Source organism: Ciceribacter sp. L1K23 (genome assembly GCF_018122705.1).
Classification (GTDB): Bacteria; Pseudomonadota; Alphaproteobacteria; order Rhizobiales; family Rhizobiaceae; genus Allorhizobium.
In genome coordinates this window covers 1218589-1274084 of record NZ_JAGRRC010000001.1, presented here as the reverse complement: position 1 = coordinate 1274084, position 55496 = coordinate 1218589, and the positions used below count along the sequence as shown (strand labels likewise).

58 protein-coding genes and 1 other RNA gene (2 of these 59 only partly in view) are annotated in these 55496 nt (G+C 62.9%); 27 read left to right on the top strand and 32 right to left on the bottom strand.

The window, feature by feature from the left end; translation table 11 throughout:
* Both J5J10_RS05850 and J5J10_RS05845 read right to left on the bottom strand, forming a co-directional pair.
* A protein-coding gene (locus J5J10_RS05850; protein ID WP_211929191.1) for an iron ABC transporter permease crosses the window boundary here: on the bottom strand, nt 1-534 show its 5' portion. The gene continues 1161 nt to the left of window position 1, outside the view; the window shows 534 of its 1695 coding nt (coding positions 1-534); the start codon lies at nt 532-534; its stop codon lies off the left edge, out of view.
* Between the two features lie 7 nt (nt 535-541).
* Nucleotides 542-1522, bottom strand: coding sequence for an ABC transporter substrate-binding protein (locus tag J5J10_RS05845; protein ID WP_211929190.1), 981 nt, complete (start codon nt 1520-1522; stop codon nt 542-544).
* 220 nt (nt 1523-1742) lie between these two features.
* Here J5J10_RS05845 and J5J10_RS05840 point away from each other — a divergent pair, with 220 nt between their 5' ends.
* Nucleotides 1743-3644 (top strand): hypothetical protein, encoded by a 1902-nt coding sequence (locus J5J10_RS05840; protein ID WP_211929189.1) that lies wholly within the window; start codon nt 1743-1745, stop codon nt 3642-3644.
* Between the two features lie 76 nt (nt 3645-3720).
* Here J5J10_RS05840 and J5J10_RS05835 read toward each other — a convergent pair whose 3' ends face one another.
* The gene (locus tag J5J10_RS05835) at nt 3721-4947 is read right to left on the bottom strand and encodes a PLP-dependent aminotransferase family protein (protein WP_211929188.1); all 1227 of its coding nucleotides are present in this window, start codon (nt 4945-4947) and stop codon (nt 3721-3723) included.
* A 269-nt stretch (nt 4948-5216) separates the two neighbouring features.
* Between J5J10_RS05835 and J5J10_RS05830 the strand changes: the two genes are divergently transcribed.
* The gene (locus tag J5J10_RS05830; RefSeq protein WP_211929187.1) at nt 5217-6434 is read left to right on the top strand and encodes a GGDEF domain-containing protein; all 1218 of its coding nucleotides are present in this window, start codon (nt 5217-5219) and stop codon (nt 6432-6434) included.
* 7 nt (nt 6435-6441) lie between these two features.
* Here the strand turns inward: J5J10_RS05830 and J5J10_RS05825 are convergent, their stop codons facing one another.
* Nucleotides 6442-7050, bottom strand: a complete 609-nt coding sequence (locus J5J10_RS05825) for a TetR/AcrR family transcriptional regulator (RefSeq protein ID WP_211929186.1) — start codon at nt 7048-7050, stop codon at nt 6442-6444.
* A 69-nt stretch (nt 7051-7119) separates the two neighbouring features.
* Here J5J10_RS05825 and J5J10_RS05820 point away from each other — a divergent pair, with 69 nt between their 5' ends.
* From J5J10_RS05820 to J5J10_RS05810, 3 genes are all read left to right on the top strand, one after another.
* Entirely contained in the window at nt 7120-7602 is a 483-nt protein-coding gene (locus tag J5J10_RS05820; protein ID WP_208551391.1) for a cupin domain-containing protein, read from the top strand.
* A gap of 267 nt (nt 7603-7869) precedes the next feature.
* Nucleotides 7870-8241, top strand: coding sequence for a hypothetical protein (locus J5J10_RS05815; protein ID WP_208551392.1), 372 nt, complete (start codon nt 7870-7872; stop codon nt 8239-8241).
* A gap of 404 nt (nt 8242-8645) precedes the next feature.
* Nucleotides 8646-11669, top strand: coding sequence for a calcium-binding protein (locus tag J5J10_RS05810; RefSeq protein ID WP_249116681.1), 3024 nt, complete (start codon nt 8646-8648; stop codon nt 11667-11669).
* 95 nt (nt 11670-11764) lie between these two features.
* Here J5J10_RS05810 and ilvC read toward each other — a convergent pair whose 3' ends face one another.
* Nucleotides 11765-12784, bottom strand: coding sequence for a ketol-acid reductoisomerase (gene ilvC, locus J5J10_RS05805; protein ID WP_208551394.1), 1020 nt, complete (start codon nt 12782-12784; stop codon nt 11765-11767).
* Between the two features lie 23 nt (nt 12785-12807).
* On the bottom strand, nt 12808-13497 hold the full coding sequence (locus J5J10_RS05800) for a TetR/AcrR family transcriptional regulator (protein ID WP_208551395.1): 690 nt from the start codon (nt 13495-13497) through the stop codon (nt 12808-12810).
* Nucleotides 13498-13860: 363 nt separating this feature from the next.
* On the opposite strand from J5J10_RS05800, the gene J5J10_RS05795 reads away from it, so the two are divergent.
* The 6 genes from J5J10_RS05795 (at nt 13861) to J5J10_RS05770 (ending at nt 15893) form a co-directional block, all read left to right on the top strand.
* The gene (locus J5J10_RS05795; RefSeq protein WP_208551396.1) at nt 13861-14103 is read left to right on the top strand and encodes a hypothetical protein; all 243 of its coding nucleotides are present in this window, start codon (nt 13861-13863) and stop codon (nt 14101-14103) included.
* A 77-nt stretch (nt 14104-14180) separates the two neighbouring features.
* Nucleotides 14181-14426, top strand: coding sequence for a hypothetical protein (locus tag J5J10_RS05790; protein WP_208551397.1), 246 nt, complete (start codon nt 14181-14183; stop codon nt 14424-14426).
* 84 nt (nt 14427-14510) lie between these two features.
* Entirely contained in the window at nt 14511-14756 is a 246-nt protein-coding gene (locus tag J5J10_RS05785; RefSeq protein WP_208551398.1) for a hypothetical protein, read from the top strand.
* 70 nt (nt 14757-14826) lie between these two features.
* Nucleotides 14827-15072 carry a hypothetical protein gene (locus J5J10_RS05780; protein WP_208551397.1) on the top strand — a complete coding sequence of 82 codons (246 nt, stop codon included), beginning with the start codon at nt 14827-14829 and terminating at the stop codon, nt 15070-15072.
* Nucleotides 15073-15139: 67 nt separating this feature from the next.
* Nucleotides 15140-15385 carry a hypothetical protein gene (locus tag J5J10_RS05775; protein WP_211929184.1) on the top strand — a complete coding sequence of 82 codons (246 nt, stop codon included), beginning with the start codon at nt 15140-15142 and terminating at the stop codon, nt 15383-15385.
* 130 nt (nt 15386-15515) lie between these two features.
* The gene (locus tag J5J10_RS05770) at nt 15516-15893 is read left to right on the top strand and encodes a DUF4087 domain-containing protein (protein ID WP_211929183.1); all 378 of its coding nucleotides are present in this window, start codon (nt 15516-15518) and stop codon (nt 15891-15893) included.
* Between the two features lies 1 nt (nt 15894).
* Here the strand turns inward: J5J10_RS05770 and J5J10_RS05765 are convergent, their stop codons facing one another.
* Complete coding sequence (locus J5J10_RS05765) at nt 15895-16359, bottom strand: Lrp/AsnC family transcriptional regulator (protein ID WP_211929182.1); 465 nt, start codon at nt 16357-16359, stop codon at nt 15895-15897.
* 145 nt (nt 16360-16504) lie between these two features.
* Here J5J10_RS05765 and J5J10_RS05760 point away from each other — a divergent pair, with 145 nt between their 5' ends.
* On the top strand, nt 16505-17221 hold the full coding sequence (locus tag J5J10_RS05760) for an aspartate/glutamate racemase family protein (RefSeq protein ID WP_211929181.1): 717 nt from the start codon (nt 16505-16507) through the stop codon (nt 17219-17221).
* 69 nt (nt 17222-17290) lie between these two features.
* Nucleotides 17291-18220, top strand: a complete 930-nt coding sequence (locus J5J10_RS05755; protein ID WP_211929180.1) for a helix-turn-helix domain-containing GNAT family N-acetyltransferase — start codon at nt 17291-17293, stop codon at nt 18218-18220.
* Between the two features lies 1 nt (nt 18221).
* Here the strand turns inward: J5J10_RS05755 and J5J10_RS05750 are convergent, their stop codons facing one another.
* Nucleotides 18222-18626, bottom strand: coding sequence for a helix-turn-helix domain-containing protein (locus J5J10_RS05750; protein WP_211929179.1), 405 nt, complete (start codon nt 18624-18626; stop codon nt 18222-18224).
* A 134-nt stretch (nt 18627-18760) separates the two neighbouring features.
* On the opposite strand from J5J10_RS05750, the gene J5J10_RS05745 reads away from it, so the two are divergent.
* A complete protein-coding gene (locus J5J10_RS05745; RefSeq protein WP_211929178.1) occupies nt 18761-19645 on the top strand; it encodes an SDR family oxidoreductase in 885 nt (294 codons plus the stop codon).
* A 65-nt stretch (nt 19646-19710) separates the two neighbouring features.
* Here J5J10_RS05745 and J5J10_RS05740 read toward each other — a convergent pair whose 3' ends face one another.
* Nucleotides 19711-20463, bottom strand: a complete 753-nt coding sequence (locus J5J10_RS05740) for a pyridoxine 5'-phosphate synthase (protein WP_211929177.1) — start codon at nt 20461-20463, stop codon at nt 19711-19713.
* A gap of 404 nt (nt 20464-20867) precedes the next feature.
* On the opposite strand from J5J10_RS05740, the gene J5J10_RS05735 reads away from it, so the two are divergent.
* Nucleotides 20868-21557 carry a MerR family transcriptional regulator gene (locus J5J10_RS05735; protein ID WP_211929176.1) on the top strand — a complete coding sequence of 230 codons (690 nt, stop codon included), beginning with the start codon at nt 20868-20870 and terminating at the stop codon, nt 21555-21557.
* A 100-nt stretch (nt 21558-21657) separates the two neighbouring features.
* On the top strand, nt 21658-22164 hold the full coding sequence (locus J5J10_RS05730; protein ID WP_211929175.1) for a DUF4405 domain-containing protein: 507 nt from the start codon (nt 21658-21660) through the stop codon (nt 22162-22164).
* A 12-nt stretch (nt 22165-22176) separates the two neighbouring features.
* Here the strand turns inward: J5J10_RS05730 and J5J10_RS05725 are convergent, their stop codons facing one another.
* The 6 genes from J5J10_RS05725 to J5J10_RS05700 form a co-directional block, all read right to left on the bottom strand.
* Nucleotides 22177-23301 carry an ATP-dependent RecD-like DNA helicase gene (locus J5J10_RS05725; protein WP_208551410.1) on the bottom strand — a complete coding sequence of 375 codons (1125 nt, stop codon included), beginning with the start codon at nt 23299-23301 and terminating at the stop codon, nt 22177-22179.
* 106 nt (nt 23302-23407) lie between these two features.
* Entirely contained in the window at nt 23408-24202 is a 795-nt protein-coding gene (locus J5J10_RS05720) for a hypothetical protein (protein ID WP_211929174.1), read from the bottom strand.
* A 133-nt stretch (nt 24203-24335) separates the two neighbouring features.
* A complete protein-coding gene (locus tag J5J10_RS05715; protein WP_211929173.1) occupies nt 24336-24707 on the bottom strand; it encodes a nitrile hydratase accessory protein in 372 nt (123 codons plus the stop codon).
* Complete coding sequence (gene nthB / locus J5J10_RS05710; RefSeq protein ID WP_211929172.1) at nt 24694-25353, bottom strand: nitrile hydratase subunit beta; 660 nt, start codon at nt 25351-25353, stop codon at nt 24694-24696. The genes J5J10_RS05715 and nthB overlap by 14 nt, the downstream gene beginning before the upstream one ends.
* A complete protein-coding gene (gene nthA, locus J5J10_RS05705; RefSeq protein ID WP_349252041.1) occupies nt 25350-25982 on the bottom strand; it encodes a nitrile hydratase subunit alpha in 633 nt (210 codons plus the stop codon). Before nthA ends, nthB begins: the two co-directional genes overlap by 4 nt.
* A 72-nt stretch (nt 25983-26054) precedes the next feature.
* The gene (locus J5J10_RS05700) at nt 26055-26654 is read right to left on the bottom strand and encodes a LysE family translocator (RefSeq protein WP_211929171.1); all 600 of its coding nucleotides are present in this window, start codon (nt 26652-26654) and stop codon (nt 26055-26057) included.
* Nucleotides 26655-26797: 143 nt separating this feature from the next.
* Here J5J10_RS05700 and J5J10_RS05695 point away from each other — a divergent pair, with 143 nt between their 5' ends.
* A complete protein-coding gene (locus J5J10_RS05695) occupies nt 26798-27643 on the top strand; it encodes an aldo/keto reductase (protein WP_211929170.1) in 846 nt (281 codons plus the stop codon).
* A 4-nt stretch (nt 27644-27647) separates the two neighbouring features.
* On the opposite strand, the gene J5J10_RS05690 is transcribed toward J5J10_RS05695, so the two are convergent.
* The 3 genes from J5J10_RS05690 to J5J10_RS05680 form a co-directional block, all read right to left on the bottom strand.
* Complete coding sequence (locus J5J10_RS05690; protein WP_208551417.1) at nt 27648-27917, bottom strand: hypothetical protein; 270 nt, start codon at nt 27915-27917, stop codon at nt 27648-27650.
* Between the two features lie 179 nt (nt 27918-28096).
* On the bottom strand, nt 28097-28669 hold the full coding sequence (ilvN, locus tag J5J10_RS05685) for an acetolactate synthase small subunit (protein ID WP_208551418.1): 573 nt from the start codon (nt 28667-28669) through the stop codon (nt 28097-28099).
* 16 nt (nt 28670-28685) lie between these two features.
* The gene (locus tag J5J10_RS05680) at nt 28686-30464 is read right to left on the bottom strand and encodes an acetolactate synthase 3 large subunit (protein ID WP_281436236.1); all 1779 of its coding nucleotides are present in this window, start codon (nt 30462-30464) and stop codon (nt 28686-28688) included.
* 321 nt (nt 30465-30785) lie between these two features.
* Between J5J10_RS05680 and J5J10_RS05675 the strand changes: the two genes are divergently transcribed.
* Nucleotides 30786-32867, top strand: a complete 2082-nt coding sequence (locus J5J10_RS05675; RefSeq protein ID WP_211929169.1) for an ATP-binding protein — start codon at nt 30786-30788, stop codon at nt 32865-32867.
* Here the strand turns inward: J5J10_RS05675 and miaA are convergent.
* Nucleotides 32852-33769: a tRNA (adenosine(37)-N6)-dimethylallyltransferase MiaA gene (gene miaA / locus J5J10_RS05670; protein WP_211931148.1), complete on the bottom strand. Its 918-nt coding sequence runs from the start codon at nt 33767-33769 to the stop codon at nt 32852-32854. The genes J5J10_RS05675 and miaA overlap by 16 nt on opposite strands.
* On the opposite strand from miaA, the gene serB reads away from it, so the two are divergent.
* The gene (gene serB / locus J5J10_RS05665; protein ID WP_211929168.1) at nt 33768-34658 is read left to right on the top strand and encodes a phosphoserine phosphatase SerB; all 891 of its coding nucleotides are present in this window, start codon (nt 33768-33770) and stop codon (nt 34656-34658) included. The two genes, miaA and serB, sit on opposite strands and share 2 nt — an antisense overlap.
* Nucleotides 34655-35227, top strand: a complete 573-nt coding sequence (locus tag J5J10_RS05660; RefSeq protein ID WP_211929167.1) for a GNAT family N-acetyltransferase — start codon at nt 34655-34657, stop codon at nt 35225-35227. The genes serB and J5J10_RS05660 overlap by 4 nt, the downstream gene beginning before the upstream one ends.
* 54 nt (nt 35228-35281) lie before the next feature.
* Here the strand turns inward: J5J10_RS05660 and J5J10_RS05655 are convergent, their stop codons facing one another.
* The 8 genes from J5J10_RS05655 to J5J10_RS05620 all read right to left on the bottom strand — a co-directional run bounded on the left by J5J10_RS05655 (nt 35282) and on the right by J5J10_RS05620 (nt 41486).
* Nucleotides 35282-36817: a Do family serine endopeptidase gene (locus tag J5J10_RS05655; protein WP_211929166.1), complete on the bottom strand. Its 1536-nt coding sequence runs from the start codon at nt 36815-36817 to the stop codon at nt 35282-35284.
* Nucleotides 36818-36912: 95 nt separating this feature from the next.
* Nucleotides 36913-37098, bottom strand: coding sequence for a DUF2065 domain-containing protein (locus tag J5J10_RS05650; protein WP_208551423.1), 186 nt, complete (start codon nt 37096-37098; stop codon nt 36913-36915).
* Nucleotides 37099-37108: 10 nt separating this feature from the next.
* Nucleotides 37109-38128, bottom strand: a complete 1020-nt coding sequence (locus J5J10_RS05645) for a protease modulator HflC (protein WP_211929165.1) — start codon at nt 38126-38128, stop codon at nt 37109-37111.
* Complete coding sequence (hflK, locus tag J5J10_RS05640; protein ID WP_208551425.1) at nt 38128-39234, bottom strand: FtsH protease activity modulator HflK; 1107 nt, start codon at nt 39232-39234, stop codon at nt 38128-38130. The genes J5J10_RS05645 and hflK overlap by 1 nt, the downstream gene beginning before the upstream one ends.
* A gap of 150 nt (nt 39235-39384) precedes the next feature.
* Nucleotides 39385-39900, bottom strand: a complete 516-nt coding sequence (locus J5J10_RS05635) for a dihydrofolate reductase (RefSeq protein ID WP_211929164.1) — start codon at nt 39898-39900, stop codon at nt 39385-39387.
* Entirely contained in the window at nt 39900-40274 is a 375-nt protein-coding gene (locus J5J10_RS05630; RefSeq protein ID WP_211929163.1) for a hypothetical protein, read from the bottom strand. Before J5J10_RS05630 ends, J5J10_RS05635 begins: the two co-directional genes overlap by 1 nt.
* Entirely contained in the window at nt 40271-40684 is a 414-nt protein-coding gene (locus J5J10_RS05625; RefSeq protein ID WP_208551428.1) for a HEPN domain-containing protein, read from the bottom strand. Before J5J10_RS05625 ends, J5J10_RS05630 begins: the two co-directional genes overlap by 4 nt.
* 7 nt (nt 40685-40691) lie before the next feature.
* A complete protein-coding gene (locus J5J10_RS05620) occupies nt 40692-41486 on the bottom strand; it encodes a thymidylate synthase (RefSeq protein ID WP_211929161.1) in 795 nt (264 codons plus the stop codon).
* 197 nt (nt 41487-41683) lie between these two features.
* Between J5J10_RS05620 and J5J10_RS05615 the strand changes: the two genes are divergently transcribed.
* The 6 genes from J5J10_RS05615 to J5J10_RS05590 all read left to right on the top strand — a co-directional run bounded on the left by J5J10_RS05615 (nt 41684) and on the right by J5J10_RS05590 (nt 44604).
* A complete protein-coding gene (locus tag J5J10_RS05615) occupies nt 41684-42406 on the top strand; it encodes an AprI/Inh family metalloprotease inhibitor (RefSeq protein WP_211929160.1) in 723 nt (240 codons plus the stop codon).
* A gap of 38 nt (nt 42407-42444) precedes the next feature.
* Nucleotides 42445-42821, top strand: a transfer-messenger RNA (tmRNA) gene (ssrA, locus tag J5J10_RS05610).
* Nucleotides 42822-42944: 123 nt separating this feature from the next.
* On the top strand, nt 42945-43454 hold the full coding sequence (locus tag J5J10_RS05605) for an SspB family protein (protein ID WP_208551431.1): 510 nt from the start codon (nt 42945-42947) through the stop codon (nt 43452-43454).
* Nucleotides 43455-43467: 13 nt separating this feature from the next.
* Nucleotides 43468-43659: a DUF4169 family protein gene (locus tag J5J10_RS05600; RefSeq protein WP_208551432.1), complete on the top strand. Its 192-nt coding sequence runs from the start codon at nt 43468-43470 to the stop codon at nt 43657-43659.
* 88 nt (nt 43660-43747) lie between these two features.
* On the top strand, nt 43748-43969 hold the full coding sequence (locus J5J10_RS05595; RefSeq protein WP_211929159.1) for a ribbon-helix-helix domain-containing protein: 222 nt from the start codon (nt 43748-43750) through the stop codon (nt 43967-43969).
* A gap of 251 nt (nt 43970-44220) precedes the next feature.
* A complete protein-coding gene (locus J5J10_RS05590) occupies nt 44221-44604 on the top strand; it encodes a hypothetical protein (protein ID WP_211931305.1) in 384 nt (127 codons plus the stop codon).
* Between the two features lie 58 nt (nt 44605-44662).
* Here J5J10_RS05590 and J5J10_RS05585 read toward each other — a convergent pair whose 3' ends face one another.
* Entirely contained in the window at nt 44663-48451 is a 3789-nt protein-coding gene (locus J5J10_RS05585) for an AsmA family protein (protein ID WP_211929158.1), read from the bottom strand.
* 91 nt (nt 48452-48542) lie between these two features.
* Entirely contained in the window at nt 48543-49955 is a 1413-nt protein-coding gene (locus tag J5J10_RS05580) for an FAD-linked oxidase C-terminal domain-containing protein (RefSeq protein ID WP_211929157.1), read from the bottom strand.
* Nucleotides 49956-50228: 273 nt separating this feature from the next.
* Between J5J10_RS05580 and J5J10_RS05575 the strand changes: the two genes are divergently transcribed.
* Nucleotides 50229-51050, top strand: coding sequence for a CatB-related O-acetyltransferase (locus J5J10_RS05575; RefSeq protein WP_211929156.1), 822 nt, complete (start codon nt 50229-50231; stop codon nt 51048-51050).
* A gap of 38 nt (nt 51051-51088) precedes the next feature.
* Here the strand turns inward: J5J10_RS05575 and J5J10_RS05570 are convergent, their stop codons facing one another.
* The 3 genes in view from J5J10_RS05570 to J5J10_RS05560 are tightly spaced (at most 25 nt apart) and all read right to left on the bottom strand, a layout consistent with a single transcriptional unit that may run on beyond the window.
* Entirely contained in the window at nt 51089-51829 is a 741-nt protein-coding gene (locus tag J5J10_RS05570) for a dienelactone hydrolase family protein (RefSeq protein ID WP_211929155.1), read from the bottom strand.
* 25 nt (nt 51830-51854) lie between these two features.
* A complete protein-coding gene (locus J5J10_RS05565; protein ID WP_211929154.1) occupies nt 51855-54977 on the bottom strand; it encodes an efflux RND transporter permease subunit in 3123 nt (1040 codons plus the stop codon).
* Nucleotides 54974-55496: the end of an efflux RND transporter periplasmic adaptor subunit gene (locus J5J10_RS05560; protein ID WP_208551438.1), read on the bottom strand. 653 nt of this gene lie beyond the right edge of the window; only the last 523 of its 1176 coding nucleotides appear in the window; its start codon lies beyond the right edge, outside the window; the stop codon is at nt 54974-54976. Before J5J10_RS05560 ends, J5J10_RS05565 begins: the two co-directional genes overlap by 4 nt.

The window sequence follows — 55496 nt, the reverse complement described above, 5'->3', positions numbered from 1 at the left end:
CGCCGCCTCGACGGCATCGCGCGGCAAGGCGAGCAGCCCGGCCCTTAGCGCCAGATAGACAAGCGGCGCGTGCTGCACGCCGTAAAGCAGCGCAATTCCGCCGATTGAATAGAGCGGCTGCGGGCTGCCGAGCGGCGGCGCCAGCCCCAGCGTCTTCAGAAGCGGGCTCGACGGTCCGGTCATGCCTATCCACGATAGCGCCGTCACCTGCGGCGGGATCATCATCGGCAGCATGAACAGGAAGCTCAGCCACCACTTGCCGCGAATGTCGGTGAGCGTCAGCACAAGCGCGAACACACCGCCGATCAGGACCGCGATCACCATGCCGAGGAAGGAGGTCGTCAGCGTATTCCAGGTCGCCAGCCAGAAGGACTTTTCCAGGACCAGAGCGGTCGCCGAACCGGATGCGATCGATGCTGCCCCCGCCCCGGCAAGCCGGATCAGCGGCAGCGCGCAAAGAAGAAAGACCGCCGTCAGAACAAATGGAAACAGCCAGCGGGGCTGGCTGTTTCCCTTGACGAAAGAAGTGGCCATTGCGGCGTCAGTTCGTTCCGAAGATCGACGAGAACGTCTTCAGGTCCTCGTCCGTTGCCTTGAGCGCGGCAGCGGCGTCCAGCGGCAGAACCTTGATCGACTCGCGGGCCGGGAAGCCGTCCGGAACCGGCATACCGTTGCGCGCCGGAATATAGCCGAGCTTCAGGAAGCCTTCCTGGCCCTTTTCGGACAGGACGTAGTCGACGAACTTCTTGGCGGCGTCGGCATGTTCGGTGCCGTTGAGGATCGCAACCGGCTCGGTCACGGCGGAGACACCCTCTTCCGGGAATACGAACTCCACCGGCGCGCCCTTGGCCTTCTCGCGGATCGGCATGTAGTCGACGACGACTCCATAGGCCTTTTCGCCCGATGCCACTGATTTCAGGACCCCGCCATTGCCGCCAGCGGCGATCGCGCCGTTTTCCTGCAGCGCGCGGTAATAATCCCAGCCGAGGCTGTCGACGCCGGTCAGCGTCTGGGCATGAATCAGCGCGGCGCCCGAGGTCAGCGGGCTCGGCATGGTGACGAGCCCCTTGGCTTCCGGCTTGGCCAGATCCTGCCAGCTCGTCGGCTTCATCGAAGCCGCGGTGTTGTACATGATGCCGGTGGTGATCAGCTTGGTCGAGTAATAATGGCCGTCGGCGTCATAGAGACTTGCGTCGTAGTTGGCGGCCTCCGGCGACTGGTAGGCCATCAACTGGCCGGCCTGCTTCATGCGTTCCAGCGTGACGGTATCGGCGATCAAGAGAACGTCGGCGACCAGATTGCCGGCTTCGATCTCGGCCATCAGTTTGGCCATGATCTTCGGCGTGCCGTCGCGCACCCAATCGACCTTGATCTCTGGGTTTTCAGCCATGAAGCCGTCGACGGTCGCCTGCGCGTCCTCGTTCGGCTGGCTTGTGTAGAGCACCAGGTCGGCGGCGTTCGCGAAAGACGTCGCGGCACCGAGGGCAACCAGGGCCGTCGCGGTCAAGAGCAGCTTCTTCATGGGATATCTCCTTTCATCGGTGGCCGCTCAATAGGACCCGGTTTTAACAGCCATGTGACATCGCGGCCGTCCCGCCCCGGCAACTGGCCCGCTCGGTCACCGATTTTTGCACCGTTCTCAGACTTTTATCGGTCGAAAGCCGGCACCCGCTTCCAAGCCGGATTGTTTTGCACTAGTGGCCTTCACGGAACATTGATCTTTGCAAGGGGGCAAGGGCACCATGAAGGCGGAAGCGGGTTGGCGCGCGCGGGCACGCTATGCATTCGACAAGAGCATGGCGGGCGGCGCTGTGGCGCTGATCGGCTGGCTCGGGCTGATCTCGCTGATCGTCATCATTCTCGCCGGTCTGTTTCTGTCCCTGACTGGCATAGCCCCTGAAGGCGGCGAACCCGTCGGCTTCATCGAGGGCGCTTGGGAATCCCTGATGCGCACCATGGACGCCGGCACCATGGGTGGCGACATGGGGTGGAGTTTCCGCATGGTGTCGCTCTTCGTCACCATTTCGGGCATCTTTGTCTTCTCCGCCTTGATCGGTGTTTTAAGCAGCGGTCTCGAGAACAAGCTCGACGAATTGCGCAAGGGCCGCTCCAGGGTGCTGGAACAGGATCACACGATCATCCTCAACTGGTCGCCCTCGATCTTCGACATCATCTCCGAACTCGTCATCGCCAATCAGAGCCGCCGCCATCCGCGGATCGTGATCATGGCGAACCGCGACAAGGTCGAGATGGAGGAAGAGATCGCCGCCAAGGTCGACAATCTCAAGAACACCAGGATCATCTGCCGCTCCGGCGATCCGACCGACCTCTACGACCTCTCTATCGTCAATCCGCAAACCTCGCGCTCGATCATCGTGCTCGCCCCGGAAGGCGACGATCCGGACAGCCAGGTCATCAAGACCGTGCTGGCACTGGTGCATGATCCAAAGCGCCGCCAGGAACGCTACATGATCGCGGCGGAAATCCGCGACGCCGAAAACGCGGAGGTCGCCGGCATCGTCGGTGGCGGCGAACTGCAGCTGGTGCTCGCAGACGACCTGATCTCGCGGATCGTCGTCCACACCAGCCGGCAATCGGGTCTTTCGGCCGTCTACTCGGAACTTCTCGATTTCGACGGCTGCGAAATCTATACGCTGGAAGTCCCGGCGCTCACCGGCAAGAGCTTCGCCGCATCGGTCATGGCGTTCGAGAACTGCGCGCTGATTGGTGTCTGCGACCGGAACGACGCGGTCCATCTCAATCCCCTGCCCAACCGCGTATTCGAAGCCGGCGACAAGGCGATCATCATCGCCGAGGATGATGCCTCCATCGGCACCTGGGGCGAGGACATAAAGCTGGACCGCGAGGCGGTGATCGCGCCCGTGAAGCATCCGAACCAGGCGGAACACACCCTAATGCTGGGCTGGAACCGCCGCGGCCCGATCATCGCCCGCGAACTGTCCCGCTATGTCGCCAAGGGCTCGCACCTGACCATTGCCGCCAGCACGCCGGAGTTTGAGAGTGAGATCGACGCGCTTGCGCTGCCGGTCGACAACATGACGGTGACCCATAGGGTTGTCGACACCAGCAGCCGTTCTGCGCTCGATACACTCGACATCGACAGCTATGATCACGTGCTCGTCCTCGGATACAGCGACCACATGAATGCGCAGTCCGCCGACACGCGCACGCTGATCACCCTGTTGCATCTCAGGAAAATCGCAGAGCGCGCCGGACACCATATCAACGTCGTCAGCGAGATGACCGACGTCCGCAACCGGGAACTGGCCGAGGTTACGCGCGCCGACGATTTCGTCGTCAGCAACAAGCTGGTCAGTCTGATGCTCGCCCAGGCATCGGAAAATCCCTACATGTCGGCGATCTTCGCCGAACTTCTGAACGAGGAAGGTTCGGAACTCTACATGCGCCCGGTGACGGATTACGTCTCGATCGATCGTCCGGTGAACTTCTTCACGATCGCTTATTCGGCCTTGCGCCGGGGCGAGATCGCGATCGGCTATCGCCGTCTGCGCGACAACGACCCGGACGAACGCAATCTCGGCGGCGTTGTCGTCAACCCTCACAGGGCGCCGGCCATGACCTACCAGCCGGAGGACATGATCATCGTGCTCGCGCGCGACTAAGCGCGCAGAAGCCTGGTCCAATGCAAAGGCCCGCGATCGCTCGCGGGCCTATTTTGTTTTGGCTAACGACACGCGGTCACGCTGCCGCGGCAATCGCTCCGCCGACCAGGCGTCCAAGACGCTTGATACCCTCGTCGATCATCGCCTCGTTGGCGCAGGAGAAGGACAGCCGCAGCGTGTTCGTCCCCGACCGGTCGGCGAAGAACGCCTGCCCCGGCACGAAGGCGACCTTCTCCGTCTCCACCGACCGCGCCAGCAATTCGGCGCCGTCCATGCCCTCGGGCAGCGTCACCCAGACGAACATGCCGCCTTCAGGCTTGGTCCAGGTCGTCCCGGCTGGCATGTACTTTTCCAGCGCCTTCAGCATCGCGTCGCGGCGCGCGCTGTAGGCAGCCTTGATCTTGGCGACCTGCTCCGGGAAATGCCGCTCGGCCACATGGGTGATGGCGATCTGGTTGATCGTCGAGGAATGCAGGTCGGCAGCCTGCTTCATCAGCACCAGCTTGCGGATGACGGGCATGGCGGCGACGACGAAGCCGACGCGCAGGCCCGGCGCCAGAGTCTTGGAGAAGCTGCCGCTGTAGATCGTACGCGTCTCCTCGATCGAGCCCTTCTCGGCGATCTCGAGCGCGAGGATCGGCGGAACCGGTTCGCCGTCGTAGCGCAGCGACTGGTAGGCCGCATCCTCGATGATGGCGATGTCGAGTTCCTCGGCGAGCTTCAAAAGCCGCTCGCGGCCGGCGCGGTCGACCGTCTCCCCCGTCGGATTGGCGAAATCGGCCGATAGGTAAGCGAATTTCACGGCGCCGCCGTTCTTCTCCGCAGCAACCTTGTAGCTTTCCGGCGTGCGATTGCCGGAAACGCTGAGCTGGTCGTAGTTCGGCTCGTAGGCATTGAAGGCCTGCAGCGCGCCGAGGTAGGTCGGCCACGTCACGAGCGCGGTATCCTTCGGCGACAGGAACAGCTTCCCGAGATAATCGAGCGCCTGCTGCGATCCTGAGGTGATGAAGATGTTGTCGATGGTGCAGGGAATGCCGAGCTTTTCCATCTCGCCGCGCAACCATTCGCGCAGCGGCTTGTAGCCCTCGCTCACCGAATACTGCAGCGCCGTACCGACCTGGTCGCCGGAAAAAATGTCGGCATAGGCGGTCTTGAAGGCCTCGTCCGGAAACAGCGCCGGATCGGGAATGCCGCCAGCGAACGAGATGATGTCAGGCCGCTCGAGCAGCTTCAGAAGTTCACGAATTTCGGAGGCGCGCATACGCGAGGAACGCGTTGCAAAGATATGGTCCCAATTCAGCACGGGAGTTTCCTCGAAGTGTTTTTGTGATGGAGCAAGATCACCACACAAACCACGATAAGTCAACAATGCTGACCTATCGCCACACGCAACATTTCTCACATTTTTTCGAGTGCCGGATAATGTTCGGTCGTCTCTACCCCTTCAGCGGACCGAATCGAACCGGGTCAACGGGTGAACAGCCAGCGAAACACCCAATTTGGCCAGTGGGCGGAGGACTTTGTTTAGACTCCGGCGCTAGCGTGCAGTCACACAATCGAAGCGTTATATTTATGCCCGCCACGTCAAATTACATCCTGCAATCTGTCATCGGTCGTGAATTCGGTTCCGAACGCTATTGTTGGTCGGTGCTGGATGACCTCTTCTCCATCTGGCCTCATCTTCTCGCGGGCGCGGCCATCGCCCTTGTGGCGCTGCAAACCACAATCATTGCGGAACCCGCCTATCTCCAGTGGTCCATGGCAGCCCTCGCAATTCAACTCGTCGGCCGGTTCGCCGTCGGATACGCCTACAGACACCGATCCTCATCGTCCTCCGAAGCGCTGAACCGGTGGCTGATGGTCTTCTGGATCTCGGCAGGTGGTTCGGGAGCCCTGTGGGGCGCCTCGCTCGGACTTCTGCTGCTCGATGCCAGCAGCGAGGCGACGGTCACCATCCTCGTCGTCGGCTGCATTCTCGTACAATCGGCAAGTGCGCGCGCCTATATGACGCCGATGCCGGCCCTCACCCAGGCTGGGCTGCTGCTCTCGACGCTGCTTATGATCTCGGTCGCGAAAGGCCATCTTCTGATGCTGCCCCTGACAGCGATCTTCGTCGCCTTCCAGCTGGCCTATGTCAGCCGCCTGATCGGCCTGCGCCTGTCACAGATGAAGGCAGAGACCGAAAAAGACGGCCTTCTCGGGGAGTTGGAACTGGCAAACCGGGAACTGTCCTCGGCGAACGAGCGTCTGGCCCGCCACGCCTTGACCGACGGGCTGACAGCGCTGCCCAACCGCCGCCATTTCGACCGGAGCCTGTCGAGCCTGCTGGATCGCGCCAACCGCCTCGGCCTGCCGTTCTCGATGATCCTCGTCGACGTCGACCACTTCAAACGCTTCAACGACACCCACGGGCATCTTGCCGGCGACGCCTGCCTCCGTGCGGTTGCGACAGCAATGGCGACTCGCGTGGACGACTCGCACGTGCTTGCCCGCTATGGCGGAGAGGAGTTTGCGGTACTGCTGCCGGACACTGACGCTTGCAAGGCGCAAGAGGTCGCCGAGAGGCTGCGCCAAGCAATCGCCGGGCTTGATCTCGCCGCGGCAACGGGAACCGCAACCTCGATATCCGCCAGCTTCGGCGTCGCCACCAAGCCCGCGCGCGATGCCGCGAAGGATGAAACCCTGTTGTCTGAGGCTGATGAAGCCCTCTACGCCGCCAAGGGCGCCGGTCGCAACTGCGTCCGCCACGCCAGCGACCTCTCGCGCCAACAGCCCCGGCTGGAAGCCTGACTCAAGGTCAGGCATCCCCCCTTGCGGAAACATCAGCGAGAACACCCGCGATCAGCTTCCGGGCGGCCCACAGGGCCGTATCGATGGCCTCTTCGGTTTCGAGGTCATAGACATCCTTGAGAACGACGAGCGTTTCGATGCCGCACATCAACCCCAGCGCATGAACGAGACGACGGAAGTCCGCGGCGGAAAGCTCGGCCTCGAGCGGCTGTAGCGCCTCGCTCAGCCACTCCGCCCGCCGCCCGGCACGCTTAACGGCATGGCTGCCGCCCACGGTGCTCGCAAGCAGAGCGCGAAACGTCGCTTCATTTGTCTCCACCATGTGCAGAACCTGTCCGATGACATCGACTGCCCTGCAGGATGCATTCGAATCGTCGCTGAGCGGCTGCACCTGAATTCGGTTCGCAACCGCATCCAGCACGGCTTCGCGGATCATATCCTCGGCTGTCGAGAAATACCGGTAAGCGGTCGCCTTGGATATGCCCGCGTGTTCCGCCGCCTCTACAACGGTCGGCGACAAGCCACGTTCCGTCAGTTCCAGTGCGGCGCGCATCAGCTCGGCGCGTGTACGCTTCTTCTGGTTGACTCGTTCGAAATTTTTCTCTTGACCTGGCATTTACACCTCATTATGAGACTATCGTCTCGTGATGATCCGATACTATCATTTAAGAAAGGAGTTGCAAGCGTGAATCCCTCACATGCGTCATCCGGCCACTCGGCGCCGCGCACAGTTCATTTTCTCGGAAACCTTTTGACCTTCATTGCCAAAGCGCCGGATACGTCCGGGAGCTTTTCGCTGGCGGGGTGCCTGACGGCGCCGGGAGCGGGATCGCCCTATCATACCCAGCAGGACGAGGAGGGCTTTCTCGTCGTCGAAGGCACCTACGAATTCATCCTCGACGGCCAGCCGCGCACATGCAAGGCGGGCGACTTCGTCCACATTCCCCCGGGCCTGCCGCACATGTTCCGCAACACGGGCGACGCCCCCGGCAAGCTCGTCATCATCAACCTGCCCGCTGGCCCGCACGAGGATTTCTTCATGGAAGTCGGAACGCCGGTTGAAGCCGACTCAACGACCTTCCCGCCGGCATCGGAGCCGGACATACCCTTCGTCATGGCGGCGGCGGCCCGTCACGGTATCGCAATCCTCCCGCCGCCCTCGGCCTGACCGTCATATATTATCGACACGCGGGCGGATTTAGGGAAGTTTTAGGAAGCGGATTACACCCCGAGCGCGTATTGCCCGCGACGAGGTGAAGCGAGGCCCGCGCCATCGCCGGCCGACGACTATCAGACACAAACACAGCAGATCAGCACGGGCGATCAGTATCGCGTCCTCCCGCCCGTCGCAGCCGCTGTCGCGACATTCGAAATCAACTGCATGTCCGCGCCCTGATCCGGCTGACGGACGGTTCCATATTGGAGAGGTATAGAAATGCGTGGACTTTCATTCTTCTGCCTGGCGACTGCCGTCGCCTACGCGCTGGTCGCCATGGCGCTCGGCATCTTCATGGCGGCGTCCCATGACCACATGCTGGCACCCGCCCATGCACACCTGAACCTGGTCGGTTGGGTCAGTGTCGCCTTGTACGGCCTCTTCTATCATGCCGTTCCGGCGGCGTCGGGGATGAGGCTGGCAAAGGTGCAGGTCGGCTTTGCCACGGCCGGTGTCGTGACGCTTTGTCCCGGTATCGCGCTCGCGGTTCTCGGGATTTCGGAAGGTCTGGCGGTGCTTGGCTCCTTCCTCACCATTATCGCAATGGCGCTGTTTGCGACTGTCGTCTTCAGGTCCCGCGCTCGCGCCTGAGACGACCATCGCCGTCGTTATGCAAAAGCGCATAACATAATGACGGGAATGCAGTTTGCTGATCGGTCGGACCGTCGCTAGAGCAAGGCGGCGGAGCGCTGGCGGCAGGCGGCGATCCATTTTCAACAACAGGAACGCTGCGGGAATTCGGAGCGGGTCCGGACAGGCCGGAAGCCGGTAACGCAGGGACCGCTTCCGGCAAGGCCGTCGCGCGCCGTTTCTGCGGGCGGACGGCATCACCAAGAGTAGGGATCGGCCGCACCGGACGATCGCAACCATCAGCATGGCGAACCACGTGCGCACCCGCACGGGGGCGGGATGACGCGTGCCTTTCAACCGGTTTTGCCGGTGGCGGCGGTCATCCTGTGCGGCCAGCGGCAACACAACCATTGAAAGGAAACACCATGGCTTACAGGTACGGAACAGATAACGCTGAAACCATGATTGGCGACGACAGCGCCGACTATTTTGCGGCACTCGGCGGCAACGACCAGATCTACGGCGGGTTTGGCAGTGACATTGTCTCCGCTGGCGAGGGCGAAGATACCGTGGACGGCGGCTTCCAGGACGACACGCTCTATGGCGAAGCCGGCAACGACAAGCTGATCGGCGGCTCGGGCGATGACCTCCTGATTGGCGGAGTTGGTGCCGACACGTTGTCCGGCGGCATCGGTGAGGACACCTTCAACGAATTCGACCCGGGAAATTGGGACGGCGACACGATCGACGGCGGCCTCGGCGTCGACATGATGCAGTTCGACCTGCGCTGGTTCTCAAGCGGCGTCACCTTTGCTGTTGCCGATCCGACCGTGACGAACTCGATCCTTGGCGCAACCGTCAAGAACGTGGAAAGGTACGGGATCTTCGGCACCTCCTACGCCGATACGCTGACAGGCGGCGCATGGAACGATGAATTCTACGGCGGTGCCGGCAATGACAGGCTGAACGGCGGCGGCGGCAACGACTACCTCATCGGCGACACCGGTGCGGATACCCTCTATGGCGGTCAGGGCGACGACTATATTTCCGGCGGCAGTGACAACGACACGCTCAGCGGCAGCTACGGCAACGACTACATCAGCGGCGACGATGGCGACGACACGCTTTCCGGCGCCAACGGTAGGGACAGCCTCTATGGCGGGCGCGGCAAGGACAATATCACGGGCGGCTCCGGCAACGACTATATCGATGGCGGCGAAGGCGATGACATCATCGATGCCGGCAACGATAACGACTATATCATCGGTGGCGACGGCAATGACCGCATCAATGCCGGCAGCGGCAACGATGAGATCATCATGACCATCGGCCAGGGCCGCGACACCGTGGATGGTGGCTCCGGCACCGACATCCTCGACATCACCGGGTTGAGCGGAGTCTTCACCGCAAAAGCCGCCAACCTGACCAATACGCTCTCCGACGGCACCACGATCAAGGGTATCGAAGCCTATAACCTCAAGGGCTCGAACGGCAGCGATACCTTCACGACACTCGATGGCAACGACGTGATCTTCGGCTATGGCGGCAACGACCGCCTGAAGGCCGGCGCCGGCAATGACATGGTCAACGGCGGCCTGGGCAACGATGTCATCTACGGCGAGGCCGGCAACGACGTCCTGATCGCCGGAGGTGGAAAGGACACCATCTATGGCGGTTCCGGCATCGACACGGCCGTGATCGACGTGTCCGACTCCAACGCCAACACCACCTTCTCGATCAGCGGCACGACGGGCAAGGTCTCCAACGGCACGACCGCAAAGGACGTCGAAATCTACGAGATCACCACCGGTCGGGGCAATGACATCCTGCGCGCCGGCACCGCGCGTCAGGTCACCTTCCAGACGGGCGACGGCAACGACCAGCTCTATGGCGGCAAGGGTGACGACTATCTCTACAGCGGCCTCGGCTCCGACAAGGTCGAAGGCGGAGACGGCGATGACACCGCCTACGACCTCGGCGGCAACAACACCATGAACCTCGGGAACGGAAACGACCGCGTGGACATCACGGTGTTCGAGAACCATTCCGGCGGCGACAAGTCGGTCGTCAATCTTGGCGCTGGCAATGACAGCGTTTCCTTCAACAGCGGTCTCGGCTACACCTATGGCGTCCTGCAGGCCGACGGCGGCTCCGGCACCGACGTCGCATCGGTGGATCGTTCGCGCGGGACGTCGAACATGTCCTTCACGCTGAGCTCGAATGCCACCTTCGTCAACGGCAATGCCGTTCTGAAGAACTTCGAGGCCGTCATCCTGGCCAGCGGCTCCGGCAACGATACCCTGAAGGGCGGCAATCTCGCCGACACCTTCCGCGGCAATGCCGGCAACGACACCATTTCGGGCCTTGGCGGCAATGACTGGATTTATGGCGGCAGCGGTGCCGACAAGCTCTACGGCGGCGACGGCAATGATCGCCTCTATGCCGCCGACGGCAGCGGGGATACCAGCCGCGATGTCATCAGCGCCGGCGCCGGCAACGACCACATCTACATGAATGGCAACGACACCGCCGATGGTGGCAGCGGCATCGATACCGTCCACCTCAACCTCAGCACCCTGTCGGAAGGCGTCAAGTTCACCTTGTCGAGCGGCACGGTGAAGGTCAATGCCAACACCACGATCACCGGCATGGAACAGCTGGACTTCACCGGCACCTCCGGCAACGATGTCGTCACCGGCGGCGCACGCAACGACGTCCTGCGCGGCAAGAACGGCAATGACACCCTGAACGGCGGCGCCGGCAATGACACGCTTTATGACGGCGCCGGCAACGACAAGCTCTACGGCGGCTCCGGCAACGATCAGTTCTACCGCGATGTCTACAGCGGCACCGACCGTTTCGACGGCGGCTCCGGCACCGACACGCTTTCCTTCGGCAACTGGTATGGCGACATCTCCGCCAAGGTGGACCTCCTGGACTCCACCAAGAATGACGGTCTGGCGCGCGGTCTGACTTTGGTCTCCATCGAGAACGTCACCGGCTCCGCCAAGGACGACTGGATTGCCGGCAGCAATGAGGCAAACGTGCTGACCGGCGGCGCCGGCGGTGACGCGCTTTACGGTCGCGGCGGCAACGACACACTGAACGGCGGAAGCGGTGCCGATCTTCTGTCAGGCGGTTCCGGCGACGACCGGTTCGTTTTCGATACCTTCGTCGGCGGCGGTGACGAGATCACCGACTTCCAGCGGGGCCACGACAAGATCGCGATCGACTCCATCGATTTCGGCCTGAAGAGCAACTACAAGCTCGCGCTCATCCAGGGCGCAAATCCAGTGGCCACCGGCCACGGTCCGACCTTCCTGTTCGAGACCGACACGCACCGCCTCTGGTTCGACGCGGACGGCGCCGGCGGCGATCAGGAAGCGCACCTGATCGTCACCCTGGACAATGTGAAGTCCCTGTCGGCCAGCGACTTCCTGTTCATCTGAACAGGCGAACCCACAAAAACGAAAGGGCCGGAGAGCGATCGCTCTCCGGCCCTTGAGTTTGCAGCAGCGCCGTGCGCGGCGCGCCTTGGCGACAATCAGTTGCGGGCCTTGTCGACCAGCTTGTTCTTGCCGATCCACGGCATCATGCCGCGCAGCTTTTCACCGACCTGCTCGATCGGATGCTCGTCGTTGAGCCGGCGGGTTGCCTTGAAGCGGGCCGCACCCGAATGCCATTCCTGCATCCACTCGGCGGTGAAGCGGCCGGTCTGGATATCCTTCAGGACGCGCTTCATCTCGGCCTTGGTCTCGGCGGTGATAATGCGCGGACCGGTGACGTATTCGCCCCACTCGGCCGTGTTGGAGATCGAGTAGTTCATGTTGGCGATGCCGCCTTCATAGATCAGGTCGACGATCAGCTTCACTTCGTGCAGGCACTCGAAATAGGCCATTTCCGGTGCATAGCCTGCCTCGGTCAGCGTCTCGAAGCCGGCGCGGATCAGTTCGACCAGACCGCCGCAGAGAACGACCTGTTCGCCGAAGAGGTCCGTTTCGCACTCTTCGCGGAACGTCGTCTCGATGATGCCCGAACGGCCGCCACCGACGCCGCAGGCGTAAGAGAGCGCGAGTTCGAGCGCGTTGCCGGAAGCGTTCTGGTGAACGGCGACCAGGCACGGCACGCCGCCGCCCTTCTGGTATTCGCCGCGAACGGTGTGGCCCGGGCCCTTCGGCGCGATCATCACGACGTCGACCGAAGCCTTGGGCTCGATCAGGCCGAAATGCACGTTGAGGCCGTGAGCAAATGCGATTGCCGCGCCGTCGCGGATGTTCGGAGCGATGTCGGCCTTGTAGATGCCGGCCTGCAGTTCGTCCGGGGTTGCCATCATCAGGAGGTCGCCCCAGGCGGCCGCTTCCGCAACCGTCATGACCTTGAAGCCGTCGGCTTCGGCCTTCTTGGCGGTCGGCGAGCCGGCCTTCAGGGCGATCGCGACGTTCTGCGCGCCGGAATCCTTGAGGTTGAGGGCGTGCGCCCGGCCCTGGCTGCCATAGCCGACGATGACGACCTTCTTCGACTTGATGAGGTTTACGTCGGCATCACGATCGTAATAGACGCGCATTGTCTGTTCCTTCCCTATGCTTGTCAGTTGTGGTGAGTGTTTGTGACGGACCGGCCGGAGGCGGAATTGCCCTCCGGTCCGGCCAGAACCTTGTCCGTGCCATAGAGCGCCAGGAAGGCGTGAACCGCCTGCTGGGCCCGGGCTGCGAATTTCTTGGTGTCGGGCATCTCTCCAAGCAGCATCCGCACATGCATGTCCTGAACGATGAGCCCGTAAAATGTGCGGTAGGCCTCTTCGCCGTCGGAAAAGCGTAGAAGTCCGTCGCGCTGGCCGGCGTCGAGGAGCGCCCTCGCCCGCCTGTCGATCTGCCGGCGGCCGCGCTCGCGCAGCAGCGTCCCGAGCTTGGAACCGTCGCGGCTGGTCTGGCCGATCGCCAGCCTGTTGAGCGCCAGCGAAACATCCCCGGCAAGAACATCCAGAAGATCATGCGCGAAGATGTCGAGATGCTCGCGCAGGCTCGCCGGCGTCAGTCTCTCGCCCTGGCGCTCGACGGTGCGAACCTTGCTCGCCTGATAGGAGATCATCGCGGCAAGCAGCCCGTCGCGGTCGCCGAACCATTTGTACAGGCTTTCCTTGGAGCAGTTCGCGGCGCGAGCCAGCCCCGCCGTCGTGAGCGCCTTGTCGCCGCCCTCCACCAGCAGACGCAGAGCCTCCGCCAGGACGGCGTTCTGCCGCGGCGTGAATCCTGCATCGCTCGTGAGATCCGCTGACAAAAAAGCACCTCCAATTCGCGTACCGTACCGTACGGTTCATATCTCTATAGCGGCGGATATAGGAGGTCAAGCGTCTATGACTGCGAAAACGCCATTTAAAAAAGACAAGCCCAACAACCGCCTCACAATCCCATCACACACGAGTGATTGTTGTTGCATATAATTAATCACAGCGTTCACAAAACCGGAATAGTAATTTTAAGTTATTGATTTTAAACAGATACACAAAAGCTTCACACAAGACGTATCGAACCAGAAAGTTCGATTGACCGCAATTGACCCCTTGTCAAAAACCAATCCGTATCCCAAATCCAGCTCATCGAACCGACAAGTTCGATATACAAGACAACAAAGAGGTTCGTCATGAACAAGCTCGCAATCGTAGCAGCCGCTACACTTCTCGCCGGCGCTTCCACCGCCTTCGCTATCGAACCGATCCCGGGTTCGATCACCTACGGTGGAAACGTCGCCCAGCTGGAGAAGGCACCGGTAGGCTCCACCGTCCTCCACACGTTCACCAACGCGGGCAAGGACGTCAATGAAGTTTACGTCGTTGCCGCTGACAAGACCCTTCAGCTGGTCTCGCGCTCCATCAGCAACGACTGACATTCAACCGCTCAACCAGAGAGATCTCCGGAAATCACCTGAAGTCTCCCCATAAAACACTGAAAAGGAAACACCCAATGAAGACCATCATCGCAGCAACCGCCGTCATCGCTTCGCTTGCCGGCGCATCCTCCGCTTTCGCCGTTGAGCCGATCCAGGGTTCGATCACCTATGGCGGCCATGTCGCCCAGCTGTCTGAAGCTCCGGTCGGCTCGACCGTCCTTCATAGCTTCAGCGCCGGCGGCAGCGACTTCCGCGAAGTCTACCGCGTATCGGCTGACCGTACGCTCGACCTGGTATCCCGCTCGGTCGCCAACGACTGATCTCGACAAAGGTGAACGCCAGCAGCGCCACCACAAATACAACCCAAGATTAAAGTCCTCCCAAGACTTGAAAGGAACACAACCATGAAGACCATCATCGCAGCAACCGCCGTCATCGCCTCGCTTGCCGGCGCCTCCTCCGCCTTCGCCATCGAACCGATCCAGGGTTCGATCACCTATGGCGGTAACGTCGCCCAGCTCCAGCAGGCACCGGTCGGTTCGACCGTCCTTCACAGCTTCAGCGCCGGCGGCAGCGACTTCCGCGAAGTCTACCGCGTCTCCGCTGATCGCACTCTGGACCTCGTCTTTCGCTCGGTCGCCAACGACTGATCCCGACACACATCAAGACCCGGCGCAGTCGACTGACTGACCGGAACCCAAATCGAAAAGGAACATGACCATGAAGACCATCATCGCAGCAACCGCCGTCATTGCATCGCTTGCCGGCGCATCCTCCGCTTTCGCCGTTGAGCCGATCCAGGGTTCGATCACCTATGGCGGCCATGTCGCCCAGCTGTCTGAAGCTCCGGTCGGCTCGACCGTCCTCCACAGCTTCAGCGCCGGCGGCAGCGACTTCCGCGAAGTCTACCGCGTGTCGGCTGACCGTACGCTCGACCTGGTATCCCGTTCGGTCGCCAACGACTGATCTCAACCATCCCCTTGCGGCCGACAGCACTAGGCTGGACGGCAGCAGATTCGAAAGGAACAAGACCATGAAGACCATCATCGCAGCAACCGCCGTCATCGCTTCGCTTGCCGGCGCATCCTCCGCCTTCGCCATCGAGCCGATCCAGGGTTCGATCACCTACGGCGGCCATGTCGCACAGTTGTCTAAAGCTCCGGTCGGCTCGACCGTCCTCCACAGCTTCAATGCCGGCGGCAGCGACTTCCGCGAAGTCTACCGCGTATCGGCTGACCGTACGCTCGACCTGGTATCCCGTTCGGTCGCCAACGACTGATCGACACCTCCGGGTGACACGGGGTCCCGGCTTCGGCCGGGACCCCCGAACTTTTTTGCCATACCACATTTGGTCTTTGGCAGCCGGCGTGACCTGCGATACTGAGCTTCAGGCCCTATCGGAGGAAATCATGCGCCCCCACCTGCTCTCCCCAATTCTTGCTCTCAGCCTCATCGGCCTGCCGGGCCTTGCGTTCGCCAAGGAAAACCGCTGCGGCTGGATCCAGAACCCCACGCCCGGCAATTATTGGCTGGACGACCGCGATGGCACCTGGATCATCCTCTCCCAGGGCAGTCCCGACGAACCGCTCGGCATGGAAAACTTCCCCGACATCTCGACCGGCGACTATGTCGCGGCCAACGGCAATTACGGCTACACCTGCGGCTGCATCCAGGCCGAGACCGAAGGTGACCCGCGCGACATGGGCCGCATCACCGCGATCTATTCGGTGAAGCTCCTGCCGCTCAGCAAGTGCCTGGCCGATCGCAGCCTGCCGAAGCCGGAATAATCTAGACGGCGTAGCCGACCGGCAGCACCGCACCGCTTTTCAACGTCTCCATGGAAATGAACGCGGAGACGTCGAAAAGCTCGATGCGCTTCACCAGCCGCCGGTAGACCACGTCGTAGTGCTCGACCCGGGGCAGCACGACTTTCAGCAGGTAGTCATAATTGCCCGTCAGCCGGTGCGCCTCCACCACCTCGGCAATGTCGGCGATCGCGCGCCGGAATTCCTCGATCCACTCGTCTGAATGATGCGCGGTCTTGATCAGCGCGAACACGGTCGTGGGCACCCCGGCCTTGTCGCGATCAAGCTTTGCCACGCGCGCGACGATATAACCTTCGTCCTCCAGCTTCTGGATACGCCGCGAACACGCCGACGGAGACAGCGCCACCTTGTCGGCAATGGCGGCCACGGGCATGGCCGCGTCCAGTTGCAGCAAATCCAGAATCTTCCTGTCTCTGTCGTCGATCATGATCACCTTCACGCAATAGAAGAGCGTAAAGGCGATATATCATGCATCCTTGTTGCGCGGAACCTCGACTACCGACATCAAAACACACCCCGTTTGCCTCAGGCGAGCCCTAAGCTGCGAGTAGATGGAAACGCAGGAGAACGGGATGAAAACCATAGGTCTGATCGGCGGCATGAGCTTCGAGAGTTCTGCGGTCTACTACCGTCTGATCAATGAGGCCGTCCGCGACCGTCTCGGCGGCATCGCCTCGGCGGAGATCCTCATGCACTCCCTGAACTTCGCGGAGATCGTCGCCCTGCAGAAGGCCGACCGATGGGACGAGGCGGCCGAACGCCTCTCCGCCTCGGCCCGCATGCTGGAGCGTGGCGGCGCTGGATGCGTGCTGATCTGCACCAACACGATGCATCTCGTTGCCGACGCCGTGTCCTCGGCCATCTCAGCTCCTCTGCTGAACATCGTCGACGTTACGGCCGACGCCATCAGAAAGACTGGCCTGCGCCGGCCCCTGCTGCTCGCCACGCGCTACACCATGGAACATGGCTTCTATACCGAGCGCATGCGGACCTTCGGTCTCGATCCGATGGTGCCCGAAAAGTCGGATCGCGACGCAGTCCACGCCGTCATCTTCGACGAACTCTGCGCCGGTCAGGTGAAGGACGCTTCCCGCGACCGTTATCTGGCAATCATCGACAAGGCGCGCGCCGCTGGCGCAGACTGCGTCATCCTTGGCTGCACCGAGATTTGCCTGCTGCTCGATCCCGATGATCTTCCCCTTCCCGGCTTCGATTCCACCCGCCTGCATTGCCAGTCCGCCGTCGAACTGGCGATGAAAGCCGATCTGCGGCAACGTGAATTTATTTGACTCAGTCAAATATTATCTTGATGAAGTCAATTTTTCGGATTAGCTGTTGTGGCGGGGAGATCATTCGCCATGCACGCGCCAAACGACATTGACGTCATAGACGGCATCCGCGCCTTCAACCGTTTCTACACCGACCGCATAGGACTGCTCGATCGGGCCTATTTGAAAGCGGATTATACACTGGCAGAAGCCAGGGTTCTCTACGAGATCGGCGCAAGAGGCACGACCACGGCCACCGATCTGGTCCGCGACATCCACCTCGATCCCGCCTATCTCAGCCGTATTCTGAAGGTCTTCCGCGACCGCGGTCTCGTCGCGATCGAGAGCGACCCGGCCGACCGCCGCAGCCGCCGCCTTCGCCTGACACCCGTCGGAACGGCGGAATACGAACAGCTGGCCGACCTGTCTCGCGGTCAGATCCGCGAGATGCTGTCAGCCCTTCCCGCCAGTGAGCAGGAGGGGCTCGCCTCGGCGATGCAGCGCATCACCGGCCTGCTGGGCAGCCAGGAGACGCAAAAGACGCCCATGGTCCTTCGCCCGCACAGACCGGGCGACCTCGGCTGGATCATACAGTCGCAAACGGAGTTCTATGCTAGCGAATTCGGATGGCGCCAGGGCTTCGAGGGGCTGGTGGCGAAAGTGGCGGCGGACTTTCTCGCCGGCCACGATCCCCGTAATGAAGCCTGCTGGATTGCCGAGCGCTCCGGCGTGCGGCTGGGCTCGATCATGGTGGTAAACGGCGGAGGCGATGTCGCCAAGCTGCGGCTGCTTTACGTCGATCCGATGGCCCGCGGCCTGGGGCTCGGGATGCTCCTTGCCGAACAGGCCACGTCCTTCGCCCGGCAGTCGGGATACCGGCGGATGACCCTTTGGACCAACGACAACCTCGACGCCGCGCGCCATATCTACAGGAAGCTCGGCTTCTCTCTCGTCTCCGAGGAGAAACACACTCTTTTCGGACCCGAACTGACTGGCCAGACCTGGGAGATTGACCTGTAAATCAGGTCTCGTCGGCCTCGTCGAACCTGCGCCGCGCCTCGCGCACCGCCAGATAATTCTCTTCCGCCCAGGTGAGCAGGCTCGACAGTGCGCCATACAGCGAGACCCCGAGTGGCGTCAGCCTGTACTCCACGCTCGGCGGTTTTGTCGGAAACACTGTCCGCTGCACATAACCATCGCGCTGCAGCTCCCGCAGCGTCTGCGTCAGCATCCGCTGCGAAATATCGGGCACCAGCCGACGCAGTTCGCCGAACCGGTACGGCTTTTCCGAGAGCGCCAGCAACAACAGTGACGACCATTTCCCGCCGATATGATCGATCACCGTCCGCACCGGGCAATTGGCAAGCCCGCCTTCGCCGCTGCTGAAATCGGCAAGCTTGTTCTTCAGATCGACAGCGACATTCATCCGGGTGGTTCCCTGAAGGTAACGAGGTCCCGAAAAACTGCCTTCTTTACAGCTCCACGTCAATTCCCATTTTAGTGTTACTCTCATTTTGAGAGCGACTAACCGGCCGGACGCGCCGATCGAAAGGGATACCCATGAGCAAGATTCTTATCACCGGCGCCTCGGGCAAGCTTGGCCGCCTCGTCATCGACAACCTCTTGGCCTCCGGCAAGGTATCGGCCTCCGATCTGGTCGCCGGCACGCGCGACACGGCAAAGCTTGCCGACCTGTCCGGCAAGGGCGTCGAAATCCGCCGGGTCGATTTCGACGATGAGGCGGGCCTCATCGAGGCATTTGCCGGCATCGGTCGGCTGCTGATCATATCGACGGATGTGCTCGATCGTCCTGGTCACCGGCTGGTCCAGCACCAGGCAGCCGTTCGCGCGGCAAAGGCGGCCGGCGTCGGCCGTGTCTACTACACCTCGATACCGAATGCCGAAACGAGCAAGGTCAGCTTCGCCCCGGATCACGCCGGCACGGAGGAAGCGATCAAGGCGAGCGGCATGGCCTACACGATCCTGCGCAACGGCTGGTACATGCAGAACCTCTTCATGGGCCTCCCCCCGGCCTTCGCCTCGGGCCACTGGTATACGTCGGCCGGCGACGGCAAGACCTCCCATATCGCCCGCGAAGACATCGCCCGGGCGACGGCGGCGGCCCTCGCAAATCCACCGTCTGAAAACGTCATCTACACGCTGACCGGCGCCCGCGCCTATTCAAACAGCGAGATCGCCGCCCTCGCTTCGGCTGCCACCGGAAAGCCGCTCGACGTCGTCAACATCACCGATGAACAACTGGCCGAGGGCATGGCCGCCCATGGCGTACCGGCCCCCTTCATTCCGACACTGGTTTCCTTCGAGGCGGCGACACGCGCCGGCGACCTCGGCATTGTGACATCCGATGCGGAGAAGCTGGTGGGTGCTCCGCTCGTCACGCTGGAAACCTTCATCGAGACCAACTCCGCGTCCCTCGCCGGATGAGGAGACGGGGGAGCGGCGCGAGCCGCCCGTTCAGGCCGCTCCCCACGCCCATTGAAACCAGACGATCAGATCGTCTGTCCACATGCCTTGCGGAAACGGCGCACCGTCTCTGCCATGCCGTATTCCAGCGCATCCGCCGTCAACCCATGGCCGATCGACACTTCGGCCAGTCGCGGGATCCGCTTCACAAGGGCCGGAAGGTTCGCAACCGTCAGATCGTGCCCGGCATTGACGCCAAGCCCGAGCGCGAGCGCCGCATCCGCCGTTTTCCCAAGGAGTTCGATTTCCTTGGCAGCCCTTTCCGGATCGTCGAAGCACCCGCCATATGGTCCGGTATAGAGCTCGATCCGGTCCGCACCGGTCTCCTTAGCGAGCCGAACCCGCTCGGCATTGCCGTCACCGTCCGCAAACAACGACACGCGCATGCCGCTGCGCTTCAGTCGCGCGACCACCGTCTTGAGAAAATCTCGATGTTTCTCGAAATCCCATCCGTGGTCCGACGTCGCCTGGGATGGATCGTCAGGCACCAGCGTCACCTGTTCCGGCTCGGTCGCCTCGCAGAGCGCCAGGAAATCCTCGGTCGGATAGCCCTCGATATTGAACTCCGCATCGGGAAACTGGTCATCGATCAGGGCCCTGAGCACCGGCAGGTCGCTGAAGCGGATATGGCGCTGGTCCGGCCGCGGATGGACCGTCAGACCGCTGGCGCCGGCGTCAAGGGCGATACGGCCGAAATCGGCGACGTCCGGCCACGGCAGATCGCGCCGATTGCGCAGCATGGCGATGGCATTGAGATTGACCGAAAGCTGGGTTGGCATGACGGGTTCACTTTTCGAAGCGATGATCGTTCCGTCCGGATTTAGGCCAAGTCGGGCCCGATTGCCAACGCGTTTCGTTCGCCATTCCATGAGCGGCGTTGATGGATCGCTCTCATTACCTCCACCGGCTCGCCGAGGTTGCAGCGAATTGCCCCGCTTCGGCACAAAAATCGCGACGAATGAGGACTTTTTCAGACTTTTGCAGAAGACGCGGCGTTTCCCGGTTTACAAGTTTGACGACAGCGGCGTAACCTGTGTGATGGTCGCGGGAGGAGAGACGCGGCAACGATGCGTTGAGGAACGCAAACCAGAAAGCACGCCTTGGCGCGATTGCCGGGACGGGACGGTCATGGTCCCGCCCAGGGAAGTACCGTGCCCGGACGACCGAGCAGGAAGGGGACAATATGGCGGAACGCTCCAAGCACCTGCATGAACGGAAACCTCCTGCGGCGGGCCAGCAAGCGGCTTCCGGCTTCCTGCCGCAAGCAACGCTGCCGCGCAATCCGCCCGACGAGCCGATCGCGATCGCGGAAATGGCCAACCACTTCGGCGTCACCCATCGCACCCTGCATTTCTACGAGGAAAAGGGACTGTTGTCCGCCGGCCGCATCGGCCTGATGCGCGTTTATACCCGCGCCGATATGCAGCGCATGGCGCTGATCAACACCTGCCGCGAAATCGGCATGCCGGTCGCCGTAATCCAGGAGCTGTTGGAAGAACTGTCCGGCGCCACCAGCCAGGAGGAGGCCGATGGTATCTTCCGCCAGGCCCTGCGCACCCGCCGCCGCGAACTGACGGCCGCGCTGTCGACCATCCAGCGGCAGAGCCAGCAGATCGAGCGTCTCCTGTCGGACGACGACGATCATGACGATGCGCCAACCGCGCACCGGATTGCAGTCCAGCTCACCGATCTGGAGAAACGATGCCTCGAACTCATGGCCGAAGGCTATACGCCGATGCGACTGTCGCGGGCGCTCGGCCTCCAGTCGGACGAGATCGCCGCGCTTGAAGAGCGCATCATCCGCAAGTTCGACGCCAACAACCGGTTTCAGGCCGTCGCCAAGGCAGTCCTTCTCGGCGTCGTCGCCTCTTAGGCTGCATTTGCCCTCTGTCAAAGCTTACGGGGATTTAAGCTGACTCCGGAGGAATAGCGTGTATGCCGAAGTCTGTTATCACAACGAACGGACTCGTCTTATGCCCTCCCTTTTCTCGCGCTACGCCACGCCTCTCGTCACTGGCCTTTTCCTTGTCTCGCTGATTTCGGGCATCGCCCTCTTCTTCCACGTCGGCACCGCCGCGTTCCACGGCATGCACGAATGGCTGAGCATGGTGCTGATCGTGCCCTTCGTGCTGCATGTGTGGAAAAACTGGCGCGCCTTTCTCACCTATTTCAAACGCCTGCCGATGACCATTTCGCTGGCTCTTTCGCTGGTCGCAGGCCTCGTCTTCGCCTGGCCCTCCCTGACCGCAAGCGGAACCGGAGCCGGCAATCCGCAGATCGCCATGATCACGCTGGTCACCGCGGCAAGGCTCGGCGACGTGGCGGCCCTCTACCACCAGTCGGAGGACACTTTCCTGTCGATGCTGAAAGATAAGGGCTATACGGCCGCGACCGCTGACATGCCCCTGAACGACATCGCGACCGCCTCGGGCAAGAGCGAGCGCGATCTTGTGATGACGCTGGTATCGCTGAAAAACTGACCGCAGAAGCGCTCACCGCACGATGGTGAGCGTCTGCGCCGCGCGGGTCACGGCCGTATAGAGCCAGCGCTCGCGCGTGTCGCGAAAGGCCCAGCTCTCGTCGAACAGCACCACGTCGTTCCACTGCGAGCCCTGCGCCTTGTGAACGGTCAGCGCGTAGCCATAATCGAACTCGTCATAGCGCTTGCGCGTCGACCACGGGATTTCGGTCTCGATATCCTCGAAGGCCGCCTTCAACAGCTTGATCTTCGCCGCACCTCGGTCCTCGTCGTCCTCGGGCCGCACCAGGAGATTGATGCCGGGCTTAACCGTCTCGCGCGACGAGCTCATCACCTGCCACAGCGAGCCGTTCAGAAGCCCCTTCACCTGGTCGTTACGAAGACACACCAGCTTGTCGCCCGCCTGCGGATAGTCGGCGGAGAAACCCTTCAGCTCCCGCAGTCGCTTGTTGTAGCGCCGGCGAGTCTTGTTGGTCCCGACCAGCACCTGATCGGCGTCGAGCACCAGTTCCTGCGTCACCTCGTTCTTGGAAATCACCTTGGCGGTGCCGTAGTCGCCATACATGATCTCCTTGCCCTCACGGACATGCATGGCAAGCTCGATGATCGGATTGTCGCGCGCCTGTCTATGGATTTCGGTCAGCAGGTAGTCGGGATCATGCTCCGTGAAGAAGCCGCCGCCCGAGACCGGCGGCAGCTGGCCGGGATCGCCGAGCACGAGGATCGGCGTACCGAAGCTCATCAGGTCCTTGCCGAGCTGCTCGTCCACCATCGAGCATTCGTCGATGACGATCAGCGCCGCCTTGGCGACCGGGCTCTGCCGGTTGATCGCGAACATCGGCGCGATCGAGGTCTTGCCGGTTTCCTCGTCTTCCACCGCCTCCTCGCCGCGCGGGCGGTAGATCAGGGAGTGGATCGTCTTGGCATTGGATGCGCCGCGTTGACGCAGAACCTGCGCGGCCTTGCCGGTGAAGGCCGCGAACAGGACGTCGCCGTCGACATGCTCGGCGAAATGCCGCGCAAGCGTCGTCTTGCCCGTACCGGCATAGCCGAACAGGCGGAACACCGGCTGGCGGCCCTCCTTGAGCCATTGCGAAACGGCTTTCAGAGCCTCATCCTGTTGCGGCGCGAACTGCATGACCCGGTCTTGTCAGGATTCGGAAGCAAGACGCAACGGCTATTTGCCTCACCGCTGAAATCACTGCGACGAATTCGCGCGAACGTGGCGAAGAAACGTGTGCCAGCTATTCGGTGACCTCGACATGCGCGGGCTTGGATCGACCGCCATTGCCGGCCGGATTGATGACCACCACCGGGACCTTGCGCGCGCTGGCCAGTTGCCCATCCTCGAGCATGACCTGCAATCTGCCATCGTCCATCACCTTGTGAACGACGGCTTTGCCATCAATCTCGACGGTCGCCCGGGCCGCGAAATTGCGTCCCTTCACCAGGATCCCCTTGTCAGTGTCGTTGATCTTCTTGTTGGAGGGCTCGACGCTGTCGATCACCGGCGGCAGCGCTTCGATCTCCTCCTGAACCTTCGGCGCTTTCAGGAGCGTATCGAACAGTTCGTCCAGCTTCGCGATGCCCTTGCGCGCGAACATCCCGACCAGCGCCGACAGGGCGGCAAGGCCCGTTGGATCGACGGCCGCAGTCTTGTCCCCAGCCGTACCGACTGCAAACAGTCCGCCCTTGAACAGCAGGCAGACCAGCAGCCCCAACCCCATTCCGAACACCGGGTGCATGACATACCACCAGTTCCAGCTGTCGTTGAACTGGCCGAGCCCCTTGTGAATGGCGAACTTGTAGGAAGCATTGAGCGACCCGCCGAGCGCGCCGGCCATGGCGATGATCAGCAGCAGGCCGACATCGGGCGCCACAGATTTCAGCAGAAAGGTTGCCCAGAGGTCATCCTTGATACCCGAAGGCCAGAGCCCGATCAGGAGAAACACGAGTATGAAGGGAAGCATGACCAGATAGGCGCCAAGCTGCCAGTTCTTGTTTTCCGCGTAAGACTGCTTGTCCGGTCCAATCTCCATGGCTACCCCTCCAGCGCCGAAGGGATAACGCTAGCATAAAACCCGATGCCGTCAACCAAAACGAGAATTTCAAACAAACACACCCAGACACCGCACTGAGTGTCTCATCACCACAGCTGGCAAGCGGCACATCCTAGCGCTGCGGATCGTTTTCCAGCAGGATCGGCCGACCGTGTGGCGTAGCCTCGGCTGCCCGCTTCCAGCTCTCCTGCAGCGCGAGCACGTCGCTTTCGTCGCCGATACCCTTCGACACCAGAAGGCCTGTCAGGGCCGCGACCCAGGCATCGAAATAATCCGATCCGTCCTCGGCCCGATCAGGCTGGTGCACTTCCGCCGAAAGGCGCTCCGCCCACTCGCTCCAGGAAAACACCCCGCGCTCGTGCAGATGCACCGTCATGGCAAACGCCTGCGCATGCCACGGCTCGGCAAACACAGGATCGCCCTCCGCCGACACGGGCAGACCCGGCGAACCCGACATCGGCGAGCGAACCTCACACGTGCTCAAGATAGCTCTCCCAGGCATCGATCGACACCGTCAGCGTCGGGTCGGCCCCCTCGCCCCAGATTTCCGATGCGTCGAAGACAACCGTGTAGACCCATTGCGGGTTCTCGCCCTTGCCATGCGCGTTGTCGTCGGGAAACACGAAACTGCCCTGCACCGCCTCGATCGTTCCCGTCTTGGCCCGCGCGTAACGCGGCAGCCGGGTATGGGTCTCGGGATGGAAGTTCTTCGTCTTGACGACGTCGTCAGGCATGAAACGCGGCTCGGAATGGACCGGCCGGTCGCAGGGGCCGCCCTTGGCAAGCACGCCGGCCACCATATCGGCCTTGAGCACCCGTTGCGGCTGCCGTCCTTTCCCGATCGAATGCCCCGAGAACAGCTCCTCCCGGGTGGCGAAGCCGTGTCGCTCCAGCAGCACATCGAGTGCCCGTATCCAGATTTCGTAGTAGCTGGCTGAGAGATATGTGGCAGGCGGAATATTCTCCCGGGCATGGCGGCTTTCGTCGATGGTCCATGCACCGAACGCACCGCAGGAGAGCGTCAAACCCAGCGCCCGCTTTTCCCAATCGGCATGGAAATAGGGCTCGTCCTTTTCAGGCGCGACCGGCCCCAGCCCCATCTGCCCGCCAAGATCGTGGGGCCCATTCATCGCCGCGCCTCCGGCGAGAGCGCCAGCCCGGTGCCGATCATCGAGTCGCGTGTAACAAGGGCCGCAAGCGCGTCCTCGTCCAGGTCCTCGCTCCCGGCCGGCCGCTCTGGCACCACCAGGTAGCGCAGCTCAGCGGTCGAATCCCAAACGCGAATATTTTTAGAATTCTCTAAAGTTAAGCCGAATTCCTCAAGCACCGCACGAGGATTGATCACCGCCCGCGACCGGTAGGCTGGCGCCTTGTACCAGACTGGCGGCAGCCCGAGCACCGCCCACGGATAGCAGGAGCAGAGCGTGCAGACGACGATGTTGTGGGTCTCGGGCGTGTTGAACACCGCCCGCATGTGCTCGCCCTGCCGGCCGGTGAAGCCAAGGCTTGCGATCGCCGCCGTTGCATCCTCGCGTAGCCAGTCGGCGAACCGCGGATCGGTCCAAGCCTTGGCAACCACGCGGGCGCCGTTGCGTGGCCCCACCTTTGTCTCGTAGGTGTCCACGATCGCGTCGATCGCCGCCGGATCGATCAGGCCCTTTTCGGTCAGCAGCGTCTCGAGCGCCCTCACCCGCGCCTGCATGTCGGAGTAGTGATTGTCGTGATCATGGTCGTGGTGGTGATGATCGTGGTCGTGCACGTCGGTCGGTCCGCGTTGTTGATCCCCGATGATTAAGCGGGCGGGAGATCAAATCCAAGTGAAAAGAGCGCGTTACCGAAGCATCGGCCAGAGGCTGGCAACCAGCAGCACCGCCATGGTGATGTTGAACCACTTGAGCCTGACAGGCACCGACAGCCAGTCGCGCAGAACAGAGCCGAACCCGGCCCAGGTCGACACGCTCGGCAGGTTCACGGCCGCGAAGACGAGACCGATGACGATCACGCTGAAGACGTAGCGGTCGGGCGTCGGATCGGCATAGGTCGCCATGGCCGTCACGGCCATTACCCACGCCTTCGGATTGACCCACTGGAAGGCGGCAGCGCCAAGGAACGTCATCGGCCGTGCGGCCCCTCCACCCTCCGAGAGGCTGCGCGACGTTCCGATCTTCCAGGCGATATAGACAAGGTACAAGCCGCCGGCGATCTTGAGGGCAGTATAGAGAAGAGGCACAGTCGCAAGCAGCGCCCCGAGGCCGAAGCCGACGCCGATCAGCAGCGACAGAAACCCGACCCCGATCCCCAGCATATGCGGGATCGTCCGCCGGAACCCGAAATTCACGCCGGAGGCAAACAGCATCATGTTGTTGGGGCCGGGCGTGATCGAGGTCGTGAAGGCAAAGACGACCAGCGTGGCAAGCGTTGCGAGTTCCATGAAATTCTCCGGTGTCGAGCCACTGCATTAGCGCCTGCGCTACGACGCCACCACACGAAAATTGTCATGGTTGCAAGCTTCGAACGCATTGTAATGGCGTGCATCTTCTCTAATCTCGGCTCCCGAAGAGGAGATCACACCCGATGCATGACAACCTCCCCACCGTCACCCTTGCAAACGGCAGTTCCGTCCCGGCCCTTGGCCTCGGCACATGGAAGATGGGCGAGCAGAAGAGCCGCGAACGGGCGGAGATCGACAGCCTTCGTCTCGGCATCGATCTCGGCATGACGCTGGTCGACACGGCCGAAATGTACGGCGATGGCGGCGCGGAGATCGTGGTCGGCAAGGCGCTGGAGGACCGCCGCGACGACGTCTTCCTCGTCAGCAAGGTCTATCCGTGGAATGCGAGCTTCGAGAAGACGGTCGCCGCCTGCGAGGCAAGCCTGAAGCGTCTCGGCACCGACAGGCTGGATCTCTATCTGCTGCACTGGCGGGGCGACCATCCGCTCGACGAAACCGTCCGCGCCTTCGAGCACCTGAAACGGCAGGGCAAGATCGAGGCCTGGGGCGTGTCGAATTTCGATACAGATGATATGGAGGAGTTGTTCGCCGCACCCGATGGCGAAAAATGCGTCGCCAACCAGGTCCTCTACAATCTCAGCAGACGTGGCATCGAATACGATCTCCTGCCGTGGTGCCAGCAGCGCGGCGTCGCCATCATGGCCTATTCGCCGATCGAACAGGGCCGCATTCTCGCAAACCCTGTTCTCGTCGATATGGCCAAGGCCTATCAGGCCACCCCGGCGCAAATCGCCCTCGCTTTCCTGATGGAACGCGAGGGCGTCATATCGATACCAAAGAGTGCGAGTCTGAAAAGAATTCAGGAGAACCGGGAGGCGGTGGATGTCGACCTGACGGACGAGGATCTCGCGGTTCTCGATGAGGCCTTTCCACCTCCGGCAGGCAAGGTACCGCTCGAGATGATTTAAGAAATCAGGACGGCATAAGGCAGCTGTCGAGAGAGGTCGTATTGGGATCGCTACCCTCCGGACCGAACTGGTCATAGCAGTCGAGAGCCCATTCGCTGGCCGCCTCGTCCCATTCCTCGTTCGGCGCGACCGGCAGGCGCACGGTTTTCTGCAGGGTAATCGTCTCCATGGCCGGAATGCTGCTGTGGGCCTCGGATGCACTCTGCGCCGCGAGCAAGATCGCGGCGGTGACAAACAAAGAGGTGGCTGCTGACAGTATGATCGGCTTGTTCATGGTCATATCCTTCCGTGCCAAGTAAACGCGCGACCAGCGTTTTTGTTCTGGACCAGGAGAAATGAACCATTCCGGAACGGCCGATTAATCCGCCGTTAACCATATTCTTCACATGCAAGCGCCCGCTTCTCATCGAAGCGGGCGCATTCTTCTTGGCGACGACTATAAGACGCCGAAAATTACATACCTTGCGAGCCGCGGTTCATGGCCGCGATGCCGGTGCGGCAGATTTCGTTCAACCCAAGCGGCTTCATGATCGCCACGAACTGGTCGATCTTGGAGGACTTGCCGGTCAGCTCGAAGATGAAGTGGTCGACGGTCGCGTCCACCACCTTCGCATGAAAGGCATCGGCGAGACGCAGCGTCTCGGCCCGCATGTCCCCGGAGGACACCACCTTTATCAGCGCCACCTCGCGTTCGATCGGCCGCTCCTGCCCAAGCTCGCGCGCCCGGACCGTCAGGTCGACGACCCGGTGCACCGGCACGATGCGCTCGAGCTGCGCCTTGATCTGTTCGAGCACGCTCGACGTCCCGCGGGTCACGATAGTGATCCGGGAGAGATGCGCCTCGTGCTCGGTCTCGGAAACCGTCAGGCTTTCGATGTTGTAGCCACGTCCGGAAAACAGGCCGATGACGCGGGCGAGAACGCCCGGCTCGTTGTCGACGAGAACCGAAAGCGTGTGGCTCTCGATGACCGCCGTTTCCTTGGCGATGAAATAGGCCGAACCGGTCGGCTGAAGATGTGCGTTCATGGTCTTCTTCCTTCGGTCAGACGAGCTGGCGGCCCTTGGCGTCGATGGCATTGGCGACAACTTCGTCCGTCGCCTCGTCCGGCAGCAGCATTTCATTGTGGGCCTTGCCCGACGGGATCATCGGGAAGCAGTTGGCGAGGTTGGCGACGCGGCAGTCGAAGATGACGGGCTTCTTCACGTCGATCATCTCCTGTATCGCCCCGTCGAGATCGTCAGGCTTTTCGCAGCGCAGGCCGACCGCGCCATAGGCTTCCGCCAGTTTGACGAAGTCGGGCATCGCCTCCGTATAGGAGTTCGACAGCCGGTTGCCGTGCAGCAGCTGCTGCCACTGGCGCACCATGCCCATGTACTGGTTGTTCAGGATGAAGATCTTGATCGGCGCCTCGTACTGGATCGCCGCCGACATTTCCTGGATGCACATCTGGATCGACGCGTCGCCGGCAATGTCGATGACGAGGCTTTCCGGATGCGCGATCTGCACACCGAGCGCCGCCGGCAGGCCGTAGCCCATCGTGCCGAGGCCGCCCGAGGTCATCCAACGGTTCGGCTGTTCGAATCCGTAGAACTGCGCCGCCCACATCTGGTGCTGGCCGACTTCGGTCGTGATGTAGGTATCGCGATCCTTGGTCAGTTCATAAAGCCGCTGCAGCGCATATTGCGGCATGATCACGTCCTTGGCCGGGGTATAGGCGAAGGAATTGCGTGCCCGCCACTTGGCGATGCTGTCACGCCATTCGGCCGTCTGCGACGCCTCCGGCTTCTTCGGCAACGCGCGCCAGGCGCGGACCATGTCTTCCAGAATGCTGCCGACATCGCCAAGGATCGGCACGTCGACGCGGACGTTCTTGTTGATCGACGACGGATCGATGTCGATGTGGATCTTCTTCGAGTTCGGCGAGAACGCGTTGAGACGACCGGTGATGCGGTCGTCGAAGCGCGCGCCGATGCAGACCATGACGTCGCAGTCGTGCATCGCCATGTTGGCCTCGTAGGAGCCGTGCATGCCGAGCATGCCGAGCCAGTTCTTGCCCGATGCCGGATAGCAGCCGAGGCCCATCAGCGTCGAGGTGATCGGGAAATCGGTGAGACCGACCAGGTCGCGCAACAGCTTGGAGGCTTCCGGACCCGAGTTCACGACGCCGCCGCCCGAATAGATGATCGGCCGGCGCGCGTTCGCCATCAGCTCGACGGCAGCCTGGATGGCACGTGCATCGCCTTTCAGCTTCGGCTGGTAGCTGCTCTGGATCTTGTGCGTTTCCGGCGGCGTGTAGGTTCCGGTGGCGAACTGGATGTCCTTGGGAACATCGACGAGAACAGGACCGGGTCGGCCCGACTGGGCGATGCGGAACGCCTCGTGGATGATGCTGGCAAGCTCGTTGACGTCCTTGACCAGCCAGTTGTGCTTCGTGCAGGGCCGGGTGATGCCGACGGTGTCGCACTCCTGGAAGGCGTCGGAGCCGATCAGCGAGGTCGGAACCTGGCCGGAAATGCAGACCAGCGGAACGCTGTCCATCAGCGCATCCTGAAGCGGCGTGACCGCGTTCGTCGCGCCGGGGCCTGACGTAACGAGCATGACGCCGACCTTGCCGGTCGACCGCGCATAGCCTTCGGCCGCGTGGCCCGCGCCTTGCTCGTGGCGGACGAGGATGTGCTGGATCTCTTCCTGCTGGAAGATCTCGTCATAGATCGGAAGCACGGCGCCGCCCGGATACCCGAAGATATGCTCGACGCCATTGTCCTTGAGCGCCCGCAAAACGATTTCCGCGCCCGTCATCTGATTGTCTGTACCCGTCATGCCTCTTCCCGTCATATTTTCTCTTGGAGTTTTGGGATGGGGTGCTACCCCGGTTTCGGCCATAAAAAAAGGCCCCTTCGAGGAGCCTGTCTTCTAGCGCATGGGTGGCTGTCGCCGGATGGTTACACCATCCTGCCCATGCGCCTTCCCACCACGATAAGAACGATCGAGTTTGCCATGGGCGAAGTGATAGCCAGAAATATCCGATCCGTCAACGAACAATCGGCGCAATTATCTTTCCCTCTCACCATACCGTCGAAAGCCCTACACCTCTTGTTAACGCGCCCCCGCTAGGCTCTCGCGAGCAGGGAGAAGTCCGTATTGCGTAACAACGATCTCCACACGTCCGGATCCGCCGGCGAGTTGGACCGCCGCAACACCATGGCGCCGGGCAACCGGCTGCTGGGTCGCGTCGTCGCGTGCAACGGTTCGCGCGCGACCATCGCCGCTGTCGCGGAAGAAGGCGGTACCGATCTCACCGAACTCTGGTCCGTTGGTCGCCTGATCTCCATCAGCGTCGGCGAAAACCGGGTGGTCGCGCTGGCCTTCTCCATGCACACGGAAGCCCACGCCTGGGGCGAAGGCGCCGACAACACCTTCCTGATCGAGGTCGAACTCCTTGGCGAGGTCTATAAAGCCCCTTCGGGCCGTGACGAGTTCACGACCGGCATTTCACGTTACCCCTATCTCGGCGCCATCGCCCACCGCATCCGCGCCGCCGACCTCCTGCGCATCTACGAGAGCCGCCAGGGCAATCACTGCGTCATCGGCAAACTGACGCAGGACGAGTCGATCGACGCGACGATCCACATTCCCTCAATGCTCTCCAAGCATTTCGCCGTCGTCGGCTCGACCGGCGTCGGCAAGTCGACCGCCGTCTCGCTCCTGTTGCACAAGGCGATCGAGAGCGATCCGAAGCTGCGCGTCCTGATCCTCGACCCGCACAACGAGTTCGCAGCCGCCTTCCCCAATGACGCCGTGGTCATCGACACCGACACGCTCGACCTGCCCTTCTGGCTGATGAAGCTCGACGAATTCGCCGAGGTGCTGTTCCGAGGACGCCCGCCGGTCGCAGAAGAGCTCGACATCCTCCGTGACGTGCTGCCCGAAGCCAAGCGCGCCTTCCGCGGTTCCGATTCGAGCCTGATGCGTCGCCAGACGGAAAAAAGTTCGATCACCGCCGACACGCCGGTGCCCTACCGCATGGCCGACCTGCTCGCCCTGATCGACGAGCGCATCGGACGCCTGGAAGGTCGCGGCGAAAAGCCCTTCCTCCGCTCGCTCAAGATGCGCGTCATCTCGGCGATCAACGATCCGCGCTACCACTTCATGTTCTCCAACAACACGATCAACGACACGATCATGGAGACCATCGCGCACATCTTCCGCATTCCGGGTGACGGCCGACCGATCTCGACCTTCCAGCTCGCCGGCATCCCGTCGGAAGTGGTGAACTCGGTCGCCTCGGTGCTCTGCCGCATGGCCTTCGAGATCGCGCTCTGGTCCAATGGCGCGATCCATATGCTGGTCGTCTGCGAGGAAGCCCACCGCTACGTGCCGGCCGATCCCAATCTCGGCTTCTTCCCGACCCGCCAGGCGATCGCCCGCATCGCCAAGGAAGGCCGCAAATACGGCGTCTCGCTCGGTATCATCACGCAGCGCCCCGGCGAACTGGACCAGACGATCCTGTCGCAGTGCTCGACGCTGTTTGCCATGCGTCTCTCCAACGACCGCGACCAGGAAATCATCCGTTCGGCGATCCCCGATTCGTCGATCTCCACCACCAGCTTCATCTCGTCGATCGGCAATGGCGAGGCGATCGCCTTCGGCGAAGCCATCGCGGTTCCCATGCGCATGCGTTTTTCGCGCGTCGAGGAACAGTATTTGCCGAAGGCCAACGGCGTCAGCGCCAAGACCACCGAGGAGACGCCTGACACCGTCGACCTGCGCAACGTCGTCGCCCGGATGCGCGCCGTCAGCGGCGGCCCCGACATTTCGGCCTTCCAGCAAAGCTATGAGGCCGCGGCCTCGCGGCAGCCGGGGGATGACGACGACGATCGCGACGAAAGCATCCTGCCCGACAGCCGCGACCTGCGCGCCGCCCATGCCGCCCTGTCGTCACCAGCCCTATCATCCCCGGCGATGTCGTCTCCCGCACCGGCACAGACCGCCGCTCCGCTCGAATCCTACCGATCCGACATGCTCCCCCGTGCCGAAGTGGCGGCGGCAGCGGCGCCCCGCCCGGATTTCGTCGAGATCCGCCGCGATCTGTCCCAGCCCAGCCTCCGTCGCTCCACCGACGGCGCCCAGGAGCCCGCGCCATCCCTCCGCCGCGAACCGGGCACGTCGCTGCGCGAAAGCATCCTCAGAAAGCCGCTGTCGAGCCTCTACGACAAGGATTGAGCGGCCGCCGGATCGACCCGCTGCCAGCTCTCGTCCATCTGGTTGCGGAACCATGTCATCTGCCGCTTGGCATATTGCCGCGTCGCCGCCGATGCCGTCTCGATCACTTGGGACCGCGTCATCTCGCCTTTCAACATTGCCGCAATCTGCGACACCCCGATCGCCTTCATCGCCGGCACGGCGAGCGGCAGGTCAAGCGCAAGCAGCGCCTCGACCTCCTCCACTGCCCCCTCGTCCAGCATCTTGGCGAACCGCCGGTTGATGCGGTCGGCAAGCACGGTCCGGTCCGGCAGGACGACAAGCTTCTTCGCCCGCGCCGGATCGACGATCACGGGACCGCCGGAAGACTGCAAGTCGGCGATCGACCGACCGGTCGCTTCAAGAACCTCCAGCGCCCGGACAATCCGCTGCCCGTCCGTCGCGCCCAGCCGTGCCGCCACGGCGGGATCGCGGGCCGCAAGCTCCCGATGCAGGATCTCCGCCCCCTCTTCCACCAGCCGCCCCCGCAGCCGCGTGCGCACATCCTCCGGAATGGCCGGCATCTCCGACAGCCCGCCGGTCAGCGCCTTGAAATAGAGTCCCGTCCCGCCGACGATGACAGGCAGCCGCCGTTCCGCTTTCAGCCGTTCGAGCAGCGGCCCGATTTCCCGCAGCCAGTCGCCCGTCGAATAGGACGTCGCCGGATCGACATGCCCGTAAAGCCGGTGCTCGATCCCCTCCATCTCCTCCGCCGAAGGACGCGCCGTCACCACGCGCAGCACGCCGTAGACCTGCATGCTGTCGGCATTGATCACGACGCCGCCATGGCGTTTGGCGAGATCGAGCGCCAGCGCGGACTTGCCGCTAGCGGTCGGCCCGGTTATCAGGATCGCGTCCGGTTCTGTCTCAGGGTTCTTCATCATGGCCTTCGTTGCCACGCTTATCGCCAATCCGTCAAATCCCGTCCTCAGCCCAGCCCTTGGAGAAAAGGCGGCCGAGGCGGCCGGCGCCGCTGGCCTCTACTGGCTGGCGGACGGCATCGCCTGTGACATCGCGCTGAAGGACGGCTCGGATCCCGCTCAGGTCGAATCGTCGCTGCGCACGCTTCTCGCCGGACTACCCGTCGACCTCGCGGTGCAGGATCAGGAAACCCGCCGCAAGCGCTTCCTGATCGCCGACATGGATTCGACCATGATCGGCCAGGAATGCATCGACGAACTCGCCGCCGAAGTCGGCCTTAAGGAAAAAGTGTCCGCCATCACCGCCCGCGCGATGAACGGCGAGATCGAATTCGAGCCGGCCCTGCGCGAACGCGTCGCGCTTTTGAAGGGCCTGCCCGTCACCGTCGTCGACGAAGTCATCGCCAGGCGCATCACGCTGACATCGGGCGGACCGGAACTGATCGCCACGATGAAGGCCAGGGGGCATTACACCGCCCTCGTCTCCGGCGGTTTCACCGTCTTCACCACCCGCATCGCCGCCACGCTCGGCTTCGACGAAAACCGTGCCAACATCCTGCTGGAAAAGGACGGCCACCTCACCGGCGAAGTCGCGGAACCGATCTTGGGCAAGCAGGCCAAGGTCGACGCCCTCATCGACATCACCGCCCGCCTCGGCATCGAGCCCGCCGATGCCATCGCTGTCGGCGATGGAGCCAATGATCTCGGCATGCTGCATCTCGCCGGCGCCGGAGTCGCCCTGCATGCCAAGCCCGCCGTCGCGGCGGAAGCGAAAATCCGCCTCGACCACGCCGACCTCACCGGGCTTCTCTATCTCCAGGGCTACCGCAAGACCGATTTCGTCACGCCATGACCGTGATCCTCGAAACGGACCGGCTGATCCTGCGCAACTGGCGCGACGAGGACCGCGACCTCTTCCGCGAGATCAACCGCGATCCGAAGGTCATGGAGTTCTTCGCCTGGCGCCGGACCTACGAGGAAGCCGACGCCATGCTGGAGCGCGTCCGCGCCATGATCGACGCCACCGGCCTCGGCTTCTACGCCATCGAGGAAAAAGAGAGCGGCGATCCCGTCGGCTTCTGCGGGCTCGGCCCCGCCATGGTGACACCCGTCATGCCGGAGGAGACGATCGAGATAGGCTGGCGGCTCGCGACCCGTTACTGGGGCAAGGGCTACGCCACGGAGGCCGCCACCGCCGCCCTCCGTTACGGCTTCATAGACCGCGGCATCGACGCCATCCTCTCCTTCGCCGTCGCCGGAAATACCCGCTCGACATCCGTCATGAAGCGCATCGGCCTCCGTCGCCTCGAAAGCCTCGATTTCGATCACCCGCGTGTGCCCGATACCCATCCGCACCTGAAGCGGCACGTCGTCCACGGCATCACCGCCGGCGCCTGGCGCGAGGCGCAAGCCAACGCCTGAAACGAAACGGCCGCCCCGAAGGACGGCCGTGATCTCTCGACACGAAGGGTGCCGCTATTCCAGCGGCACCGCGATGAAGCGCAGGTCGCCGGCCTTGTTGGCAATCATTAGGTGCGCGCTGCGCCGTCCGTCGCGACGGAGTGCCGTCACCGTATCGGCAACGTCCTCGGCCGACTGCACGAACTCCTGGGAAACCTCAACGATCACCTCACCCTCGGCGATCCCCTTTTCGGCAGCCGCCGAACCCGGCTCGACCGAGGTGATGACGACGCCTTCGACGCTGGCGGCAATGCCATAACGCTCCCGAGAGGCTTCGTCGAGCGGCGCTAGCGCCATTCCGAGGATCGTGTCACCGGCAGGCTCCTGGGTACCGTCGTCAGCCGGCGGTGCTTCCTCCGCTTCGCCGGTCTCACCCTCTGTTGCCGGAGCCTGGTCGTCCGCCTTTGTGTTTGCGGCAGCCCGCTCCCCATCCTCAAGCCGGCCGAGCGTCACCTTCACGGTCTGCTCCTTGCCGTCCCTGAGGATGCGCACCTCGACTTCCTTGCCGACGGGCGATTCCGCTACGACCCGCACCAGTTCGTCGCTGTCCTTCACGTCGCGTCCGTCAAACGAAACGATGACGTCGCCGATCTCGATCGGTCCGTTTTCGACCGGCCCGCCCTTGATGACGCCGCTCACCATGGCGCCGCGCGCCGAGGTCAGCCCGACGCTCTTTGCAACCTCGTCGGTCACTTCCTGGATGCGCACGCCGAGCCAGCCCCGTCGGGTTTCGCCGAACTCGATCAACTGATTGACGACGTTTTCCGCAAGCTCCGTCGGCACCGCGAAACCGATGCCGATCGACCCGCCGCTCGGCGAGATGATCGCGGTGTTGATGCCGATGACCTCGCCCTGCATGTTGAACAGCGGACCGCCGGAATTGCCCTTGTTGATGGCTGCATCCGTCTGGATGAAATTGTCATAGGGGCCTGCATTGATGTTGCGGCCACGCGCCGAAATGATGCCGAGAGTCACAGACCCGCCGAGCCCGAACGGGTTGCCGATCGCCATCACCCAATCGCCGATGCGCATCTTCCGGGAATCGCCGAATTTGACCGCTTTCAGCGGCTTCGGCGGCTCGACCTTCAGCACCGACAGGTCCGTCTTCGTGTCGGTGCCGATCAGTGTCGCCTTCAGTGTCGAGCCGTCGGCGAACACCGCCTCGATGTCGTCTGCGTTCTCGATCACGTGGTTGTTGGTGACGATGATGCCGGAGGGATCAATCACGAAGCCGGAGCCAAGCGAATTGACCTTCTGGCTGCCGCCGCCCTCGCGCCGGTTCTGGAAGAAATCCTCGAACAATTCCTCGAAGGGCGAGCCTTCCGGCACCTGCGGCCGCGGTCCCTCGCCTTCGCCCTCGCCGTCGACTTTCTGCGACGTGGAGATGTTCACGACCGCGTCGAGCAGCTCTTCCGCGACATCCGAGACGGCCGCCGGGCCGACCGCCTGGGCATGGCCGGCGGACAAACCGCCGATGCCGGAGCCGGCAACAAGGGCACTCGCAAGCACGATGGACAGCAGCTTCGAAAACGGATTGGCGATCACGACCATGGGCTTCCTCGCGGCTCGGTTGAATGACGCCGGCACCATAGGATGCTTCGGCCGATTGCGAAACGGCTATTGCCGCGAAAACGGCCTCTGGCCGATCACATCCGGATGAGCCAGACCAGACCCACGCCGAGACCGATGGCAACGAGGCCCGTCATCCGCAATTGTTGTTCGGGAATTGATGGCAGCAATTTGGCCATCGCGACAAGAAAACGAGGGGCCAGTGCGTAGACCAGCCCCTCGATGATGAGGAAGAATGCGATTCCCGTCAGGAAATCCTGCATCGCCCGCCCGTCAGTTGGCGGGCGCGGCCGGCGCCGCCGGCGCTGCGGGTGCAGCGGCGCCGGGCGTGGCAGGTCCTCCGGGCGGAACCGGCGCCGCCGGCGCTGCGGGTGCAGCGGCGCCGGGCGTGGCAGGTCCTCCGGGCGGAACCGCGCCGGCCGGATCGCCGAAGTACCGGAAGAACTCCGAGTCCGGCGACAACACCATGGTCGTGCCGGTATTCGACATCGAGGCCACATAGGCACGCATCGACCGGTAGAAGTCGAAGAAATCAGGATCGCGCGAGAAGGCCTCGCCGAAGATGCGGTTGCGTTCCGCATCGCCCTCGCCTCGGATGATTTCCGAGTCGCGCTGCGCTTCCGACACCAGTTCGACGACCTGACGGTCGGCGATCGCCCGGCGACGCTGGCCTTCTTCACCACCACGGGCGCGGATCAGTTCAGCTTCCGCCAAACGTTCCGCCTTCATGCGCTCGAAGGTCTGCTGCGACACTTCCTGCGTCAGGTCGGTCCGGCGGATGCGGACGTCCTGGATTCGCAGGCCGAGCGTTTCAGCCGCGACGTTGAGGTCCGAGTGAACCTCGGCCATCATCGACGCCCGTTCTTCCGAGAGAGCCGCGGTGAAGCTGCGCAGACCGTAGACGCGGCGAAGGCCGGCATCGAGACGGGTGCTGAGACGCGATTCGGCCGCAACCCGGTCGCCCGATACGGTTTCCCGGAACAGGCGCGGATCCTCGATGCGGTAGACCACGAAGGCATCGACTTCATAGAAGGCACCGCCGCTCACCTGGACGCGGATGTTGTCGAGGTCGAAGCGCAGGGCCCGGTCTTCGACATACTGGACGCGGTCAGCGTCGAGGAAGGCGAACGGCAGCTTGAAGTACAGCCCCGGCTCGGTCTTCACATCCTGGATTTCACCGAAGCGCAGAACGATCGCCTGTTCGCGTTCGTTCACCACGAAGATCGACGAATAGAGCACGAACAGCACGAGGCCGATGGCAATGATGAAGGCAGGCAATTTGTTCGAGTTCATCAGTTGCCTCCCTGCTGTGTCGTTGCGGACCGGTTCAGCTCGTTCAGCGGCAGATATGGCACGACGCCCTGCCCGCCCTCGATGATCACCTTGTTCGAGTTCTTCAGTACGTTCTCCATGGTCTCCAGGAAGATACGCTGGCGCGTCACATCAGGAGCGTTCACATACTGGTCATAGATCGAGATGAAGCGCTGCGCCTCACCGGTCGCCTCGTTGACGACACGGTCGCGATAGGCGGACGCCTCTTCGCGCACCTGCGCCGCCTGGCCTCGGGCCTGACCGAGTTGCTGGTTGGCGTAGCGGTTGGCTTCTTCTACGATACGATCCTCGTCCTGTTCGGCACGCTGCACTTCTTCGAACGCGTCGGCCACTTCGCGCGGCGGAGCGGCGTCCTCGATCGGAACCGCATTGATGGCGATGCCGGCGCCGTAGCGGTCGATGGTGCCCTGGATGATATCGCGCACGAGATTGGAGATGCCTTCGCGGTCATCACGGAAGATGTCCTGCGCCGGACGACGTCCGACCACTTCGCGCATCGCGCTGTCGGCCACCTGCTGCAGCGTTTCGGCCGGAGATTCGACGTTGAACAGATAGGCCTTCGGATCGGTCACGGTGAAGAGCACCGAGAACTGCACGTTGACGATGTTCTGGTCACCCGTCAGCATCCAGCCGGTATTGGTGCCGGAGGTATTGCCGCGCGAGCCGATGTTCTGCTGCTGCTCGGTCACCTTGACCAGTTCGACGGTTTCGAGCGGCCAGAGGTGGAAGTGCAGGCCCGGCATCGAGATTTCGTCTTTCGGCTTGCCGAAACGAAGTTCGACGCCGCGTTCGTCCGGCTGCACGGTGTAGACCGCCTGCATCAGCCAGAAGACCAGGAGGATCGCGACGACGGCGAAAATCGCCCCGCCGTTGAACCCGCCCGGAACGATGTTCTTCAGCTTGTCCTGTCCCCGACGGATGATGTCCTCGAGATCCGGCGGATTTCCGTTTCCGCCACCACCACCGCCCCGGGGACGGTTAGGACCTTGTCCCCACGGACCTTGGTTGTTACCACCGCCGCCGCCGCCCCAAGGGCCGCCGCCGCCGTTCTGATTGCTCCAGGGCATTCATACCTCTTTGTTTAAAACGCTCCCAATCCCGCTCCAACGGCCGGTTTTCCGGCCACCCCGCAGGCTCATGGCATGGTTATAGGGACGAGACCCCAAGCTTTCAACGGAAAGCCCCTAACTTCTTTGAGAGCTATGGAAAATAGAGCGTTATGCCGCAGCTTTTCGGCGATAGACGACGTATCGCGTCGCGTGGCTGTCTTTCTCCCCGGCCGGAACCTTTTCCTCCGAGATTTTTTCGAAGACAGCAGGGTCTATCTCGGGAAACACGGTATCGCCCTCGATCTCCGCCTCGACATGCGTCACGTGCAGCTCATCGGCGAGCGGCATGGCCTGCCGGTAGATCTCCCCGCCCCCGACGACGAACACCGTATCGACACCGGTTTCCGCCGCAATCGCCCCTGCCCGGTCAAGGCCAGCCTCCAGGCTCGTCGCGACCTCGACCCCGTCGGCATGAAAGTCGCGGTTGCGCGTCACGATTACATGCGGTCGCCCCGGCAAAGGTCGCGAACCGATCGATTCGAATGTCTTCCGCCCCATCACCATCGGCTTGCCAAGCGTGATTTGCTTGAAGCGCTTCAGATCCGTCGACAACCGCCACGGCATGTCCCCATCCCGCCCGATCACACCGTTCCGCGCCGCCGCCACCACGATGACGATGTTCATCAGGCAGCCAGCCTGTGTATGAGGGCGTCCTCGACGTAGATGCCATTGACCATCGAACGGGAAAACCGCGCACTCGTCGTCCCGGGGACGCGCACGACCTGCGTCAGGCCCGCGACCAGCGGATCTGACGAACTTGTGATCCTGACACGATCGAGCGGCAGGAGATCGGGAAGCCCGCTTTCGCGAGCTTTGGAGATAATCCCCGCAGCATCCAGGTATTTCTGCCCTAGAACCCGCTCGGCGTCCCTCGCGGCAACGACGAACCGCCAGCGTTCCTGATCGGAATCGTACAACCAAAACGCCGCGGTCACGCCGAAACCCGCCCGGTCGAGCAGTTCCAGCAACCGCAGGCCGGCATCGATGTCATCCTTCACCAGCGTTTCCGCAACCATTCGAACACCCCGTCTTCCTCGGACGCCACCGCATCGCGCATTGCCGTTGCTCGCGATTGGTCAATCATATCATAGCGGGACGCCTCGGACCAATCAGTAACGGTGGACCAATGGGCGTTTAACCGCACCGATTGGGCCTGCGCCGCACGCAATTCGGCCTGGAGGCCAGAAAATTCCATGAGGCGCGCAAGATTATGGGTGTGAAGATCGTTCACGAATTTCCTGTCCGGTATCGTATCGGCCTCGAAGAAGCGCGCGAGCCGCGCCTTGAGAGCGATCTCCACCGCATAGCCGAAAAGGTAATACGCGTTCGAGTATCGTCCATGGCGAAACAGAAGCTCCGCATCATCGAGCTTTTCCACCGCGATGCGTTGAAGCTCCGCCCGCCTCATTTATCCCTCACACCGCGATCGGCGCCTTAATGTTCGGGTCGGCCTCGTAGCCTTCCAGCGTAAAATCCTCGAAGCGGAAGGCGAAGATGTCGGTGATGTCAGGGTTGAGCCGCATCACCGGCAACGGCTTCGGCGTGCGCGACATCTGCAGCTTCGCCTGCTCGAAATGGTTGGCGTAGAGATGCGCGTCGCCGAAGGTGTGGATGAAATCGCCGGGCTGAAGCCGCGTCACCTGCGCCACCATCAGCGTCAGGAGCGCGTAGGAGGCGATGTTGAAGGGCACGCCGAGAAAGATGTCGGCCGAACGCTGGTAGAGCTGGCAGGACAGCTTGCCGTCCGCCACGTAGAACTGGAACAGGCAGTGGCACGGCGGCAGCGCCATATCGTCCACCTCCGCCGGGTTCCAGGCCGAGACGATGTGCCGGCGCGAGTTCGGATTGGTCTTGATGCTCTCGATCAGGTTGGCGATCTGGTCGATCTTGCGCCCGTCCGGCGCCGGCCAGGACCGCCATTGCGAGCCGTAGACCGGGCCGAGATCGCCGTTCTCGTCGGCCCACTCGTCCCAGATCGTCACGCCGTTCTCGTGCAGGTAGGCGATATTGGTGTCGCCGCGCAGGAACCACAGCAGCTCGTGGATGATCGAGCGCAGGTGCAGCTTCTTCGTCGTCGTCACCGGAAAGCCGCCGGAGAGATCGAAGCGCATCTGGTAGCCGAACACGGAGCGCGTGCCGGTGCCCGTGCGATCGCCCCGGTCGGAGCCGTTGTCCATCACATGACGAAGAAGATCGAGATATTGCCGCATGGTTCACCACGAGTCGAAAGTAGCCGCATCCTACAGGCTCGGTCCGGGGGAACCAAGCGAAGGACCGGCCCGGAAGAGGTTTTCCATAGCCTATATGGGCTGGGTCCTGTCGATGCAAATTTTGGACCTTGCCCGCTGATCGGCAATGACGGAAGAAAGCAGGGCCGCGTTCGCGGCGCGACTAGGTGGGGATGGACATGAAAAGACTGGCAGTTCGTGCATTCGCTATCCTGGGCCTTCTGGCCCTTCTTGACATCACGGCGGCCAGCGCCCAGTCGCCGCAGGATTTCGTCGGCAACTGGACCGTCGAGGGCGGGCCGCTTGGGGCCTGCTCGATCAATCTGTCCGGCCAGGCCATGGGCGGCCAATTGAAGGCAACGACCTATACCTGCGTCGGCCCGATGTCGTTTGCCTGGGCTTGGGCGCCCACCGGTAACGGCGTGACGATCCTCGGCACCAACAACTTCCAGATTGCCACGCTCAACGTCAATCGCGGCGTTCTGACCGGTCGCATGAACGACGGCAGTCTTGTCACGATGAAGCCCGCCAGCGGCCAGCGTATCGGCGCGCCCCAACGCCAGGAGAATGCCGGCAATACCCGCCGCGAAAAGTGCTATCGCCGCTACGACAACGATCGCTGCGCCGAGGATGTCGACGTCGTCCCGCCCCGCACCGGCAATGGTCCCATCCGGGCCCAGGCCCTCAACATGCTCAACATTCGCGGCAAAGAGGACATGAAGAGTGAGATCATCGGCCGGATCGAGCCGGGCCAGTGCTTCCTCGTCGAGTCCTGCCGGGAGACCCAATGGGGCCTCAGATGCCGCGTGCCCGTCGGAGACAGCGGCCAGAAGGGCTACGTCATCAAGTATTTCAGCGACAAGACCGGCGATTACATCGTCTTCCGCAACCGCTGCCGCTGATTGCACCTGCGGCGGGAGGCCGGGATAGTTCGCCCGCCCCTCTTTTCATCGCCGGCGGAAACACCTATATCAGCCTTGCCGGGGCTTGCTCCGGCTATGGCAATAAACGGTCGGTGTAATAAACCTATTGGACCCGGGGGCGGTACCCGGCGCCTCCACCAAAAACCGGTCGGTGACGACGTCTGTCGGACCGGCTTTTGATGGGGGCGAAATAGGATCGACAAGGGCGTAAAGATCGAACTTTTGCTCGGCATGATACCGCCGTTATCGGGTCACAAGTGTAGTTGCAAACGACAACAACGCTAAGGGTTACGCTCTCGCTGCCTAATGGCGGTGCGGGAAACCCGCTCTAAAGTCCTTGGGGTTAGCCCCTCAAGGCGGGGTTCGAAGGCACCTGGCAACAGAAGCCTTCACCTACTCCCCTTTATGAAAATCGTGTAGTATGGCTTTCCGTGACTCGTGACCGGCTTTGACACTTTGCCGGATCATGCGATAAGGCGCGCCTCGCGAGAGGAACAGCAAGGAAAGACAGGATCACATGGCGACGGACCACATTCGCTACGACATTCTCGCTCAGGACGCCCTTCGTGGTGTCATTCGCAAGGTCTTGGCGGAGGTGGCGGCGACCGGCCGGCTGCCGGGTGATCATCACTTTTTCATCACCTTCCTGACCGGTGCGCCGGGCGTGCGCATCTCGCAGCACCTGAAAGCCAAATATGCCGAGCAGATGACCATCGTCATCCAGCACCAGTTCTGGGATCTCAAGGTCACAGACAGCCTGTTCGAGATCGGCCTCTCCTTCTCCGACACGCCGGAAAAGCTGGTCATCCCGTTCAACGCCGTCCGCGGCTTCTACGACCCCTCGGTCAACTTCGAGCTCGAATTCGACGTCCCGCTTGCGGACGAGGATGAGGAAGGCGGCGAAGTTACCGCCTATCCCGTCGCCACGGCCGAAAAGCAGGAGGATGGCGCCGAAGCCAAGCCAGCCTCCGACGAAAAGAAGGAAGGCTCCGTCGTCTCCCTCGACGCCTTCCGCAAGAAGCAGTGACGGAGCCGGGTCCATGACCGGCGACGTCGTCAATCTCCGCCAGTTCCGCAAGGCCAAGGCGCGCGACCTCAAGGCGCGCGAAGCCGAGCAGAACCGTATTGCCTTCGGCAGGACCAAGGTGGAGAAGGACCTGACGCGCGCGCTGAACGAAAAGGCCGAGCGCGCGCACGAGCAGGGACGACTGGAAAAATCCGACGAAACGTGACGTTCGCCACCGCCGCAGCGCGAGGCCGGTGGAGGAACGTTTTCGCCGTTTTTGAATTTCAATGCGTGTCGCGCAGCGGAGGTGTCCTTTGATCCGCAAACATTCCGTCTCCCTCCATGGTCACCGGACCAGCCTGTCGCTCGAGGAACCCTTCTGGCAGGAACTGAAAGCCATCGCATCCGATCGCGGCCTCTCGCTGGCCGCCCTCGTGGCCGAGATCGACGAAACCCGCGAAGCCTCCACCAACCTCTCCTCCGCCCTTCGCCTGCATGTGCTCGATGTGTTGAAGGCGGGCGCGGCCGAGAACTGAACGGGCTTGGACGGCATTTGCAAGCGCCTCTAACCGACGCTCCTGGGACCGGGGTTCATGCTCGCAACGACCATCCGGCGGTCAACCAACGCCGCGTCCGGTTCAAGTACGCACACTAACCATTCGTTCACGCCTGACCCCCTATATCGAATTTATTCGATTCGCCGAATCGCGCGCCGGTCACTCGTTTCCCGGTTCACCGCGTCGTCCCTCAGTCGTTGGTCCTTGCCGCCCACTATCAGGAGCGTCCCATGGTCAGTGCCGTCACATCCGCATCCACCACCGTAGAGGTCTCTACGACAAACAACACGGCCGCATCGATCCGGTCGAAAATCGCCGGCATCGAAAACCGGATTTCCGCCAAGCAGCAGGAAATGAGCGCGGCGACCGACGAGGAAGCCAAGTCCTCTCTGGAAGACGAGATCGGCGAGCTTCAGGAGCAGGTGGCGCAGCTTGAGGCGAGCGCTGCCGCGGCCGAGGCGGCGGAACGGATGCAGGCGTCTGCTCGCGGTGAAGGCGGCGGGCAATCCACCGAAACCCGCGCCGACGAGAAACTGTCGGGCGAAAGCGACCGGATCGGCACCCGCAACTACGACGACGAGACGCCCTTCGGTGATCGCAGCGCGATCGTCTGACCTGCCTTGCTGCCGCCGCTCGTGACTTAACCGAGCATCCCCGTCCTCACGCAAAACATCAATAAACGCCCGGAAGCCCCTCGAATTTAAGGGGCGGTAATGGTGCGCCGCGCGTCACGCGCTCCTGTGCGGGAACCGGCATGCCACCGGAACCGCCGCCCGGAGCCGCAGCCGGATCTGCCGCTGGAACCTCCGGAGCTTCGATTTCCCCGGTCGGCGCCACCGTGCCCGTCGATCCGTCGTCGGGCGTTGCGTTGAGCCGCTGCTCTTCGATCTCCCGCGCCCGGCGTTCGGCCGCCAGCGCCCGCAGGCGCGCCTCTTCCGCCGCCTGCAGCTTGCGCGCCTCTTCCTCCTTCAGGCGCGTCTCCTCACGCACAAGGTCCAGCGCCCGGTAGAGTGCCACCTCGCGCCGCAGCCGCTGTTTCTCCAGCACGTTGGACTGCAAGGTTTCCACACGGCGCCGCTCGCGCTCGAAGGCTCTCAGCGACAGATAGTTGGTGAGGTCGGTGACGGAGATTTCGCTGAGCGGCCCCGCGACGTCGCCGATCAGGTCGACACGGAAGGCAGGTTCTGCGCCCGTGACCTCCTCATCGCCCGCATCGAGCGTCACATCTGCCGAAATCTCCACGCCGGCGCCTCGCAGGTCGAATCGCCCGTCGGCTCGGATCGCCGCTGTCCCGGCCGGCACGGTCAGGTTCTGGACGCGCACCACGCTGTCCGTGATGTTGAAAGGCACGGATACATCGCCGAGACGCACCGGCGCCCTTGCAAGCAGCGGACCGATCGCCTCCCGCACCGAAGCCTCTGTGATTTCCGTCTCCTCCGCGTCGAACATCGCCGTCAATGCCGGCAACAGCGTCAGGTCGAACCGGGAAATGTCCACCTCCCGAAGCATGGCGCTACCGGAACCGTTGAACGAATGCAGAATTTCGTCGACGCTCGCGCCGGCCGCCTCGCCGATCAGCGTCAGCCCGAAGCGGCCCGTCGCCGCCGCCACACCGCCGGGACGCGGCGTCACCGCGGCAAGATCGCCATTCTCGATGGTCAGCTTCAATTGCGCGAAGCCGCTGGCATTGGCGTTCGTCAGCGCCAGCCGACCAGTCACCGTCCCGCCAAGCCACGTTCCGGAAATATCCTCCAGCGCCAGGCTTCCGTCGTTCAGCACCAGCGAACCGCTGACATCGGTCAGCTCACCGCCGACGCCCGGCGACAGGCGGGACGTGGTGAACTTGACCGTTCCGTCAAGCCCGGCGATCGATGCCATGCCGAGTGGCTGGGTATTGCGGTCGCCGGTCGCCGGATCGGAAAGCGGCCCGAACACCGACTCGGCCAGAACGGCAAGATCGAGTGTGCCGAGGGAAAGCACACCGGTCACCTTCGGCCGAGACTGGCCCCGATCGACCGTGAGCGTGCCGCTTATCGGCGTCCCGGCGATCTCGCCGACAATCTTCTCCGCAGCAACGGTGGTGTCGCCGATCGCGACATCAGCGCCGCCCTTCACCGCCAGCCCGTCCAGCAGCGCCGGTACCTGCACGCCACCTGCCAGCAGGTATGGCGCGAGATCGCTGCTGTCGATGTCGACCCGCATCTGGCCGCGCAGAAAATCTTCCGCCTGCAAGGAAACCTGGCCGGAGGCCGTGACACTCGCATCGTCGGTCGTGAATGTCAGCGTGGTTTCCGCCGCGCCATCGCCTTCCGGCTGGGCGATCAGCAGGGTCAGTATACCCGCCTGGTCGAGCGGCAGCGGCAGCGGCTGCAGCCCCGCCTGTCCGAGCAGGATCGACGCGTCTGCGTTCTCGACCGTCAGGTCCATCTGTCCCGCCGGCGCGGCGAAAAGATCCTCCGGCGCCTCGCCCAGATAGTTGAGATCGATGCGGCTGCCGTTTGCGGTGCCGCCCACACGCACGCCGATGCCACCGCCCTGGCTCTCTCCAAAGGCGATCCGCGCCGTCAGGTCGGCGTTCTCGAACCACGCGGCGTTGTCGACCAGCCTGTCGAGCGCTGGATGGGCCGCCATCTGCGACCGGACGATATCGAGGAAGGGTCTCGGATCGGCCGCCCGCACCCTCACTGTCGCGTCGCCGCTGGACTCCAGCAGCGATCCACTGGCGCGACCCGAAGCAGAAATCACCGCACCACCGAGATTGCCGATTTCGAGCTTTTCGAGGGAAATCCCCTCCTCGCCGACCGTGAACGTCGTATCGACGTCGCGCGCCGTGATCCCGCTATAGGTCAGTTCGTCCACCGTCAGTCGGGCACCGATCTGATGCGCGAAGAAGCTTTCGGCGCTCGTCTCGCCGGCGACCAGCGAATAGACCGCCTGCATCGCCTCAAGATCGACCGCGTTGCCGTTCAGGTCGAAGGTGATATTCGGCTTTGAATTGACGAAAGACTGCCGTTCGATCCGGCCGTTGAGCGTCGCCCCGCCCATCGCAAGCTCCAGCCGGTCGAAGCGCTGGATTTCCGGCGTCAGGTCGACCCGGGCCGAAAATCCGAGAGAGGCAAGGCCGCGAATGGCGGGATCGACCGACCCGGCGAGCCATTGCGAAAGACCGGAGGGCTGCGTCGACGCCACCAGCAGGTCGCCGGTGAACGACATGTCCCCGGAGAGCCTCAGATCGCCGCTCGCCTCCACCGTCGTGCGGCCCGGCAGCACGGCCACGGCCTTGTCCACCGTCCAGCCGCCGCCATCGGGCCTCAGATCGAGCTGGATGTCGCGCACGACGGTGTCGCCTGCGACGATCGCCGGCAGGCGAAGCGTCGCCCGGCCCGGCACCGAGGGGATCGGAATTTCCGCCGCCCGCGCCACGAGCCCCATCAGCCGCTGCCGCGCCGACAGCGACGGGTCGCGCCCTGTCTTGCCATTGGCGCCCTCGTTGCCGATGCGGTTGACGTCGATCTGCTGGCCCTCCGCGGTCAGCAGGAATTCGGCCTCCTGCCCGGTATCCAGCGTCGCCTCGCCGTTCACGGCATAGGGATTGTCCGCATCGCCGAGTTCGAGCCGGTAGGAGGGAATGCGGATCGCCTCGTTGGTCAGCGAAAACTCGCCCTTCATCTCCGGCGGCCGCGGCGGCTTGACGCCATTCACGACGGTCGCCTCCTTGTCGGCCAGCCAGCGGGCATCGAAACGCCCTTCATAGCTCGGCCGGTCCTCCTTCAGCGCGATGGTGCCGTCGAGCTCCAGCGTGAACGGCCGCATGTCTGGCATCAGACGCGTGCGGATCGGCAGGGCGGCGCTTCCCTCGGCCATCTGCTGCGTCGCGATCGAGAAGGCACCAGCCTCACCGTCCAGCACGCCGCGCCCTTCGATCGTCCAGGGACCGGCAAGCGAACTCGCCCGCATATCGGCCTGCAGGCTTTCGATTCGTCGGATTCGTCCGGTCTGTTCGTCGATGAACTCGACCGTGCCGCCGCTCACCCGCACGCTTTCCAGCACCACCGTGCGCGCCGGAATGGCAGGATTGCTGCCGCGCAGCCAGTCGAGCGTACCGTTTTCCAGGAGCCGCAGCCGGACCTTCGGCTCCTCGATGCGCATGTCGAAGATGCGCGCCTCGCCGGAGAGGAACGGCGCAAGCTCCGCATCCATCGAAAACCGCGCCACCTGCACCAGCGGCTCGCCATTGTCGTCACGGCCAACCGTTACGTCATGCATCGTCACGGAGGGGAATGGCAGGATGCGCGCCTCGACGGCGCCGTTGACGGTCACCTTCTTGCCGAGGATGCGGCTCGCCCGGTCCTCGAAGTCGCTGCGGAAATCCGTCCAGTCGACGAAGAACGGCGCGAGCAGAGCGGCGAAAAGCGCCACCACCACCAGACCGCCGAGTGCCACGAGGAATCGTCCGAGCAACTATCCGCTCCCTTGTCGTTTGCAGCAGACTACCCGTATTCGGCGGTGCGGCAAGCCGCAAAACCTTGTGATCCCGCGTACAATTCGCAAATCACGTCAGGCGGAAGATCTTGCCCGGATTGAAGATATTGTCGGGATCGAGTCCGCGCTTGATCTGCCGCATCAGTTCCAGCGCCGGCCCCATCTCCTCCTCCACGAAGGTCATCTTGCCCTGCCCGACGCCATGCTCGCCGGTACAGGTGCCGTCCATTGACAGTGCCCTTTTGTTGAGCCGCGCCATGAAGGCCTCGGCCCGGGCCACATCGCCGGCACTCTTGTCGTCGAAGAGAATCAGCACATGGAAGTTACCGTCACCGGCATGCCCGACGATCGGCGCCAAAAGCCCGGTCTCGACGATGTCGGCTTGCGTTTCCGCCACGCAATCGGCCAGGCGCGAGATCGGCACGCATACATCTGTGGACAGCCCCGCGAGTTCAGGCGCGAGCGCCCGTCCCGCCCAATAGGCGTTGTGTCTGGCCTTCCACAGTTGCGTCCGCTCCTCGGCATTGGCGGTATACTGGAACGGATCGGAACCGCATTCGGCGGCAATCTCCTTGAACTGCTCCGCCTGCAGCGCCACCGTCTCCTCCGTGCCGTGAAATTCCAGGAACAGCGTCGGCTTCTCGGGATAGGACAGCTTCGAATAGGCGTTCACGGCCCGCATCTGCGTCTCGTCCAGAAGCTCGATGCGCGCCACCGGAATGCCCATCTCGATCGTCAGCACAACCGCGTCGCAGGCCGCCTTGAGGCTCGGAAACGCGCAGACGCCGCCCGAAATCTTCGCCGGAATGCCCTGCAGCTTCAGCGTCACCGACGTGATGATGCCAAGCGTGCCCTCCGCACCGACGAAAAGCCGGGTCAGATCATACCCCGCGGATGTCTTGCGCGCCCGCCGCGCCGTGCGGATTTCCTCGCCGTTCGCGGTGACGACCGTCAGCGCCAGCACATTGTCCTTCATTGTCCCGTAGCGCACCGCATTGGTACCCGAGGCACGAGTCGAGGCCATGCCGCCGAGCGAGGCATTGGCGCCGGGATCGATCGGGAAGAACAGTCCGGTATCGCGCAGATGCGTGTTGAGGTCCTCGCGCGTCACCCCCGGTTCGACCGTGCAGTCGAGGTCCTCGGAATTGACCTCCAGCACCCGGTTCATGCGCGAGAAATCGATGGAAATCCCGCCCGCCGGCGCATTCACATGGCCTTCCAGGGAGGTTCCCGTCCCGAAGGGGATCATCGGCACCTTGTGCGCCGCGCAGGTCCTCACCACCGCCTTCACGTCATCTACGTTCTCGACGAACACGACCCCATCCGGCAGCTGCGCCGGCAGGTAGGTGGTCGTGTGCGCATGCTGCTCGCGGAAGGATTGTCCGGTCTGGAAACGCTCTCCGAAAGCCTGCTTCAGGATGCCGAGAACGGCAGCTATACCCTCTTCGTTGCGTGGCAGCGCGACGACATCTCTCATGACCATAGTGTGTCTCCCACGCGCCCGCCACGAACGGTCGGCGCGCTCCCTCGTTTGGCCGATGGTATCGGGCAAGTCGCCCCGCTTTGTCCAGACGGTAGATTGCGAGTAAGTACCTTTATCTTACCGCTTCGGGCCGAAGTCGGGCGACTGCCTGGATCGTCTCGGCCCTTATCGGAAGATTGGCTAAGACCAGCCTCTCAGGTCATGGTTCACAACACCAATCTCTGGAATCGAGCTGACAGGCTGCGTATAGTTGCAGTGAAGTGGCAGGGGAAAATGGCAAAAATCACATTCAACCAGGAACTGACAACGGCGCTCAGCCAAAAGGGTATCTCCATAACCGGGGCAAAAGGAGAGGTAAGCATAAACCCCCATCTGTCGCTTGAGCCTCCCTTATCTGTAGATGCAAACGTTTCTCTTTCTAGCTTTCTCCAGATAGGGGCGTTTTCGCATTTGAACGGCGGGTTCATCCAGAATGTTTCCATCGGCCGCTATTGTAGCTTTGCGCGGGATGTGCAGATCGGGCATGGCGGGCACCCCACCGACTGGCTATCCGTCTCATCTATGCAATACAAAAGAGACTATCGGGGGTGGGCGAGTTTTGTCGGCAGCAAAGGCGTCGAGCGTTTCATAGCGCGCGAAGTCACTCCATTTGAACATACACGAAGGACCATCATCCAAAATGACGTTTGGATTGGTAATGGCGTGTTCATTAAGGATGGCGTGACGCTCGGGAACGGTGCAATTCTTGCGGCAGGCAGCGTCGTGACAAAAGATGTCCCTGACTACGCTATTGTAGGCGGTAACCCGGCTAGACTAATTCGTATGCGCTTTCCTGAAAAAACAATCGAACAACTAATGGACCTGCAGTTCTGGCGCTACTTTATCGGTGATTTGCATCCAATTGACTTTTCCAACATTGACGCCGCAATCGAGCGCCTATCGGAATTGGTCGGCAATGGTGACATCGAAGAATACCGGCCCGCGCCGGTGGGTTTGGCCGAGTTGAAGAAACTGGCTCTGATAACGACTACACAAAAACAAGAAAGTATCCCCCGTCGTCCCTGGCTACGGCGATTCCTCAAGTTACGTCGGTAAACTGCCGAACGGGAGCCGAATCTAAGCACGCTTGCCGACTAAAGAAGCGTCTCGCGGAAGAAAGTCGTCACCCGCTGCCAGTGCCGCTCGGCCCCGGCCCGGTCATAGGCGCTGTGATCGTCGATGCACCAGCCGTGATTGACGCCGGCATAGCTCTCGAGCGCGAAGTCGATGCCCGTCCGGTGGAACGTCTCGACCAGACGCGAAGCCTGATCGGGCGGGAACGATCCGTCAGAGCTGGCGGTGCCGATATGGATGCGCGCCCGGATCGAAGACGCCAGCCGGTGCGGACTGTCCTCGGCCTCCGTCGCGAGGTGGCCGCCATGAAAGCTCGCAGCAGCCACGATGCGCTCCGGATAGGTGCCCGCCGCCGTGATCGCCCGGCCGCCGCCCATGCAATAGCCGACGACGCCGACCGGACCCGTGGCGCCCGCATCGGCAAGCGCGGTCAGAAAGTATGTGGTGTCGGCCGCCGTCATCGCCTGGCTGGTCGCCGAAAGCATCGCCTTCAGCCGCGCCCCCTGCTCCGGATCCTTGAACCCGATCCCGGCATCGAACGTGCCTTTGTCCGGATGGCGATGGAAGAGATCGGGCACCAGCACCGCATAGCCCTCCGCCGCATAGCGCTCCGCCATGGCGGTCAGCGCCGGCCGCAGGCCAAATATGTCCATGAACAGCAGCAGGCCGGGCATTCCGGACCTCTGGGCCTCCGGCAGCACCAGCGTCGCCTTCGCCAGGCCCTCGTCCATCCGCACATCGATCTGCCGCGTCACCGTCATGCCATGCTCCTCTCCGGACGCCACCCTATTCGGCGGCCTTCGGAGACATCGCACCTTCCATCTCGCGCTTCAACCGTGCTTCCTCGTCGGCATGCGGTTTGGCGAAGCGGGCAATCGCGAAATAGGCGACCGGCGTAATGTAGAGCGTCACGGCTGTCGCGAGCCCCAGACCGCCGACGATCACCCAGCCGAGCGCGATGCGCGCCTCCGCGCCGGCACCGCTGGCGAGGATCAGCGGCAGGCCGCCGACGATGGTGGCGATCATCGTCATCATCACCGGGCGCAGCCGCAGCCGGCACGCATTCTCGATCGCCTGGCGGACGCCCATGCCCCGGTCGCGCAACTGGTTCGCGAACTCGACGATCAGAATGCCGTTCTTCGCCATGACCCCGACCAGAAGCACGAGGCCGATCTGCGAATAGACGTTGAGCGACGAGCCCGTCAGCACCAGCGCGAACACGGCGCAGGCGAGCCCCAGCGGAACCGTCGTCATGATGATCAGCGCCGAGAGAACGCTCTCGAATTGCGCCGCCAGCACCAGGAAGATGATCGCGATCGCAAAGCCGAAGGTCAGCGCCATGCCGCTCGAGTTTTCCTCCAGCGACGCCGCTTCCGACAACGGAATGAGCCGGCTTCCCGGCGGCAGCAACGGAGCGGCGATCTGCTCAACCGCGGCCACGGCATCGCCGAGCGCCACACCGTCGCCAAGCCCGGCCGAGAACGACACCGATGCCAGTTGCTGCTCGCGATTGAGCTCAGGAGCCACGGCCCCTTCCCGGAGCGTCGCGATGACGGACATCGGCACGATCTTGCCGTCATCGGTCTTCAGGAAGATGTTTTCGAGGTCGGTCGGATCATTGATCGGCCGCGTCGTGGACGTCAGCCGCACCGGCAGCGCCTCGCCGTCGACGAACACGTCGACAATGGAGCGCCCCTCGAGCAGCGACTGCATCGCCGAGGAAAGCCCGGTGATGTCGATGCCGAGGTCTGAGGCCCGCTCGCGGTCGATCGAGACCGACAGCTGTGCCTGCGTCGGCTCGTTGTCGAGACGCGGCGTCTCGAACATGTCCGCCCCCTCCATCGCCCGCACGATGTCGGCCGCCGCCTTCGTCAGGCTGTCGTAGTCGCTGCCCACCACCGCCATCTGCAGCCCGTTGCCGGCGCCGCGAATGCGCAGGCTGTTCGACTGGATGGCAAAACCGCGCAGCGCCGGAACACGCTGTGCCGCGGCATTGATGTCCTGCACGATCTCGTTCTGGGTCCGCTCGCGGTCCTCCCACGGCGCCAGCGTCAGCACCATGAAGCCGCTATTGGTTGAGCCACCGAAGCCGGAGATCGAGAAGACGTTGAGCACTTCGCCGCTGTCGACCAGCGGCATCAGGTTTTCCTCGACCCGCTGCAACTGATCACGGGTGAAATCGAGGCTGACGCCCTGCGGCGCCGACGCCCGCATCATCACCATGGCGCGGTCCTCGCGCGGCGTCAGTTCGTTCTGCACCGTCAGGAAGGCCATGTAGCCGGCACCGGCGAACAGCACCGCGACGACGAAGACGATGAACGGCGCGTCGAGGCAGGCCTTGAGCGACCGGTCGTAAAAACGCGCGAATCCGCCGCCGATCCGGCCCATGATGCCGCGGTCGTGATCCCGGCTCTCCTTCAGCATGCGCGATGCCAGCATCGGGCAGAGCGTCAGCGCGGTAATGGAGGAAAGACCGACGGCGAAGGCGAGCACGAAGCCGAACTCGCGGAACAGACCGCCCAATTGCCCCGGCAGGAAGGACAGCGGAATGAAGACCGCGGCAAGCGTCGCCGTCGTCGCGATGACGGCGAAGAACACTTCCTGCGTGCCAAGCACGGCCGCTGCCCTCGGTCCCATGCCTTCCGATCGTCGTCGCACGATGTTTTCGAGCACCACGATCGCATCGTCCACCACAAGACCCGTCGCGAGCACGATGGCGAGCAGCGTCAGCGTGTTGATCGAGAAGCCGACGAGATAGATCGCCATCAGCGTGCCGATGAGCGCGACGGGCATGGTGAGCGCCGGAATGAGCGTCGCTCGCCAGTCCCTGAGGAACATGAAGATGACAGCGACAACGACGGTCGCCGAAATCACCAGCGCGATTTCCACCTCGTGGAGCGCGCCACGAATAAAGATCGCGTCGTCGCTGGTGACGAACAGCCGCGTGCCCTCTGGCAGGATGCTCTGCATATTGTCGACGGCCGCACGCACGCCGGTGGAAATGTTGAGTGTGTTGGACTGCGCCTGGCGGATGATGCCGAGACCGACGCCCTGCACCCCGTTCGACCGCAGCACCGTGCTGCCATCGTCGGGCCCGAGCGTCACGGTGGCGATGTCGCGCAGGCGCACGTTCGGACCGATCAGCAGATTCTCGAAGTCCTCGGGCTTGGTCAGGTTCGCCGTCGCCCGCACCACGATGTTCTGCATGGAGCTTTCGAGCGAGCCCGCCGGCACGTCGAGCGCGGCCGATGACAGCGCGGTCGATATGCTGGCGACCGTCAGCCCCCGGCTGGCAAGCGCTTCCTGGTTGATGTCGACGCGGAAGATTTTCTCCTGGTCGCCATAGAGCTCGACATCGGCGACGCCATCGACCGAGGCGAGCCGGTCGATGATCTCGTTGTCGACCAGGAGCGTCAGGTCTTCCATGGACAGCGTGCTAGAGGTCACGGCAAGCCGCATGATCGCCTGGGAGTCGGAGTCCGCCTTGACGATGCGCGGATCGTCGGCATCGTCGGGCAGCTGGTTGGTGACGCGGCTGATCGCATCCCGGACGTCGTTCGAGGCGACCTGCAGGTCGACGGTATCGTTGAACTCCATCGTCACCCGGCTGGAGCCGGACTGCGATTCCGACGAGATCGATTTGAGCCCGCTGACCCGAGCCACCGCGCCCTCGATCACCTGCGTGATCTCCTGGTCGATCGTCTGCGGCGCCGCCCCGTCATAGGAGGTTCGCACCGTAATGACCGGCTGGTCGACATCTGGCAGCTCGCGCACCTCGACGCCGGCCAGCGCCGCGAGCCCCGCGACCACCAATAGCGTATTGATGACGGCGGCAAGAATCGGCCGGCGAACAAAGAGCGCCGTGAAATGCTGTCCGGATTCCGAAGGCGTATGGTTCTCCGATGTCATTGGCGTGCCACCTCCGGTTCGGCCGGACCGCCGAGCAGGCGCACTGCCTGTCCCTCGCGCACCCGCTGGATGCCCTCGGTCACGACCAGATCGCCCGCCTCCACGTCACCTTCGACAAGCACGCTCTCGGGATTGCGCTGCACAATGCGCACCCTTGCCTTTTGGGCTTTCTCGTCCGTCACCTTCCAGACGAAAGAACCGTCGACATCCCACTGCACCGCGAGCGGATTGACCGACGGATAGGTCTCGCCGGGGAACCGCATGGAGACGTTGAAGGCCATGCCGGCCCGCAGCACGTCCTGCGGATTGTCGATGCGGGCGCGGATGCGGATCGTCCGGCTTTCGAGATCCACACGGTTGTCGATGGCGTCGACGACGCCGCTGAACACCTGGCCCGGACGGGCGATCGATGTCGCCTCGACCGCCTGCCCCGGTTCGATCGTCACGGCGAAACGCTCCGGCGCCCAGAAATCGACGAGGATTTCCGAACGGTCGTCGATCGTCACCACCGTCGTTTGC

What these genes read in the sequence shown, in the direction of transcription:
- J5J10_RS05845 (WP_211929190.1), bottom strand. Translation starts at nt 1,522, where the DNA reads ATGAAGAAGCTGCTCTTGACCGCGACGGCCCTGGTTGCCCTCGGTGCC.
- J5J10_RS05840 (WP_211929189.1), top strand. Translation starts at nt 1,743, where the DNA reads ATGAAGGCGGAAGCGGGTTGGCGCGCGCGGGCACGCTATGCATTCGAC.
- J5J10_RS05830 (WP_211929187.1), top strand. Translation starts at nt 5,217, where the DNA reads ATGCCCGCCACGTCAAATTACATCCTGCAATCTGTCATCGGTCGTGAA.
- J5J10_RS05825 (WP_211929186.1), bottom strand. Translation starts at nt 7,050, where the DNA reads ATGCCAGGTCAAGAGAAAAATTTCGAACGAGTCAACCAGAAGAAGCGT.
- J5J10_RS05815 (WP_208551392.1), top strand. Translation starts at nt 7,870, where the DNA reads ATGCGTGGACTTTCATTCTTCTGCCTGGCGACTGCCGTCGCCTACGCG.
- J5J10_RS05810 (WP_249116681.1), top strand. Translation starts at nt 8,646, where the DNA reads ATGGCTTACAGGTACGGAACAGATAACGCTGAAACCATGATTGGCGAC.
- ilvC (WP_208551394.1), bottom strand. Translation starts at nt 12,784, where the DNA reads ATGCGCGTCTATTACGATCGTGATGCCGACGTAAACCTCATCAAGTCG.
- J5J10_RS05795 (WP_208551396.1), top strand. Translation starts at nt 13,861, where the DNA reads ATGAACAAGCTCGCAATCGTAGCAGCCGCTACACTTCTCGCCGGCGCT.
- J5J10_RS05790 (WP_208551397.1), top strand. Translation starts at nt 14,181, where the DNA reads ATGAAGACCATCATCGCAGCAACCGCCGTCATCGCTTCGCTTGCCGGC.
- J5J10_RS05785 (WP_208551398.1), top strand. Translation starts at nt 14,511, where the DNA reads ATGAAGACCATCATCGCAGCAACCGCCGTCATCGCCTCGCTTGCCGGC.
- J5J10_RS05780 (WP_208551397.1), top strand. Translation starts at nt 14,827, where the DNA reads ATGAAGACCATCATCGCAGCAACCGCCGTCATTGCATCGCTTGCCGGC.
- J5J10_RS05775 (WP_211929184.1), top strand. Translation starts at nt 15,140, where the DNA reads ATGAAGACCATCATCGCAGCAACCGCCGTCATCGCTTCGCTTGCCGGC.
- J5J10_RS05770 (WP_211929183.1), top strand. Translation starts at nt 15,516, where the DNA reads ATGCGCCCCCACCTGCTCTCCCCAATTCTTGCTCTCAGCCTCATCGGC.
- J5J10_RS05765 (WP_211929182.1), bottom strand. Translation starts at nt 16,359, where the DNA reads ATGATCGACGACAGAGACAGGAAGATTCTGGATTTGCTGCAACTGGAC.
- J5J10_RS05760 (WP_211929181.1), top strand. Translation starts at nt 16,505, where the DNA reads ATGAAAACCATAGGTCTGATCGGCGGCATGAGCTTCGAGAGTTCTGCG.
- J5J10_RS05755 (WP_211929180.1), top strand. Translation starts at nt 17,291, where the DNA reads ATGCACGCGCCAAACGACATTGACGTCATAGACGGCATCCGCGCCTTC.
- J5J10_RS05750 (WP_211929179.1), bottom strand. Translation starts at nt 18,626, where the DNA reads ATGAATGTCGCTGTCGATCTGAAGAACAAGCTTGCCGATTTCAGCAGC.
- J5J10_RS05745 (WP_211929178.1), top strand. Translation starts at nt 18,761, where the DNA reads ATGAGCAAGATTCTTATCACCGGCGCCTCGGGCAAGCTTGGCCGCCTC.
- J5J10_RS05740 (WP_211929177.1), bottom strand. Translation starts at nt 20,463, where the DNA reads ATGCCAACCCAGCTTTCGGTCAATCTCAATGCCATCGCCATGCTGCGC.
- J5J10_RS05735 (WP_211929176.1), top strand. Translation starts at nt 20,868, where the DNA reads ATGGCGGAACGCTCCAAGCACCTGCATGAACGGAAACCTCCTGCGGCG.
- J5J10_RS05730 (WP_211929175.1), top strand. Translation starts at nt 21,658, where the DNA reads ATGCCCTCCCTTTTCTCGCGCTACGCCACGCCTCTCGTCACTGGCCTT.
- J5J10_RS05725 (WP_208551410.1), bottom strand. Translation starts at nt 23,301, where the DNA reads ATGCAGTTCGCGCCGCAACAGGATGAGGCTCTGAAAGCCGTTTCGCAA.
- J5J10_RS05720 (WP_211929174.1), bottom strand. Translation starts at nt 24,202, where the DNA reads ATGGAGATTGGACCGGACAAGCAGTCTTACGCGGAAAACAAGAACTGG.
- nthB (WP_211929172.1), bottom strand. Translation starts at nt 25,353, where the DNA reads ATGAATGGGCCCCACGATCTTGGCGGGCAGATGGGGCTGGGGCCGGTC.
- J5J10_RS05700 (WP_211929171.1), bottom strand. Translation starts at nt 26,654, where the DNA reads ATGGAACTCGCAACGCTTGCCACGCTGGTCGTCTTTGCCTTCACGACC.
- J5J10_RS05695 (WP_211929170.1), top strand. Translation starts at nt 26,798, where the DNA reads ATGCATGACAACCTCCCCACCGTCACCCTTGCAAACGGCAGTTCCGTC.
- J5J10_RS05690 (WP_208551417.1), bottom strand. Translation starts at nt 27,917, where the DNA reads ATGAACAAGCCGATCATACTGTCAGCAGCCACCTCTTTGTTTGTCACC.
- ilvN (WP_208551418.1), bottom strand. Translation starts at nt 28,669, where the DNA reads ATGAACGCACATCTTCAGCCGACCGGTTCGGCCTATTTCATCGCCAAG.
- J5J10_RS05680 (WP_281436236.1), bottom strand. Translation starts at nt 30,464, where the DNA reads ATGACGGGTACAGACAATCAGATGACGGGCGCGGAAATCGTTTTGCGG.
- serB (WP_211929168.1), top strand. Translation starts at nt 33,768, where the DNA reads ATGGCCTTCGTTGCCACGCTTATCGCCAATCCGTCAAATCCCGTCCTC.
- miaA (WP_211931148.1), bottom strand. Translation starts at nt 33,769, where the DNA reads ATGATGAAGAACCCTGAGACAGAACCGGACGCGATCCTGATAACCGGG.
- J5J10_RS05660 (WP_211929167.1), top strand. Translation starts at nt 34,655, where the DNA reads ATGACCGTGATCCTCGAAACGGACCGGCTGATCCTGCGCAACTGGCGC.
- J5J10_RS05655 (WP_211929166.1), bottom strand. Translation starts at nt 36,817, where the DNA reads ATGGTCGTGATCGCCAATCCGTTTTCGAAGCTGCTGTCCATCGTGCTT.
- J5J10_RS05650 (WP_208551423.1), bottom strand. Translation starts at nt 37,098, where the DNA reads ATGCAGGATTTCCTGACGGGAATCGCATTCTTCCTCATCATCGAGGGG.
- J5J10_RS05645 (WP_211929165.1), bottom strand. Translation starts at nt 38,128, where the DNA reads ATGAACTCGAACAAATTGCCTGCCTTCATCATTGCCATCGGCCTCGTG.
- hflK (WP_208551425.1), bottom strand. Translation starts at nt 39,234, where the DNA reads ATGCCCTGGAGCAATCAGAACGGCGGCGGCGGCCCTTGGGGCGGCGGC.
- J5J10_RS05635 (WP_211929164.1), bottom strand. Translation starts at nt 39,900, where the DNA reads ATGAACATCGTCATCGTGGTGGCGGCGGCGCGGAACGGTGTGATCGGG.
- J5J10_RS05625 (WP_208551428.1), bottom strand. Translation starts at nt 40,684, where the DNA reads ATGAGGCGGGCGGAGCTTCAACGCATCGCGGTGGAAAAGCTCGATGAT.
- J5J10_RS05620 (WP_211929161.1), bottom strand. Translation starts at nt 41,486, where the DNA reads ATGCGGCAATATCTCGATCTTCTTCGTCATGTGATGGACAACGGCTCC.
- J5J10_RS05615 (WP_211929160.1), top strand. Translation starts at nt 41,684, where the DNA reads ATGAAAAGACTGGCAGTTCGTGCATTCGCTATCCTGGGCCTTCTGGCC.
- J5J10_RS05605 (WP_208551431.1), top strand. Translation starts at nt 42,945, where the DNA reads ATGGCGACGGACCACATTCGCTACGACATTCTCGCTCAGGACGCCCTT.
- J5J10_RS05600 (WP_208551432.1), top strand. Translation starts at nt 43,468, where the DNA reads ATGACCGGCGACGTCGTCAATCTCCGCCAGTTCCGCAAGGCCAAGGCG.
- J5J10_RS05590 (WP_211931305.1), top strand. Translation starts at nt 44,221, where the DNA reads ATGGTCAGTGCCGTCACATCCGCATCCACCACCGTAGAGGTCTCTACG.
- J5J10_RS05580 (WP_211929157.1), bottom strand. Translation starts at nt 49,955, where the DNA reads ATGGTCATGAGAGATGTCGTCGCGCTGCCACGCAACGAAGAGGGTATA.
- J5J10_RS05575 (WP_211929156.1), top strand. Translation starts at nt 50,229, where the DNA reads ATGGCAAAAATCACATTCAACCAGGAACTGACAACGGCGCTCAGCCAA.
- J5J10_RS05570 (WP_211929155.1), bottom strand. Translation starts at nt 51,829, where the DNA reads ATGACGGTGACGCGGCAGATCGATGTGCGGATGGACGAGGGCCTGGCG.
- J5J10_RS05565 (WP_211929154.1), bottom strand. Translation starts at nt 54,977, where the DNA reads ATGACATCGGAGAACCATACGCCTTCGGAATCCGGACAGCATTTCACG.